We start from the raw sequence: 57,671 nt of genomic DNA on the forward strand, positions 1-57,671 counted from the left end.
GAATGCCGGCCAGCACCTGCCCGCCAATAAAGAACCCGAGCGAGAAGTTCATATAGGCCGCCGCCACGCAGCCGAGCGGCCCAAGCACCAGCATCCCCGCCGCGCCAAGCAGGGCGTGGTATTGCCAGGTATCAGGGGCGGGCAGCCAGCGCCAGCGGGGAGTGGTGAGGAGGGTGGACATGAGATTCCGGACGTGAATGCTCCCAAGCATAGTGGCGCGGACGCCACCGTGCGGTGAAGGCATGGTATCTATACGAAAACCGCCTATTTATGTCCTGTTACTGTATAGATAAGCTGGGCACCCGCAGGATCTGCACATATAATGACCAAATCTGTCCATTTATCGTAGAGATAATGATCCTCAGTGCCTTGTTGGCCACCCTGGAGCATTGGGATCGCGCCGGCATCTGGAGCTTTTCGCTTCCCGTCCTCAGCCAGCTTTTTGGGGAGTCCGGCGACACGCTCAACAAGTCGCTGTCCCGTCACCAGCGCACCGGGATGATCGAGCGGATCGCCCGTGGGCTCTATATCAATCCGCGGGCACGCTCCCTGCCGCCCGACGTGCTCAGCGCCCTGCCGGCGTTCCTGCGCCCGTGGGACCTTAACTACCTGAGCCTCGAATCGGCGTTATCCGAGGCGGGATGGCTGTCGCAACTCCCTTCGCGGCTGACGCTGATGACGACAGGCCGCAGCCAGACGTTCCACACGCCGTACGGGACGCTCGAATTCACCCATACGGCGCGGCACATCGACACCCTGCGCGACGATCTCGTCTTCGATGCACGGCGCAAAATGTATGTCGCCAAGCCCGAACGCGCGCTGAAGGACCTGCGCCGCGCCGGGCGCAATGTCGATCTCGTGCAGATTCCCTCGCAGTCTCCCCATTCGGACCATGCCATTTCGCACCCGTACTGATCTCCTGGCACTGGCCGGCCGATACGCCACCGAGCGGCGCGTGCCGGCGGGCACGATCGCCAAGGAAATCCTCCACTACGAAATCCTCTACGCCCTGCTGCAGAGCGGCGCGGCCGCCGCGCTGACCTTCCAGGGCGGCACCGCGTTGCGGCTCTGCTATCAGGGCACGCGCTATTCCGAGGACCTGGACTTCGTTGCCGGACGCGCATTCGATCCTACTGTCATGGCGCCGTTCGAGGCCCTGCTCCGACGGGAAATTGCCAATGCCTACGGCCTGGAGGTGGAGATCCGCACGCCCGCGAAGGATGCGGCCCCGTCGGACGTTCACGTCGCGCGCTGGAGCGCACGCGTGCAGATGCCACAGGCCGACCGCAGCGTGCCGCAGGGTCAGGTCATCCATATCGAGGTTGCCAATGTGCCGGCGCACGATCCCGATCTGGTCGCGGTCAGCGCCAACTATCCGCACTTGCCGGAACCCCTCCGCCAGATGATCGTCACGGCGGAGACGCCGCGCGAAATCCTTGCCGACAAGATGGTGGCACTGGGCGCCCGCCCCTACATCAAGGCGCGCGACGTCTGGGACATCAAGTTCCTGACGGACCGCCAGCTCACGCCTGACATGGCGCTGATCGGCAGGAAGCTGATCGACTATGGCTGGACCGTGCCGTCGTACAAAGACCGTCTGCGCGAGCGGCTGGCGCTCCTGTCCCAACCCGAGACGGCCAAGGCGTTCCACGCGGAAATGACGCGATTCGTCGATGCGGGCGTGGCGAGCCAGATCGCCAATCCCGCGCTGGCCGCGCAGTTCCTGCGGCGTGCGGAAACCCTGGCCCAGAAGGTACTCGACGCCGATCTCGCGGTCGCCTGATCCGGCCCGGATGGGGCCAAAGCGTACCCGTTTCTGCGCAGGCGTTTCCGCCGCCTTCCGCCTCCCCCGCCCCCAAACCGTACCCATTTCTGCGCGCCCCGACCCTTGCGTGGTCAAGCATTGATCCGGCGTCGGGCATAGAATGTCGCGTCGGTCCGCCGGCATCCTCCATTCACTTCCCTCGCCGTTACGTCATGAAGCCCGCCCTGCTTGTCCTGATCCAGCTCGAACCCGCTCATCTTGAACTCGTCTCCGCCCAGTACGACGTCCGCTACGCGCCCACGGCCGAGGGCCGGGCGGCGGAGGTGGCGGCGCACGGCAAGACGTTCCGCGCCGTGTTGACCAATGGCACGGTCGGCCTGACTGCTGCCGAGATCGCGGCCATGCCGGCTGTGGAGGTGGTGTGCGCGCTGGGCGCCGGCTACGAGAACATCGACCTGGCCGCCTGCCGGGCGCGCGGGATTGCCGTGGGTAACGGCGCGGGCACCAACGACAGCTGCGTGGCCGACCACGCCATGGCGCTGCTGCTGGCCACCGTGCGCCGCGTGCCGGCGCTGGACCACGCCACGCGCGACGGCATCTGGCGCAACACGCTGCCGCTGCCGCCGAACTTCTCGGGCAAGCGGCTCGGCATCATCGGCCTCGGCACCATCGGGCGGCGCATTGCCCAGCGCGGCCAGGGCTTCGACCTCGAGATCGGCTATCACAACCGCCGGGCGCGCGAGGACGTGTCGTTCTCGTACTTTGCCGATGTGGGCGCGCTGGCCGAGTGGGCCGACTATCTGATCATCGCCACGCCGGGCGGCGCGGAGACGCGGCATCTGGTCGATACGCCGGTGCTGCGCGCGCTGGGGCCGCACGGCTACCTCGTCAATATCGCGCGGGGCAGCGTGGTGAACACGGCGGCGCTGGCCGATGCCTTGCGCGCCGGCGAGCTGGGCGGCGCCGGGCTCGATGTCTATGAGAGCGAGCCGCTGCCGCCCAAGGAATTGTTCGATTGCCCGAACGTGGTGCTGACCCCGCACATGGCCGGCTGGTCGCCGGAAGCGGTGCTGGCGTCGGTCAGCCAGTTCCTGGAGAACGCGCGCCGGCACTTCGCGGGCGAGCCGCTGTTCGCGCCGGTCGGCTAAGCACCGACAGGCTCAGGCCGCGACGGGGAAAGTCACGCGCACGCGCAGCCCCGGCGCGGCGTCTTCCAGCGCCACGCGGGCGCCGTGCGACTGGACGATCTCGGCCACGATGGCCAGCCCCAGCCCGCTGCCGCCCGTGGGCGCCTCCGGTACGCGGTAGAAACGGTCGAACACGCGCGCGCGTTCGTCGGCGGGAATGCCCGGGCCGTTGTCGCTGACCTGCAGTTCCACGCCGCCATCAGACAACCTCGCCACCCGCACATCGATCCGCCCGCCGGCCGGAATGTAGTGCAGGGCGTTGTCGATGAGATTGGTCAGCAGGATGCGCAGCGCGTCTGCATCGCCCCGCACCATGGCACCTTCGGCATCATCGGCCTCCAGCCCCAGGTCGATATCGCGGTCGATGGCCGCCTGGGACATTTCCGCGATCACCCCCGCAGCCAGCGCGCGCAGGTCCACCGGCTCATGCGGCGGCGGCGCGGCGCCGGGCTCCTGCCGCGCCAGCGTCAGCAACTGCGCGACGAGGTGCGTCAGCCGCTCCAGCCCCTGCCGCAGCTGCGACACGGCTTCCTGCCGGGCCGGCGCGCTGTCGGCGCGCTCCACCAGTTGCGCCTGCAATTGCAGCGCCGCCAGCGGCGTGCGCAGCGCGTGGGCAGCGTCGGCCACGAAGGCGCGCTGGGTGTCGATGGCCTGCGCCAGCCGCGCCAGCAACTGGTTCAGCGCGTCGGAAAGCGGGGCGATTTCGTCCGGCATCTGGCGCAAGGCCAGCGGCGCCAGCGTGTTGGCGTCGCGCGCGCGCACCTCGGTGGCAATCTCGCGCAGCGGGCGCAAACCCCGTCCCACCGCCATCCAGATCAACCACGCCAGCAGCGGCAGCAGCAGCAACAGCGGGGCGACCGTGCGCAGCGCCATATGCGCGGCCAGCGTGCGGCGCGCGCTCATCGGCTGGGCGATCTGGACCACGGTCGGGCCCAGCTGCACGCTGTAGATGCGCCATTCGCCGGAATCCGTCAGCACGCTGGAGAAGCCGAGTTCCGCGCGTGGCGGGAGCACCGGGTGGGAGTGAGACAGGTAGAGACTGCGGCCCGTGCCGTCCCAGATGTGGATGACCACGTCCTCGTCCGCATGGAGCAGGTCCGCGCTGGCGCCGCTGCCATTGCCGCCGTCGAACGGCGGCGCCATCGGGCTCGGGAACTGGCTCGGCAACGCCGCGGCCACCTGCTTCATCTGGTAGTCAAACAGCGCGTTGGCCTCCTGCCGGGCCTGCGCGTAGATCAGCCCGGTGGCCACGGCGATGCCCGCCGCCAGCCCGGCGGCCAGCCACCACAACAACGTACGTTGGATCGAGCGCATCAGGACGGATGCTCCTCGTCGGCGCCGTCTTGCTTCGGCACCATGTAGCCCACGCCACGAATATTGCGGATCAGGGCGGCGCCGAACTTGCGGCGCAGCGCGTGGATATAAACCTCGACCGTGTTGCTGCCCACCTCGTCGTCCCAGCCGTAGAGGCGCTCCTGCAGTTGCGCCACCGACCAGACCTGCCCGGGGCGCGCCATCAGCGCGGAGAGCAGCGCGAACTCGCGCGCGGACAGCCGCACCGCCGTGCCGGCCTGCGTGGCGTCGCGCGTGGCGGGGTTGAGCACGATGTCGCCGTAGCGCAGCAGCGGTTCGGCACGGCCCTCGGCCCGGCGCGCCAGCGCGTGCATGCGCGCGGCCAGTTCCTGGAGGTCGAAGGGCTTGACGAGGTAGTCGTCCGCGCCGGCGTTGAGGCCGGCCACGCGGTCCGCCACGGCGTCGCGGGCGGTCAGGATCAGCACCGGTGTGCGCACGTTGCGGGCGCGCAGCGTCTTGAGCACGTCCAGGCCCGAGCGGCGCGGCAGGCCGAGGTCGAGTAGCACGAGATCGTAGCCGCCGTCGGCGCGGGGGCCGTGCTGGTCAGACGCGGCGTCGAGGCCGGCATCGCCATCGCGCACCCAATCGACGGTAAAGCCCTCCTGGCGCAGCGCCACCTTCACGCTTTCGCCAATCATGGCGTCATCTTCCACCAGCAGTACACGCATATCGGGATCAATCAGTCAGGGGTGGGCGGCGCCGGCATGGCGCATGTCGCCCTCCAGGCGGTCTGCCAGCGCGCGCGCCAGCCCGGGCAGCGCCGGGTAGGCGGCCGTGATCACGTAGACCGGGATGTCGGCCAGATAGGCGCCCATGCGACCCTTGGCGGCGAAGCGCGCGGCGAACGGCGAGGCCCGGAAGGCATCGACGAAACGCGGCACGATACCGCCGCCGAGGTAGACCCCGCCGCGCGCACCGAGCACCAGCGCGACATCGCCCGCCACCGAGCCGAGCAGGCCGCAGAACGCCGCGAAGGCGCGCTGGCACAGCGGGTCGCCGGTCTTGATCGCACCATCCGTGACCTCGGCCGGCGTCAGTGGCTGGGCCAGGGGCGTACCCGTTTCTGCGACCAGCGCGGCATGGATCTGGGACAGGCCCATGCCCGACAGCATCCGCTCCGCCGAGACCCGGCCCAGATGCTGATGGGCGTAGCGCCAGGCGATCCACTCGTCGTCGGTGTCCGGCATGATTTCGATATGGCCGCCCTCGCCGGCCAGCGCCACCGCGCCGCCGCCGGGCGCGGGAACCAGTCCCGAGACGCCCAGCCCCGTGCCCGGCCCCAGCAGCGCGCGTGGCGCCGTGGGCACCGCCGTGCCGTCGCGCACCAGCGCGAGGTCCTCGGCGGGCAAGTAGGGTAGCCCCAGCGCCAGCGCGGTGAAATCGTTGATGGCGACCAGCGTGTCGAAGTTGAGTGCGCGGCGCGTGGCGTCGATCGAGAACGCCCAGTTGTGGTTGGTCAGCTTGACGTGGTCGCCGGTCACCGGATTGGCCAGACCGATGGCCGCATGGCGCGGGCGCGGCAGGTCGTGCAGGCCGCGCAGGTACTGCTGCATGGCGGCTTCGAGCGACGGAAAATCCGCCACCTTCAGCGCGGTGACCGCACCAATTCGCAGCGGCGCCGTCTCCAGCGCCATCCGCACGTTGGTGCCGCCCACGTCGGCCAGCAGGCGGGGAAACGAGTCGGCTTGCGAATCAGGAGGAGGCATCGGGACCCTTTGTCGAAAACGAACGTTGGCGGGCGATCAGGTGCGGAACACATCCACGCCATGGCGGTGCCGCGCCAGCACCAGGCTCACCGGCAGCGCCGGCGTGGGCGCCTGGAGCGCGCGGGCCAGCACCTCGGCCTTCTTCTCGCCCGTGATGGCCAGGAAGGTGCGTTCGGCGGCCAGCAGCGCGGCGAGGTTCAGCGTCACGCGGGCGTGGTTCGCGCTGGTCGGATGGGTGACGAGGAAACCGGGCTTTGGCTCGGACAGCGCGGTCTGCAGCTCGGGCGCCTCCGGGAACAGCGACGCCGTGTGCCCATCCTCGCCCATGCCCAGCACCACCACGTCCGGCTGCTGGAAGCGTTCGTTGAGCCGCGCCACGGCGCGCTCCGGCTGGGACGCCTCGGCGGCATCCTCCACCAGCGGCACCCAGGCCGCCACGCCCGCGGCCTCGCGCAGCAGGTTGTGGCGCACCAGCGCGCCGTTGCTGTCGGGATGGTCGGGCGGCACCGCGCGCTCATCCACCAGCGTCACGGTCACGGCGTCCCAGCGGATGGGCCGATAGCGCAATCGCTCGAACATCGGCACCGGCGAGCGCCCGCCGGACACCGCCAGCACCGCCCAGCCTTTGGCCTGGATCACCAGATCCAGCGCATGGCCGATCGAGAGGGCCAGCGATTCGGCCTGATCCATCACGGAGGCATGTTCGTACTGGCGCATGATCGGTCCCTTTTATATATAGACAGGCGATGGGTCAGACTTCCTCGTGCCAGAGCGCTTTGTCGCGCGACATCAGCGCCGACGACGCCGCAGGCCCCCAGGTGCCGGCGGTATACGACTTGGGCGGCACGGTGCTGTCGGCCCAGGTGTCGATGATCGGCTCCACCCAGCGCCACGCCTGCACCTGCTCGTCACGACGCACGAACAGGCCCAGCCGGCCGCGGATCACGTCCAGCAGCAGGCGTTCGTAGGCCCCGGCGCGGCGCACCTTGAACGAGTTGGCGAAGTCCAGGTCGAGCGAGGTGGGGGTCAGTTCGAGGGTATCGCCCGGCTGCTTGACCAGGAAATACAGCTTGATGCTTTCCTCGGGCTGGAGCTGGATCACCAGCCGGTTCTGCGGCGACAGCGTCAGCGGCTTGGGGAAGATGGCGTGCGGCACATCGCGGAAGTGGATCACGATCTCGGCCACGCGTGACTGCATGCGCTTGCCGGTGCGCAGGTAGAACGGCACGCCCTCCCATCGCCAGTTGGCAATCTCGGCCTTGATGGCGACGAAGGTCTCGGTGCGGCTGTCCGGGGCGATGCCCGGCTCGTCGATATAGCCCGGCACCGGCTTGCCGCCGACCGCACCGGCGCGGTACTGGCCGCGCACGGTCTTCTCGGCCACGTCCTGCGGCTGGATCGGCCGCAGCGCCTTGAGGATCTTGATCTTCTCGTCGCGGATGGCGTCTTCCGACAGGCTCGCCGGCGGCTCCATCGCCACCATGCACAGCAGTTGCAGCAGGTGGTTCTGCACCATGTCGCGCAGTGCGCCGGTGCGGTCGTAGAAGTCGCCGCGCGACTCCACGCCCAGTTCCTCGGCGATGGTGATCTGCACGTCCTGCACCCATTCGCGGCGCCACAGCGGCTCGAACAGCGCGTTGCCGAAGCGGATCGCCATCAGGTTCTGGACCGATTCCTTGCCCAGGTAATGGTCGATCCGATAGATCTGGTCTTCGGCGAAATACTTCGCCACGGAGGAATTGATGGCCTCGGACGAGTCCAGGTCGTGCCCCAGCGGCTTCTCCAGCACCACGCGCACGTTGGGCGTGTTCAGGCCGGTGCGGCCCAGCTGCTCGCAGATCGGCACGAAGATATGGGGGGCAGTGGCCAGGTAGCAGACCACCACCTCGGGCTTGCGGGCCAGCACCTTCTCGGCGAGGGCGTCGAAGTGGGCGGGCTCGCGCGCGTCGGCCTGGACGTAGCAGATGCGTTGCAGGAACGAGGCCCAGGCGTCGGGCGGCGCGTGCTCCAGCGCGGGCCGCACGGTGTCTTCCAGCGTGGCGATGTACTGCTCGGTGGTCTGGGCGTGGCTGCCCGTGGCGAGGATGCGCGCGGACGGATGCAGCACGCCGCAGCGGTGGGCGTCGAAGAGGGCCGGCAGCAGCTTGCGCCGCGCCAGGTCACCGGTGCCGCCGAACAGCACCATGTCGAAATCGGGCATGCTCACCCTGGGCTCCTTGCGGGGGGAAGTGGGCGCCCCGGCCTCTACTGAGTGCCGGCGAGGGGCGGATAAGTTCCGGCCATGTTACGTCACTCGCCCGGGATTGGGCAGTGGGCGGGGCGGATTCGGCCGGCGGGCGGACCCCGAGCGTACCCGTTTCTGCGTAGCGTCGCGGACGGCACACGGGGGTCGCACCGGGGTTCACACCGTTGTCACAGGCCGGCGCGGAACATCCGGGCGTGTGAGCGATCCGACCTGTATCCGCTCACTTCGCGCCCCAGCCGCCCCCGGGGCGCATCCGGCCGATTTGGACTACGCTGATGGAGCGCCGCACGAAGCGCCCCACGCCTCACAGGAGAACACTCCATGCCACGCCACCCTGTCCTGGAGCGGGTTACGGCCCGCATCGTGACCCGCAGCCACGCCACGCGCCAGGCTTACCTCGACCGCACCCGCGCCATGGCCGGGCAGAAGGTCGAGCGCGCCAACCTGTCCTGCACCAACCTCGCCCACGGCGTGGCCGCCATGCCGGACGACGCCAAGATCCGCCTCAAGGCGCAGGAGCGCCCCAGCCTGGCCATCGTCTCGGCCTATAACGACATGCTGTCCGCCCACCAGCCGCTGGAAGCGTTCCCGCGCTGGATCAAGGAGGCCGCGCTGGCCGCCGGCGGCACGGCGCAGTTCGCCGGGGGCACCCCGGCCATGTGCGATGGCGTGACGCAGGGCCAGGACGGCATGGACCTGTCGCTGTTCTCGCGCGACGTGATCGCCATGGCCACCGCCGTGGCGCTGTCCCACCAGATGTTCGACGGCGTGCTGTACCTGGGCGTCTGCGACAAGATCGTGCCCGGCCTGGTGATGGGCGCGCTGTCCTTCGGCCACCTGCCGGCCGTGTTCGTGCCGGGCGGGCCGATGACCACCGGCATCGGCAACGAGGAGAAGGCGCACATCCGCCAGCTCTACGCGGAAGGCAAGATCGGGCGCGTGGAGCTGCTGGAAGCCGAGACCCGGTCCTACCACGGCCCGGGCACCTGCACCTTCTACGGCACCGCCAACTCGAACCAGATGCTGATGGAGATCATGGGCCTGCACCTGCCGGGCACCGCCTTCATCAACCCCGGCACGCCGCTGCGCGAGGCGCTGACGCGCCATGCGGCCACCCACGCGCTGACGCTGGTGCATGGCGGCGAGCGCTACACCCCGGTGGCCGATGTGCTCGACGAACGCGCATTCGTCAACGGCATCGTCGGGCTGGTGGCCACGGGCGGGTCCACCAATCACACGCTGCACCTGATCGCCATGGCGCGCGTGGCTGGCATCCAGCTGACCTGGGACGACTTCGATGAACTCTCCGCCGTGGTGCCGCTGCTGGCGCGCGTCTACCCGAACGGCAAGGCCGATGTGAACCAGTTCCAGGCGGCCGGCGGGCTGGCAGTGGTGATTCGCGGCCTGCTGACGCTGGGGCTGCTGCACGACGACGTGACCACCATCGCCGGCAAGGGGCTGGCCGACTACACGCGCGAGCCGGTGCTGCGCGACGGCAAGCTGACCTGGATCGACGGTCCCACGGCCTCGCTCGACGACACCATCGTGCGCCTGCCCGACCAGCCGTTCGCGCCCGATGGCGGGATCAAGCTGCTCGACGGCAATCTCGGGCGATGTGTTATCAAGACATCCGCCGTGAAACCCGAACATCAGGTGGTGGAGGCGCCGGCCATCGTCTTCGAACGGCAGGATGACCTGCTGGACGCGTTCAAGCGCGGCGAACTCGAGCGCGATTTCGTGGCGGTGCTGCCGTGGCAGGGGCCGGCGTCGTGCGGCATGCCCGAACTGCACAAGCTCACGCCTACGCTGACGCTGCTGCAGGACCGTGGCTTCCACGTGGCGCTGGTGACGGATGGGCGGATGTCGGGGGCGTCGGGCAAGGTGCCGGCGGCCATCCACGTCTGCCCGGAGGCGCTGCTGGGCGGGGCCCTCGGCAAGGTGCGCACCGGCGACATCGTGCGTGTGGACGCGCCAGCCGGCGTGCTGACCGTAAAGCTGGCCGATGCCGACCTGGCGGCGCGCGAGGCCGATCGGCCTGATCTCTCGCGCAACCGGCACGGCGTGGGGCGCGACCTGTTCGGCGGCTTCCGCGCCCATGTGAGCACGGCCGAGACCGGCGCGTGCTCGCTGTTCGCGGACGAAGGGGTGGAGCCGCGCTAGTTCGGCCGGCGCGGCGGGGTGCGGCGGGCGTCGTAGCGGTCCGCCTTGCCATCGCCGTCGGCCCCGTCTGCCAGCGCCTCCTCATCCATCTCCGGCACGTGGACTTCCTGCACCGGCACGGCGATCCGGCAGCCGGCGGCTTCCAGCGTGGGCTTCAGCTTGCTGAAGAAGCCGAACTGCACGTTCCAGAAATCGTCATTCGAGGTCCAGTAGCGCGCGTTCAGCGCGATGCCCCGGTCGGTGTACTTCGTCACCATGACCTCGGGCCTGGGCTCGGCCAGCAGCCGCGGCTCCTTGGCCAGCATGGCCTTGAGGGCATCCAGCCCAGCCTGCACGGGGCTGTCGAAGGTCACGGCGATCTCGATATCCATGCGCCGCGTGACGTTCTCGCTGTAGTTCATGATCGAACTGCCCCAGAGCTTGCCGTTGGGCACGCGCAGGCAGACCCCGTCGAAAGTCGTCAGCTCGGTCATGAACAGCCCGGTCTCGCGCACGGTGCCGGCCACACCCTGGGCGTCGATGTACTGGCCGACGCGGAACGGGCGCAGCAGCACCAGCATGATCCCGGCGGCGATGTTCTGGAGCGTGCCCTGCAGCGCCAGGCCGATGGCCAGGCCGGCGGCGCCGAGCATGGCGATGATGCTCGCGGTCTGCACGCCGAACTGCGACAGCACAAGCACCACGGTCAGCACCCGCACCACCCACTGGGCCACGCTCGCCAGCATCGGCCGCAGTGTGTCGTCCACATGGGTGTGATGGAGGCCCTGCCTGACGGCCCGCGCGGCGCGGCCGGAGAGCCACCAGCCGGCAAGCAGGATGGCCAGCGCGGCGAGGCAGTTCAGCCCCTGACTGACCGCGAACTGGGTGAGATAGGCCCAGGTGGCCTGGACTTTGTCGGCGTCGATATACGGCAATTCCATGCGTTCGCTCCTCAGTGCAACCCGGGCCGACTTGCGAAGGACGTGCCAGCCAGCCCGCCGGGCAATCCCAAAGCGTACCCGTTTCTGCGTGGGCCGTTGCCACGCAATGGCTCACGGCGGCCCGCACGGCGCGCCGCTTACATCACAGTCGGGGGAGAAAAGGCAGAGGGAGTGCAGGGATTACAACTTTCGGCCGTGAGCCGTTGTAATCCCTGCATGGAGAGCGCGGGCAACAGGGCCCGGCGGGAAGGTGTGCGCAGAAACGGGTACGCTTTGCCCGGATCGGAAGCGGTCAGCGCGCCGGGGCCGGGCGGTCGTGGGGATGATCGTGCAGGCGGTCTCGATCGGCCAGCGCCGGGAACAGCCGCATCCACGCGAACACCACCAGCACCGTGCCGGCGCCGCCCAGCAGCACCGCGCCCACGGGCCCGAGCAGCGCCGCCGTGACGCCCGATTCGAACTCGCCAAGCTGGTTCGACGCCCCGATAAACACCGAGTTGACCGCCCCCACGCGACCCCGCATGTCGTCCGGGGTATCGAGCTGCACCAGCGTCTGGCGCACCACCACGCTGATCATGTCCGACGCGCCCAGCACCACCAGCGCCCCCATCGAGAGCGGCAGCCAGCTGGAAATGCCGAAGACCATCGTCGCCACGCCGAACAGCGCCACCGCGCCGAACATCACGCGGCCCACGCGCCGGTTCAGCGGGTTCCGCGCCAGCCAGAGCGCCGTGACCAGCGCGCCGATGGCCGGCGACGAGCGCAGCAGCCCCAGCCCCCACGGGCCAGTGTGGAGGATGTCCCGCGCATAGATCGGCAGCAGCGCCGTGGCGCCGCCGAGCAGCACCGCGAACAGGTCCAGTGACACCGCGCCCAGCAGCACCTGATGGCTGCGGATATAGGCAAATCCAGCAAACAGCGTCTTGATGCTGACCGGCGTGGTCAGCCGCTGCGCGGCCTGGCGCAGCTTGAGCGTGGCCACCAGCACGGCGGCGATGGCGAACAGCACGGCGCTGATGGAATAGACCACGCCCGGGCCCGCCACGTAGGCGAAGCCGCCCAGCGCCGGGCCGATGATGATGGCGGTCTGGCTGGCGGAACTGGCCAGCGCCACCGCGCGCGGCAGCTGGCGCGGCGTGACCACGCTGGGCAGCAGCGCCTGGAGCGTGGGCGTCTCGAACGCGCGACAGGCGCCGATGGCCGCCACGAACAGGAAGATGTACTCGCGCGTGATCCCGCCCGAGAAGCTCGCCACGGCCATCGACACGGCAATCACCGCTTCCAGCGCCTGGCAGGTACGCACGATCCGCCGGCGGTCGAAGCGGTCGGCCACGTGGCCGGACATCAGCAGCAGAACGATCGACGGCAGGAACTGCACCAGCCCGACCATGCCGAGCATGAAGGGATCGCGCGTGAGGTCGTACATCTGCCAGCCCACCGCCACCGTGAAGATCTGGTAGCCGATGGTCGTGCAGAGTCTGGCGAACCAGAAATGTCGGAAGGCGGGGTCGCGGAAAACGGTGTCCGGCTCGGCGGCCGGCACAGGTGTGGCGGTGGACATGGGGGGCGGCAGGAAGGGATGCGATGTGCGCCGGATGACACACGTGATGGCAAACGGGCGCGCGGCTCGTCGGTCATCGTACAAAGCTGAGAATTCTAGCCGACCCGACCCGAGGGCGCTGAATTCTCCATGTATCAATCTTGATGCATTCCCGCCACACCGGGGACAAATTGCGCCGTCATGGGAATCATTCGTATTTATAATCCGGGCAACTTTTGGCAAGTATTCCCTGGACCTCATCGTGCTGCCCGCATTTCGCCTCAACGTCGCCGCCACTGGCGTCGCCCTGCTCTGCCTCTCTGTGTCGGTCTCGGCACAAACCGCTCCCGAATCCGCCGAAACCCCGAACGCCCCTGCCAACGGCAGCACGCTGAACGCCGTGACGGTGGTCGGCAACTGGCTCGAGGCGCCGAACGAGGAAAAGGTGCTTGAGCACCCGGGCGCGCGGACCATCGTCGACCGCGAAGCGATCAAGGAGACCGGCGCGAACAATGTGCGCGATGTGCTGCGCCGCATTCCCGGCGTGCAGGTCCAGGACAGCAACGGTACGGGCGGCAGCGACATCTCGCTGAACGTGGGCGTGCGCGGCCTGACCTCGCGGCTTTCGCCGCGCTCCACGATCCTGATGGACGGGGTGCCGCTGGCTGTGGCGCCGTATGGCCAGCCGCAGTTGTCGATGGCGCCGCTGTCGCTCGGCAACCTGGAAGCGATCGACGTGGTGCGTGGCGCCGGCTCGGTGCGCTACGGCCCGCAGAACGTGGGCGGCATCATCAACTTCGTGTCGCGCCCGATTCCCAAGACGTTCGCGGCCGATGCCTCGATCGAGACCGATATCTACAGCCATGGCGGCAACGCCAAGGCCAATCCGACCGCGTTCATCGGCGGCACCAACGAGCAGGGCCTGGGCGGCGCGCTGCTGTACTCGGGCGTGCACGGCAATGGCTACCGCGAGAGCAACGACTACGTCGATATCGACGACCTGATGCTCAAGGGCGCGTACCGGATCTCGAAGAACGACGAGATTTCGGCGGCCTTCCACTATTACGAAGCCCACGCCGGCATGCCGGGCGGGCTGACCTCGGCGCAGTACGCGGCCAATCCGTTCCAGTCGGATCGCCCGTATGACGATTTCTCGGGCCGTCGCTCGGATATCTCGCTCAAGTATTCGCACAACGACGCCAACCGCAAGTTCGAGGTGCTGACGTACTACACCGACAGCTTCCGCGGCAGCACGATCGAGCAGCAGGGCACGGGCGCACAGGCCGCGCAACGCCGCCTGACCACGGCGCCGCGTAATTACCACGTGTTCGCCTTCGAGCCGCGCTACTCGCAGCTCTTCCGTACCGGCAGCGTCAGCAACGAAGTGAGCGTGGGCTACCGCTACCTGCGCGAAGCAAGTGATGAACAAGCCACTCGCACGGCGTTCTATCGGCCCGGCTCGGTGAACGCGCCGGACCTCGCCGCGCCGGTCTACCAGTGGCGCACGGGCGGCACCACGGCCAATGCGGTCTATATCGATGACACGATCAATTTCGGCAACTGGACCATCACGCCCGGCCTGCGCTACGAATTCATCCGCTCGGACCTGACCGACCGCTTCACCAACGTGCGCACCGATGTGTCGTCGAACGAGCCGCTGCCGTCGCTGGCCGTGCTGTACCACATCAGCGACAACTGGACCGCGTTCGCCAACGCCGGCGTGTCGTTCGGGCCGCTGCAGTATTTCCAGATCGCCTCGACCACCAACGGCCTCGTGCCGGAGAAGGCCAAGACCTACGAGGTCGGCACGCACTTCAACAGCACCAACGGCTGGGGCGGCGAGCTGACGCTGTTCAACATCGACTTCGACGACGAACTGCAACTGCGCGGCGGCACGGGCGGCGCGCCGGACGCGTGGACCAACCTCGGCGCCACGACGCACCGGGGCGTGGAATCGTCGATCCGCTATGACTTCGGCACGCTGTCGAAGACGCTGGCCGGCCTGAGCGCGTACGCCACGTACACGTTCACCGACGCCACGTACAACCAGGGCAACTTCGCCGGCCGCGACCTGCCGTTCTACTCGCGCCACGTGGCCACGCTGGGTATGCGCTATGCGCGCAACCGCTGGGCGTTCAACCTGGATGGCTTCGCGCAGTCGAAGCAGCGTTCGCCGGGCGACCCCGCCACGGCCACCGCCTACCAGACGGCGGAGACGGCCGATGGCCGGCTGGGCGATATTCCGGGCTACGCGCTGATGAACATGCGCCTGGGCTACGACTTCGGCAAGTCGGCGCAGAACCTGAAGCTGGCAGTGGGGATCAAGAACGTGTTCGATCGCCGCTACTTCACGCGCTCGACCGACAACAACTTCGGCAAGTACGTGGGCATGCCGCGTACGTTCTACATCCAGGCATCGCTGGCGTATTGAGCGATTGTGCTGGCAGCTCAAACGCTGCCGGTTTGCTCCCTCTCCCGCATGCGGGAGAGGGGCCGGGGGAGAGGGATTGAGCCAGCGGCGCGATCCCCACTTCCCCAGGTCAGACGATCTCGCGCGTTTCCAGGAACTGGAGGTTCGGGAAGCGCTCCTGCGTCAGGCGCAGGTTGACCATGCTGGGTGCCAGGTAGACGTGGTCACCGGCGCCGTCCAGCGCCACGTTGTGGCCGGCCTTCTCGATCAGCTTCTCGATCTCGGCAGCATCGCCACGCAGCCAGCGCGCCGTGGCGCATTCATGCGATTCGAAGATCGCATCGACCCCGTACTCGTGCTCCAGCCGGTGCGCCACCACATCGAACTGCAGGATACCGACCGCGCCGAGCACCAGATCGTTCGACGCCAGCGGGCGGAACATCTGCGTCGCGCCCTCTTCGGCCAGCTGCTGCAACCCCTTCTGCAACTGCTTGACCTTGAGCGGGTTGTTCAGCCGCGCGCGGCGGAAGAACTCGGGCGCGAATGACGGAATCCCCGTGAACTTGAGTCCCTCGCCCTCGGTGAACACATCGCCGAGGCGGATCGTGCCGTGGTTCGGCACGCCGATGATGTCGCCCGCGTAGGCTTCCTCGGTGGTGTTGCGGTCCTGCGCCATGAAGGTGATGGCGTTGTTGATGGCCACCGTCTTGCCGGCCGAGACGTGCAGCAGCTTCATGCCCCGGTCGAACTTGCCCGAGCAGACGCGCACGAAGGCGATGCGGTCGCGGTGGCGCGGGTCCATGTTCGCCTGGATCTTGAACACGAAGCCGGTGAACTTGGCTTCCTCGGGCTCCACCACGCGGCTCTCGGTCTGGCGGGCCAGCGGCGGGGGCGACAGCTCGCACAGCGCGTCCAGCATCGACTGCACGCCGAAGTTGTTGATCGCCGAGCCGAAGTAGACCGGGGTCTGCTTGCCGGAGAGAAAGGCTTCCCTGTCGAAGGTATGCGATGCACCGCGTACCAGTTCGATTTCCACGCGCAACTCGTCCGCCTGGCTGCCCAGGATGCGGTCGAGTTCGGGGTTGTCCAGCCCGTCCAGGATCGCGGCGGTGCCCTTCTCGCCCTTGGGGTCGAACAGCTGCACCTTGTCCTCGATCATGTGATACACGCCGCGGAACGCCTTGCCCATGCCGATCGGCCAGGTCATCGGCGCGCACTGGATCTTGAGCACGTCCTCGATTTCATCGAGCAGTTCGATCGGCGAACGGCCTTCGCGGTCGAGCTTGTTGATGAAGGTCAGGATGGGCGTGTCGCGCAGGCGGCAGACGTTGAGCAGCTTGATGGTCTGCGCTTCCACGCCGTTCACCGAGTCGATCACCATCACCGCCGAGTCGACGGCGGTCAGCGTGCGGTAGGTGTCTTCCGAGAAGTCCTCGTGGCCCGGGGTATCCAGCAGGTTGACGATGTTCTCGGGGACGTCCGGCCGGCGGCGGTAAGGGAACTGCATGACCGACGAGGTCACCGAGATCCCGCGCTGCTTTTCCAGTTCCATCCAGTCGGACGTGGCGTGGCGGTCGGCCTTGCGGGCACGCACTTCGCCGGCCACCTGGATGGCGCCGCCGAACCACAGCAGTTTTTCGGTCAGCGTGGTCTTACCCGCGTCAGGGTGGGAGATGATGGCAAAGGTGCGACGACGCGCAATTTCGGAAACGAGCGAGCTCACGGCAACGGAATCTGGTGACTGACAGGCAGGATCGGGTGGAGGGCCCCGGGCGGGGCACAGGGAATGGGGCGGTATTTTACCGGTTCGCGGCCCCCGGCGGGGTGGCGCCGTGCGCGGCACCCGGCCCCGCGCGGTTTTCCATCGCCGGATCCCGCCCGCGCAGGCTGCCGAACTGCAACGCGTACTGGCGCGTCAGCTCGGCGCCGAAGAAGAAGATTTGTGCCGAATAGTACACCCACAGCATCAGCGCCACGACCGAGCCGGCCGCGCCATAGGACGACGCCACCGCGCTGTTCCCCAGATAGATCCCGATCAGCCGCTTGCCTACGGCGAACAGCAGCGCGGTGATGATCGCGCCCATCGTCACATCCCGCCAGGCGATGCGCGCGTTCGGCAGCATCTTGAAGATCACCGCGAACAGGGCCGTAACCACCGAGAACGAGAACACCGTGGAAATGGCATCCGCCACCGGGGCGAACCAGGAGGCCGTCCACAGCGCGCCCCAGAAGCGGTCGATGACGGCCAGGGCCGCGTTGACCACCAGCGAGACCAGCAGCATGAAGGCCAGCGCCAGCACGATGCTGAACGACAACATCCGCGCGCGGAGCAGCTTCTTCCAGCCCGCGCCAGCCGGGGGCGGGGCGTGCCAGATGTCGTCCAGGCTGCTCTTGAGTTCGGCGAAGGCACTCGTCGCGCCGACGATCAGGATGCCGAACGCGATGGTCGCCGCCACGCCGCTACCCCCGGCGCGGTGCGTGGCGGCCAGAATCCCCTGGATGGCGGCGGCGCCCTGCTCGCCCACCAGACCGTTGAGCTGGGAGAAGATCTCGCCGCGCGCAGCCTCGGCGCCGAAGAACAGGCCGGCGATCGAGATCACAAGCACCAGGATCGGCGCGAGCGAGAACAACATATAGAAGGAGAGCGCCGCGCCCTTGCTGGCCGCGCGGTGCTCGAACCAGGACTGGATGGCGGCCGAGACCACGCGGAAGGTGCGCGCGGCCGTGTGGCGGTCGGGCAGGATGCGTCCACGCTGGGGCCGGGGCGGCGCGCCCTCGGGCGGCCGGGAAGCTTGTTCAGGAGGCATGCCGGATCTCGGATGGTGGAGGGTGATGACCTCGTCACGTTCAGAGCATGGACGACGCGGCCGGGGCTGTCTGTCCGCGCGCGTCCGACCTGCGTTCATGATAATGCGCATCCGGAGCGGCGCCGGTGCAACCTGCTACAGTAAGTTCAGGCACACCCGCCGGCGCGCGGACCCGCCGCGCCCGGCCAGGAACAGGAGACTTCCGTGATCCGCACCTCGATCAGGCGCCCCGTTGCCGCGCTCTGCCTTGGCCTGCTGGCGCTGGCCGGCTGCGAACAACAGCGTGGACAGCCGGGGCCGAAGCCCATTTCCGGCGCCACGTCCAATGTGACCCCGGGCGACCGTCCGGCACCGATGGCGCCGAGCGCATCGGTCCCGTCGGGCACCCCGCGCTAGCCGCCGGCGCCTCGCGCCCATCCTCCCCTGCCCTGCCACGCCGGCTCGACGCCCGGCGAGCGTACCCGTTTCTGCGTCGATCCTCCCCGCCACCCTCATGTTTCAGCCCTGCAACCGGGTGCACACGCGTGCCGCGCCTCCGTGCGGGCGCGTCCGGGCTGCGCATCAGGACGCGCCATCGGCCCTGCCGCCCCACCGGCACGCGCAACGGCGTGCCGCCGCGCGGTCATTCGGGGGCGACATGTCCTGCCGCCTCCCACTTTGGCAGCGTTGGCAAGGGCCAGGGCAACGCGCGATGACGCGCCGATCGCCCCAGCCGCCCTGCCACATGTCACACGACCACGCGCGCCTCCGTCCGCTTGCGTTACAGCGGCGAAACCGATCGACGCCGCCTGGCGTCCCGTTCCGGGGCTGGCACAGGTGCCGACGTCGCGCAGCCCCTATAAAACAAGCGTTCGGCGCGCATTGGCACACTTGTCGCTCTGTACCGGGCAGGGAGAAGCACGCGCCTTAGACAACTATTCGACTGACACGCAGGAGGAACCTCCGCCATGCGTCATCCGCCCGCGCGAATGACGGCACGCAGGCGCGCCCATCGGTTGGCGGGCCCCGCACCGTCCGTGATTGACCTGCTGTCGCCGCCCCTGCTTCCGTCGCCCCGCCAGCCACTGCGCCCGATCGCCTCGTATTGCGCCGCGGCCAGCCGCACGCTGGCGGTGTCCGCCAGCCGGCGCCGCAACGGGTTGCCGGCAGGCTGAGGGCACGCCGCAGGGACAACATGAGATGACAGCCGACATCGGCATTGCTTGCAGTATTTGAAAGCTTTACGTGCTCCGTCCCCCGGCGGGCACCTTTTTCCAGCAAGGGAGTGAGCCACCCATGAACGCCAGAGTCCCCGCCATCATCGCGCTGGCGCTGCTCTCGACCGCGACGACTGCCGCGTTCGCCGGCAACTACGCGTACTTCGACCGGCCCGACTGCGCCAACCTCAACAGTCACGCCGCCCTCAGCAATGACAGCTATGTGCGCAGCTTCGCCTGGGCCTGGGGCGATCTGACCTTCGCGCCCGACCAGAGCGCGAACCACCCCGACGAGCGCCAGGCGCGCGACAGCGCCGAGCCGCGCGACCCGCTGCCCACGCGCGGGCCAGTCGACGCCACGCCGCCAAGGCACCGGCGCGACAAGATCAGCATGAGTTGAATGGACTAAGGAACGAAGGGAGGGAGGCAGGAACGATTCTTGTGTGCGATCGAGATTGAGGACGATCTCCGCGCGGGCCAGGCCGCGCTAGCCTGCCGCTGCTGTCCGGGCGGTGGGACGAAGGGGGTCCGGCGAGCGGACGTCGCCGGGTTCCCCCTGGCACTTCGGCACGGGCGTGCCCGGGGCGAATTACTCCGCCACGGCGCCCGGTTGCGAATCGACGCGGATGTTGTGCTTGTGCATGAGCCGGTACAGCGTCACGCGCGACACATTGAGTTCGCGCGCCGCCGGCACCACGTGAAAGCCGTGGCTGGCCATCACCGTGCGGATCGCCTCGCGCTCCGCCTCCTCGCGGATGGCATCGAGCGTCTTGCGCGGCAACTCCACGCCCCCATGCAATTGCAGGTCTTCCGCAGTGATCTTGCGGTTGTCCGTCATGACGATGGCGCGCCGGACCCGGTTGATCAGCTCCCGCACGTTGCCCGGCCAGGCGTACTGCATCATCGCCTGCGTGGCGCACGCGGAGAAGCCGCGAATACGCCGGTGGGCCTCGTGCCCGTGCTCGGTCAGCACCGCGTTGGCCAGCAGCAGGATGTCTTCGCCCCGATCGCGCAGCGGCGGAATCGTCAGCGTCAGCACGCAGAGTCGGTGGAACAGGTCGGAGCGGAAGCGGCCGTCCGTCTGCGCCAGCACCAGGTCCACGTGCGTGGCCGAGATGATGCGCAGGTCGAGCGGAATCGACTGATGCCCGCCCAGCCGCGTGATGCAGCCCTGCTGCAGGAAGCGCAGCAGCGCCACCTGGCTCTCGAGCGGCAGGTCGCCGATTTCATCGAGGAACAGCGTGCCGCCCTGCGCCTGCTCGATCCAGCCGATCTTGCGCGCGTTGGCGCCGGTGAAGGCGCCTTTCTCGTAGCCGAACAGTTCCGACTGCACCAGGTGCGAGGGAATGGCGCCGCAGTTGATCGCCACGAACGGGCCCTTGCGGCGGCTCGATGCCTCGTGGACGGCCTGCGCGGCCAGTTCCTTGCCGGTGCCCGACTCGCCCGAGATGAAGACCGGCGCGTCGTTGTGGGCCACCTTGGCCAGCGAGCGGAACATCACGCGCATGACGTTGCAGTCGCCGATCATCGGGCCGTGCGGCACATGCTCGGGCGCGCGCACGCCATGCAGGCTGGCCATGCCGTGGGCGTGCTTGAGCGTGTACGCCAGTTCATCGAACGAGAACGGGGTGCGCACGTAATCCACGCAATAGTCGCGGATCATGCGGCGGATGCGTTCGTCCTCGATCATCTCGTTGGAGGTGATCGCCACCCAGGTCACGTGCAGATGCTGGAGGCCCTGCTCCAGTTGGGTCAGCTCCGCATCGGAATAGGTCGATTGCAGGTCGAGGATGCCCGCCATGGGGGCACTGCCCCGCACCACGCGCTCCAGGTCGCGCACCTGCTGCACGCGCCGGATCTCCCAGCCCTGGCCGAATTGCTCGGCACTGAATCCAAAATCTTCGAAACGCGACACCAGCACGATCTGTGCGGAGCGTGTCGACGCTTTGCACAGTCGGTCCATGCCGTTCTCCCTGACGTTTGTCTTTTTGTTCGCGGTGGCCACCCCGGCAATCGGGCCGGAAGCGGGCCACATGGCCCGGCTGGTTTCCGCCGGCTGCGGGGGCTCCCCCGCGCGCAACGTCGGCATCACGGTCTGGACAGACTGCGAGACTGTTCTTCGAGCACGCTGTCGTAGTCACGGCCGGCGTGCAGTTCGTCGCGGATGCGGCGGCGCACCATGTCTTTCTCGCGCATCAGGTCCACGCTGGGCGCTTCGGGCGACTGGCCGGAGTACTGGAAGTAAAGCGCCTTGTAGGTGAGCTGGCTCAGGATCCATTCCTGGAGCAGCGTGCGCTGGCGCGCGAGTTCCTCGGCCAGCATGCGATGGCGTTGCATCAGGGCCTCGACGGCCTGGCGCGTGCGCGGCGAAATCTCCGTGTCCTCGGCGAGCAGCACGGCGACTTCGGTGTCCGGGCCGCCTAGGTCGGCGTCCCGTAGTGAAATATCGGACGCGTCACTGGCCAATGGCGCGCGGTGAATCGATCGACTGGCGGATGCACTGATGGGCCCGAATTCGGGACGCCGGATCTCTCCTGCGGTCATGATTTGTTCCCCGTTGAACAACACCCCCGGCACTGCGTACGATTACCACTGTCTATGTTTGGTTTTGAGCTGTCTGTTGTCTGCCACACGTGTCGGCCGTGTGGTCTGTTATGACTTCTGTGACTTCCTGGTGGCCCCGCCGCCGCTGCGAGACGGTCTCGTTGGACGCTCTCGGCCGATGGCGGCCGCCGCGCGCGGGCCGCGGCCCTCCATATAGGCCGGAGTCAAGAAAGGGCGCTCTCACGCGCCCTTCTTCTACTTCGCCTCTAGTTCAGTGCATTTGAGACGGTTTGTCCAGCCCGAAGTGATCGGTTTCAGCCATGTCTCATACTTTAGTGTGAGATCAGAATCTCACACTGCAGGCGACCCGTCAGGTTAATGAGCGCTCACATTTAACGCAGAATCGGGTACGGCGTCGGACGTTTTCGGTCGGTTTCAGTGCCCCGGCAGGTAATAGAACTTGAACAGAAACACGGCGGCGATGATCCACGCCATGACCGGTACTTCGCGCGCGCGGCCGGTCAGCGGCTTCAGCACCGCGTAGGCAATAAAGCCGAACGCGACGCCATTGGCCACCGAGTACGTAAACGGCATGCCGAGGACGGTGAGCACGGCGGGAACGACCTCGGTGACATCGGTCCAGTCGATGTCGACCAGCTCGCGCAGCATCAGGCAGGAGACATAGAGCAACGCCGGCGCGGTGGCATACGCCGGCACCGTGCCGGCCAGCGGCGCGATAAACAGGCAGGCCAGGAACAGCACGGCCACGGTCACGGCGGTCAGGCCGGTGCGGCCGCCGGCCTGCACGCCAGACGCGCTCTCGATATAGGCGGTGGTCGACGACGTGCCGAGCAGCGAGCCGGCCATGATGGCAGTGCTATCGGCCATCAGCGCCTTGTTGAGCCGGTGCATCTTGCCAGCCTTGAGCAGTCCGGCGCGGTTGGCCACACCCATCAGTGTGCCGGTGGCATCGAACAGCTCGACCAGGAAAAAGACCAGCACCACGTTGATGATGCCGATGGACAGCGCGCCGGCGATATCTAGCTTGAACAGCGTGGGCGCGATCGACGGCGGGGCCGAGAACACGCCGTGGAAGGTGTTGCCGCCGAACAGGAAACTGAGCACGGTGGTGAGCAGGATGCCGATCAGGATCGCACCCTTCACCTTCAGGCGGTCCAGCGCGACGATCACGAAGAACCCGATAGTCGCCATGATCGCGGGAGGCTGGTGCAGATCGCCGATGGTCACCAGGGTGGCCGGGCTGGCCGCGATGATGCCGGCGTTCTTCAGCGCGATGATCGCCAGGAACAGCCCGATGCCCGCCGTGATCGCACCCCGGATCGCATGCGGGATACCGTTGACGATCATCTCCCGGATGCGGAACAGCGTGACCAGCAGGAACAGGCAGCCCGAGATAAACACCGCGCCCAGCGCCGCTTCCCACGGCAGGCCCATGCCTTTGACGACTGTATAGGCAAAGTAGGCGTTGAGGCCCATGCCCGGCGCCATCGCGATCGGATAATTCGCAAAGAACCCCATGATCAGCGTGCCGATGGCCGCGGCCAAGCAGGTGGCGACGAACACCGCGTCCTTGGGCACACCGGCATCGCCGAGGATGCTCGGATTGACGAAGATGATGTACGCCATCGTCAGGAACGTGGTCACGCCGGCCAGCACTTCAGTGCGCACGTTCGTGTTGTGCTCGGCCAGGCGGAACAGGCGCTCGGCCAGGCTGGCGCTGGCCTGGCTGGACTGGAAGGCGGGCGCGGAATCGCTGCCCGGCCGCTCGGCGGGGTCCGGTAGGGACATGTCGGGTCTCCTGGAATGTGTTGCGCCTGCTTTCGTCTGGCTCGCCCGGCCCGGGCGGCAGCCATGGGCTGCATGACAGACAATAGGCAAAAGGCGGGATGATCCCATAGGCCAACGTGACGGTGCCAGCCCCTGGCGGGGAATCCCCACCTTGACGAAGCCGCGAATCCCCCGTATAAACCACAGCTAGATTCAAGCGACGAGGCAACAGTTCATTCGTTAGCCACCGTTGGTACTTCGGTTGTCCATGGTGTCCTTTCCTTGAGTTGGCAGTGCGATGGTGTGTGCACCATCGGTTTCTTTTTTATCTTTTTTTGGAAAGCAATACCATGCAAACCGGTATCGTCAAGTGGTTCAATGACGCCAAGGGCTTCGGCTTTATCAAGCCGGACGCAGGCGGTGATGATCTGTTCGCCCACTTCTCCGAAGTGCGCGCCGACGGCTTCAAGTCGCTGCAGGAAAACCAACGCGTGTCGTTCGAAGTCAAGAACGGCCCGAAGGGTCTGCAAGCTGCGAACATCACGCCGCTGTAAGCCAAGGTAGCTCCGGCACGCCGCAAGGTGTGCCAGCAACCGAAAGAGCCCCGCCATCACTGGCGGGGTTTTTTTTCGCCTGTTTTCCGCCGGATCGGGCTTCAGGTCGACCGGCTTCAATTTGTCGTGCGTCTTTTTTCGTGCCCCGCGCAGTCGCGCCGCAGAAACGGGTACGCCTTCCTGATTGATCTCCGCAGAAATGGGTACGGCTGGCGGCTGGCCGTCGCCTCGGCAGGCCGCTATCGCACGCAGAAACGGGTACGCATTGGCTTGTGGCGTCCCATCGCTCGAGGCCGGTTTCCTTCGATTTTTGCCTGGCTAGGGTGGGAATCCCCCGCGAGTTGTCCCCGCAGAATCGGGTACGCCGCGAAAGCCCGCCGTATACGGTCCGCAGCCTCGTATGGGGTCGCAGAAATGGGTACGGTTTCAGCAGCAGGTGACGTCGGAGGTGTGGATGCACGCGCAGAAACGGGTACGGTCGCTCAGGGCGCGGGAGATGTATACGTTCCGAGCGGCACTGCGGGGCGTCAACGTAGCGCAGAAACGGGTACGCAGCGGATTCCTCGGTTTGATTCGGTATACGTTGAGAGTGAGTACTGGCTTTTAAGCAAAGCTAATGCTATAGTCGGACTGGTTTTGCAGGCTGACGCATTGCGCCCGCAATTTGCGCAGAATTGGGTACGCACTTGGCATTTGCTGGCGCTGGAATCGCCGCAGAAATGGGTACGGTTCCCGGCAGCGCAGCAAAATGCTGCCAACTCGCAGAATTGGGTACGCCGCAGAAACTGGTACGCAACGAGGCTGGGAGGCTTCGAACCGGCCCAGCGCAGAAATAGGTACGCTTTGAGCCGCTTGGCCCGCAGAATCGGGTACGCATCGACTGGCTGGAAACCTCACGGCGCACCCATTTCTGCGGGGATAACGCGGTTGTTCACAGCCCCTCCACGCAGGGAAACGGCCGTCGGGTACGGTTCGCGCAGAAACAGGTACGCTTTTTGCCCATCCCGCTGTGGAAAAGCCTGTGGGATCAGTGAGTTATCCCCGCAGAATCCGGTTCGCTGTTTCCGCTGAAACGGGTTCGCCCAGCCGCAGATTCGGGTTCGGGGCTTCGCAGAATCGAGTACGCTTCCACGCAGAATCGGGTTCGCGGGGCGTACTTTTCCCTTTTGAAATCAACGGCGTTTTCCCTCCGTATACGGTTTACAAGTAGTTAACCCGTAACGGTATCGTTTACTTGTAGCTGATGCGCCGCCAACCGTGGACAACCCTGGCGGGTTGCCCACCGCATGCCGGCCATCCTGCCAGTCGTGAGAAACCCGACACCCGAAACAGATCGCTTGCAGACAAGCCCGTCAGCGCTGACAGGGAACCGCAAGCTCGGGGGCAACGCGACCGGACAGCCAAAACACACAAAGAACGTATACGTACCTGTTTCTGCGTGACAACGTTTACGGGTTCGCGTAAAAAGGCGGGTAATCCGAAGCCCGTCAATATGCCCATCAAACGCTCCCTGGCCACCGAGGGGGATCGCTCCGTCCTGCAAGGGGATCACGAGCCTTCCCGCATCATCGTTCCCGGTAACGAGAACGTCCTGGTTCCGTCCGAGAAATTCCAGCGCCTCTTCGACGAGGCCCAGGCGATGGAGCGCGAGGACGCCTGGCACAGTGGCGAAGTGGGCTTCCTGAGCCGCGCCAGCGTGCAGGTAACCCTGCCGTATCGCGCCCCGAAGGGCGCGCCGCCCGTGTGGACGCGCACCAGCGGCAACATCTCGCTGATGATCCAGCCGGGCTACTTCACGCAGCAGCGCTCCGAACGAGCGGCCAATGGTCGTCAGAAGCTCGTCTCCGAAACCGTGTCACTCGGGTATCCGTACGGCTCCTATCCGCGTTTGATGCTTGCCTGGATCGGCAAGGAAATCATGGCGAAGAAGAAGCGCGGCGAGTTTACGGGCACGGTGGAGGACCGCCGCATCTCGCTCGGCAATTCGCTGTCGGAATTCATGTACAACCTCGGCATTCCGATGGCCACCGGCGGCAAGCGCGGAACCATGACGCTGGTGCGCCAGCAAATGATCCGGCTGTTCTCGGCGACCATTGCGATCGTGCAGAACAAGTCGACGCCGACACCCAATCAGACGCCGAATCACGAACCCCTGTCGATCGACCGTGTGGGCTACCTGCTGGCCGACCAGCTGTCGACGTGGTGGGACCCGATGCAGCCCGGTCAGGGCTCGATGTTCGAGAGCTTCGTGGTGCTCTCCGAGCCGTTCTTCAACGAGCTGGTGAACCGTCCCGTACCGGTCGATATGCGCGCGCTCAAGGCGCTTAAGCAGTCGCCGTTCGCACTGGACGTGTATTCGTGGCTGACCTACCGGTTCTTCACGATCCAACGACGCACCGAGATCCCTTGGGAAGCGCTCCAGATGCAGTTCGGTACCGAGACCGAGAGCGAGCGCAAGTTCCGCGCGCTGTTCCGCAAGGCGCTCAAGGATGTGCTGGTGGTGTATCCGGGCGCCAAGGTCGACGCCGATTCGTCGAAAGCCCTGGTCCTGCAGCCGTCCCGCACGAGCGTTCGCAAGCTGGCCTGAAGGCGAACTGACCGCTGGAACGAAAAAGGCAAGCGACGAGCGCTTGCCTTTTTCTTTTACCCGTCACGCGCTTGCGCGCATGGCAGGACGTTCAGTGAGACAGGGTCAGGCGGGCTTGATCGCCGATGCCTGCAGACCCTTGGGGCCCTGCTTCACTTCAAACGTCACACGCTGACCATCCTTCAGGGTCTTGAAACCCGAGCCCTGGATTTCCGAGAAGTGCGCGAACAGATCTGCACCACCGTCGTCCGGGGTAATGAAGCCGAAGCCCTTGGTCTCGTTAAACCACTTGACCGTACCGGTTGCCATAGGAATTTCCTTTCGAAGCAAGTTCTTGTACACAACGCAAACAACCGTTCAAGCACGTTGAGGTCTCGTAGATACCGAACGGAAGCCAACGAGGTTGACACGACTTGACTCGACTGTAGCGCGCATCATAACCAGTTTGTTCTGCTGTGTCATGTGCGGGGTAATGCGCACTATCTTTACTTTAGGCGGATTCTCTGCCTCTTTTCAAGAGGAAATCTCCGCAAATTTGAGGTAGGCGGTGTTTACCCTTTCACCGTGGCGTGGAGGTATCACGCTACGAGACATAAAATTTGAATAATGAAAAATGGGTTGTAGCGCACTGCCGATTTGGCTACAGTTCCGCCTGTAGAGAACTCGTCATGTGCGCTTTCAGCGCTGAAAGTGAGGCCAGTGTGGCAGCAAAAATCATTACCGTGTTCAACCAGAAAGGCGGCTGTGGCAAGACCACGGTAAGCATGCACCTGGCTGGCACGCTGGGCCTGCGCGGCGCCCGTTCCATGCTTGTCGATATGGATGAGCAGGGCACCGCCACGCGATGGGCCGCACAGGCGACCGACGAACGCCCATTTCCCGCTTCCGTGATCGGCCTGGCGCCGTCCGGCGGCGCGATGCACCGCGAAGTCCGCAAATTCATCCACGACTACGACTACATCCTTGTCGACTGCCCGCCCGCCGTGCATTCGGCCGCGCCGTCGAGCGCGCTCCTGATTTCCGACCTCGCGATCATTCCGGTTGTCCCGTCGCCGCCTGACCTGTGGGCGGCCGTCGCAGCGAAGACGCTTGCGCAGCATGCACAGGTCCAGAATGAGACCCTGCAGATACGCGTGATGGCCAATATGGTCCAGCGACGCGTCTCGATTGCCCGCCAGGCCATCGAGATCCTGGGGGATGACGGTGATGTGCCGCTGCTGAACGCCCTGATCGGCTCCCGTTCGGCGTTCCGGGAATGCCAGGCCATTGGCTGCACCGTGCACGGTGTGCCGGGCGCCCGCGAGGCCGTGCAGGAGGTCGACATGATGGTCGACGAAATCCTGTCCCTGATCGAGTAATTCCCATGGCAACGAAACTGAAAAGCCTGAAGGCCGGCATGCTGGCCGGCATGGCGGCGGAGAAAACCCGCAACGACACGATGGATCGCTTCGCCAGGGCGGAAGCGGCGATCTCCCAGCACCCGAATGGCCTGCTCCAGACCCAGCGTCCCGAGCGTCCGGTAGTTGCCGAAATCCAAACTTTCAGCGCTGAAAGTGCGGAACCGACTGAAACGGGTCGAACGCTGATCAAGATCCCCATTGCGCAACTGCACGACAATCCTTTCAATGCGCGTCGAATTTATGATCCCGCAGTGGTCCAGGAACGTGCTGCGTCGATCGCTACGCATGGGCAGAAAACGCCCGGTCTGGCGGCGCCGGACCCGGTGCGCCCCGGGCACTACATCCTCATCGATGGTCACTATCGCAAGCGCGCCCTGGCCTCGGCCGGCAAGCTCGAGATGGAATGCTTTATCGAGAGCGACCTCAGCGACCTCGATTTCTACCGACTCTCGTTCCTGCTCAACGAGCAGCGCTCGGACCAGTCCGCACTCGACAACGCGATTGCCTGGCGGCAGTTGCTGGACGAAGGCAAGGTCCAGAAGGAGGAGGAGATCTGCGAGCTGACCGGGATGTCGGCGGGCACGGTTAACAAGACCCTGGCGCTGCTGAAGCTGCCGGACTCGGTGCTCGGCGTGATGCGTGAGCGACCGAGCGCCATCGGGATTGCCGCCGGTTACGAGCTGACGCTGTTCTGCAAGATCGCCGGCGAAGACCGCACGCGTGATCTGGCGACGCGCATCATGAACGACGGCCTGTCCAGCCGCGAGGTCGAGGCGATCCGTAAACATGCGCAGGAAGGGAAGTCGCGCAAGGTCAAGGAGATCAGCCGGCAGTACAAGATCCGGACCGAGTCGGGGCAGCTTCTGGGCACGATCAAGGAGTGGGATTCGGGCCGGGTAATGCTCGATGTTCAGCTGTCCGACCGCAATGCCCGGGAGGACCTGCTCGAGGTCCTTAAGGCACGCTTCGGATTGGATAAAACGCTACTCTGAGTTTTTTGCAGTCGCGTTCGCTAACTCATTGTTTCATCGAACATTTGGATCGCAGCAAAAGGTACGCTCGGGGTCATTTTGGGCCGTCCGGCAACGGACGCCCGGCGAGCGCCAGGAGGCGCGGCGTGAACCCAATTTCGGCCAGTTCTCGGCCCGCCGCGAAGCGCTTCCAGGTACCCCGTAGCAACTGGTCCAAACCACTCGCGGCGTAGCCCGCACCGACCTGCGCCTGCTTGGCGCGACCTCGCGCCGTGGCCGGAAATTCGCTTGGTGCGAGCAGGGCGGCGTCGGCGTTCCAGCCGGCCTCCACCTGAATCCCGCGATCGGCCCAGTGCGCGCGCAGCGCCATCCAGACGTCTTCATCGAGCCGCAAACCTGAATCTTCGGATTCATTTCGGCCCCGGGGCAGCAGCCGCGCGCCGCGTCCGGCGAGCCGGACATCCCCCAGCCGCATCGCCGGCAGTGCCGAAATCCGCACCCCGTGCCGATGCACCAGCAGCGCCGTCGCCCGTGCGGCCCGGTGTCTGGGGGAGGCCTCCACCGCCCCGAGCCATGCCAGGAAGTCATCGACAACACCGGGCGGAAGCAAATTCGAGCGATTCGTTTCGATAGATTCCGACGCAGCAACGGGTACGCCCCCGGCCGGTACAGCCGCACCGCCTTGCCGCACCCCCGCCCGCACCATCGCCCGGAGCAGGGCGCGAACCACACGCAGGGAAGCCTCGATCGAGCTCGCGCCGAGTGGTCCCTCGAACGGCCGCCAGTGCGCCCGGTCTCGGGCGCCCGCCGGGCCGCACCAGAAGGCCGCCGGCTGGGGATCCGCCAGAAAGCTGCGGTAGCGCACGAGATCATCCGTCTCCAGCCCCCGGACCGAACCACGCTGCTGGGCGACCCAGAGCAGCAGCCGCTCCGCCTCCCGTCGATAGCTCCCGGCCGTATGCGGGGAGCCGCTGTGGCGGGCTACCCAGTCCCGAATGAACCGCAGGTCATCCCCGAGCACCGCCGCGCCGGGGTCGCCAGACGATGGCGCCAGCATGTGTTCGAGCGGAACGGGTTCGCGCATCGCCGGCCCCAGCCGCTCCGGGACCAGTGCGGGTCTGCTCCGGTGTTGTGACGGCGAAAGCACATATGGCCGCACCGCCGTCGCGATCACCGACTGCTGCTGACCCAACCATCGTGTGATGACTTCGGCGGATTGCTGGCCGATGCGTGGCACGGCACGCCACCAACTACTGCCACGCTGGTTCGCCAGATCAGTCAAATCGGCGATGGTGCGCACGCCCCCCGTCGCCAGCCGGCGGGCGAGGCTGGGGCGGAACCACAGCGATACCTGATGCCCCGGCAGCGGCCGGCCCTGGCCGAGCCGCTCGATGGACGACAACGCGTCCACCCGGCGCGTCATCCCGGCGTCAGACCGCCCGCGCAGCGCCTCGAACATGGCCGCGATATCGGGCCGGTCGTGCTGGAGCGCGAACTGCACCAGCCGGTCGCGCAGCGTCAGGATGCGCTGTACCGCCTGATGCTCGGTCAGCACATCGTCATCGTCCGGATCGAGCAGGTAGCGATTGGCGATGTCCACCGGCCGCATGCCCTGGGCATACGCCCGCACCACTGCAAATTCGGTTCGAGTGAGCTTGGTAGCGGCGAGCGTGTCGGGATCCGTGCTCATGAAGAAGGGGTGGTAAGTGATTGAGTTATAACAACTTTAGCGGAGTGCCAATCCGTACCAGGCACTTTTGAATATCAAAGTGCAATGTAAATTATTTTCGATGGGAAGCCAAGGGATTTGCCCGGGATGGCCCCCTGGGCTCACCGTCTGCCGGTTTCGCTGAAACGCTTAAAACAGACCCCCAAACATTTGACTTCCGTTCTTCAGCCCAGTCTCCAGAATGAGGAAACCTCGCTGGTCAGTGTTAAGACCAAGCGGGCGAAGGGAGGCGACCCATGGTCAGCAGGCGGAGAAAGGCCGGCGTCGGCGTGGGCGCCGTGGGCGGCGTCGTTCTGGCGAGTCTGTCTCCCGCCGCGCACGGGCAGGCGGCCTGCCCGACCATCGGCACGGGGCAGGTATCCGCCACCACAGCCTGCACGGTCAGCGCTTCGGCCATCGGCACCACGGCAGCGGCGCCGGTGGCGATCACCGGCACCGGCGCCGGTGCGGATGTGACGGCGTCCGGCGTCACGCTGAGCCTCGGCGTGGCCAATGCGAACGGCGTCAACGCCTTGAGCGGGGCCCGGGTCTCGCTGACGGGCGGCGCCATCAATACCACCTCCAACGGTGCGGCGGCGGCCAGCCAGGTTGGGCTCAAGGCCGTTGGCGCGGGCTCCCGCGTGGTGGCCGATAACGTCCGGCTCAACCTGGCGCCGGCCAACTCGGTGTCGATGCAGGGCGTACGGGCCGAAGGCGGCGGGTCCGTGACGCTGACCCAATCGAACCTGACCGTGGGCGCCGCCGGCAGCGGGCGCAATTTCAACAATGGGCTTGTGGCCACCGGCGCGGGCAGCCTGATCACCGGTTCCGGCAACACCGTCGCGGTGGCGTCCAACTTCTCGAATGCCGCGCGCGCCGAACTGGGCGGCGCCATCGAGCTGTCCAGCAGCACGCTCACGGCCACCGGCACTGGCAATGCCGCGAGCGGCCCCGTGGCCGCCGCCGCCGCGGTCTCGGGCGGTCGCATTGCCATTGGCGGCAGCGGCAACCTGCTCACCGGCGGGCCGGCGACGATGGCGCACGGCGTGTTCGTGTCGGGCACCGGCTCCTCGGCCACCATCGACCAGGCTACGATCCGTGCCAGCGGCAACAATTCCGCGGGGGTCGCGGTCGACCTGGGCGGCATTGCGACCCTGACGAACAGCACGGTCAGCGCGCCGACCTATCGCGGCGTGTCGGTCACTGGCAACAGCGACGCCATGCTGACCGACGTCTCGGTCGATAGCGCGGGCAGTGCCGCCATCGCGCTGGGCTCCGGCTCGCGCATGTCGATCACGCGCGGCACCCTCAGCAGTGGCGGGCAGGTGCCCACGGTGAATGTCGGCGGCGTGGGCTCGACCTTGACCACCGAGGGCGTGGCGATCGTCTCCACGGGCAGCGCCAACGCACCCGGCATCGCTATCACCCAGGACGGCCTGGCGACGATCAACGGCGGCACGGTCGATACCTTCGGCACCACGGCCCGCGCCCAGCGCGTGAAGGGCGTCACGGCCGCCTTGCCCAATGCGCGGCTCGTGACCAATGGCCTCGCCATCCACAACCGGGGCGACGAGGCGATTGGCGTGGCCGCCGACGATGGCGGCACGATCGAGATCAACCAGACCTCAGTACTCACCGACGGCCGCAACGGCATCGGTGTCTACGCGGGGGTGGACCCGCTCAAGCCCAACGTGGCAACGGTGGTAGCCACGGCGTCCCACATCGAGACGATGGGCGAGATCGCCCACGGCGCGCTGGCGCAGGCGCGTACCGTGCTCGACGTGCCCGCGCGGGTCTCCCTGACGAATGGCACCACCGTCATCACGCACGGCACGGGCGCGATGGGGCTGCGCGCCGTGTCGAAAGGCCGGGTCGAGGCGCTGTCCGGGTCCAGCGTGACGACCGAAGGGGCCGCCGCGCATGGCGCCTTTGCGCGCAACGCGCTGAGCCTCGTCCTGATCGATAACGCCACCGTGAGCACCAGCGGCGTGGGCGCGCACGGCGCCGTGGCGCTGGACGCCGGCCAGGTCAGCGGCAACCGGGCGACCGTGACCGCCAGCAACGCGGACGCCGCCGCGCTCTACGTGGCCGGCTACAACGACACGTTCACCGCGCAGGTGCCCACCGGCGCGGATTTCACCGCCTCCGTGCTGACCAGCCGGAGCGGCCCGGCCATCGCCGTGGCCGGGCCGGGCACCGTGACGTTGGCCGGCTCGACGGTTTCGGGCGTCGAGTGGCTCCGCGTCGGCTCGATCGGGGACTTTCCGACGCTGCCGCCGCCCGAGGCCCCCATCGCCCGGCCGGAGCCGCTGCCGTCCGTCGACGATCCCTCAACCCCGCCGTCCGATTCGGTCGCGCCGCTCGCAGCCCCCCTGCCAGCGATCAAAAAGCCCCTGGCCGTGGGCGATGTCGCCACCGTCGATGTCTCGGCCTCAACGCTGACCGGGGCGGCGACCACGCTACCGGGCACCACGTCCATCGTCACCCTGCGCGACCAGACCACGTGGCACCTCACCGGCAACTCGACGCTGACCACGCTCACCAACGCCGCGAGCCAGATCCTGTTCACGCCGCCGTCGGCGGGCACGTTCAAGACGCTGACGGTGAACACCTACACGGGCGCCGCGGGCGGCATCGGCCTGAACACGGTGCTGGCCGGCGACAACGCACCGTCGGACAGGCTCGTCATCGACACCGGCACCGCGTCCGGCACCACCGGGCTGACGATCACCAACGCCGGCGGCACCGGCGCGATCACGCAGCGCGATGGCATCCTGGTCGTCGATGCCGTCAACGGCGGCACCACCGCTCCCGGCAGCTTCGCGCTGGCCCGCCGCGCCGTGGCCGGCCCCTATGAGTACCGCCTGTACCGGGGCAGCCTGGACGGCAGTCAGGCCGATGCCTGGTACCTGCGCTCCGAGCGCGATCCGTCACCCGATCCGCCCCCGCCGGGGCCGCCCACGCCAGGGCAGGCGCTGTTCCGCCCCGAGGTGGCCGCCTATCTCGCCAACCAGCGCCTGGCCGGGCAGATGTTCGTGCACAGCCTGCACGACCGCCTGGGCGAGCCGCAGTACGTGGAAGGCCAGCCGTTCGACAAGGCCGAGGACAAGCCGCGCTCGGGATGGCTGCGCGTGGTCGGCAAATGGGAAGGCAGCCGCAGCCAGGACGGCAATTTCAAGGTCGATACCGACAGCTTCCTGCTGCACGGGGGCGCGGAATTCGCCAAATGGAAGGTGGCGAGTGAGGAAGACCGCCTGCATCTGGGGCTGATGGGCAGCTACGGCTATGCCAGCAGCGACGCGAAGGCGGCCGGCAACCCGGCGTCCGCCAGCGGCAAGGTGGAGGGCTTCAGCGTGGGCGCGTACGGCACCTGGTACCAGAACGACGAACGCAAGCTCGGTACCTATATAGATACGTGGTTCCAGTACGGCTGGTTCGACAACAAGGTCGAAGGCGACACCCTGCCCACCGTGAAGTACCACGCGCAGGGCTGGGCGGTCTCGGGCGAACTGGGCTACGCCGTGCCGCTGCGCCACGACTGGGTGATCGAGCCGCAGGGGCAGCTGATCTACGTCGACTACCGCGAACACGACATTACCGAGCCCAACGGCACGCGTATCGCGGGTGCCGACTCCACCGGCCTCATCACGCGGCTCGGCGTGCGGCTGCATCGCACCTATGTCCGTGCGGACGCGCGCAAGTGGCAGCCGTACGTGACTGTGAACTGGTGGCATACCAGCACGGACAGCAGCGTCCGCTTCAACGAGGTGCCGCTCGGCACGCTGTATCCGTCGAATCGCTATGAATTGAAGCTGGGGCTCAACCTGTCGATCTCGACGCGCTGGACCGGCTGGGCCAACGTGTCGGGCGCCTGGGGGGCGCAAAGTTTCCACCAGTATGCGGCCCGGATCGGGGCGAAATATACGTGGTGAGCGCGGGTGTCATACATGTGATGTATGGCAAACACCCGCTGTAAAAGTGCTTGATGAGGCATTTTGTGCCGCAAGCAGCCTAGGCAAAAACCCAACACGGGAAAACCCCCGCAATGCAGCATTCGCTTGCAATCACTCCGCGTGCTTCCTATGCTGAACACCAGAATTCAATTTAATTTGAATCTGAGTTGCGAAGCATCTAACGCGTGTCATACGCGAAACGGGGCGGTAGGCATCCTCCGAGGGAGGGCCGGGCAGGACAGCAGCGAGCCAGGACGGGAAACGCTGCGAGGCTCAGGAGGCGATACCTATCGTATGGGCGTGCAGCCGTGCCAAAAGCGGAGCATGTCCAATCAGCGCGCAGTGGATTGTACGCGGCATCCGCGCGCGCCAATAAGAAGTGAGCGGCCATGGCCACCATCCTGTTGCTCGAGCCACATCCTTTGCTCCGCCTTGGGCTGCGCCACCTGTTGGCACAGGCGCATGTTCCCGGCGATCTCGTCGATATCGACCCCCAGTCCCTGCATGAACCGGATCCCTGGACGCACCACGCCGATCTGCTGATCTATGGCCTGCCCGCCGATGCGGAAGCCGGCTGGCTTGGCCTCGCCGGCCTGTGCCAGCGGCTGGAGCCGCAACGCGTGCTGGTGCTGGCCGAACACGTGCCGGCGCCGCTGCCCGAATTCGGCCTGCCCGAGACCGTGCGCGGCCTGCTGGCGAAAGCCTGCTCCGCCGAGGCGCTCGAAGCCGCCATCCGCCTGGTGCTGGCCGGGGGCGAATGCTTCCCGTCGCAGCTCCCGGTCATGCGTGGCGCCGAGCCGGCTGCCCATCCGTACGCCCAACTGGGCGGCGAGCATGCCCACGCCGCGCCGGTGCCGGTGCCGGTGCCCGCAGCCTACGCCGACGGCCGCGACAGCCGCCATGCCGCCGCGCCGATCGTCGTGCCGCTGCACGGTGTGCCGAGCCACGGCCCGCAGTCGCACGCCACGCCGCTGGAAACCCCGACGGCAGGCGCCCATCTGCTCAATATCACCGAGCGACAGTACGAAGTGCTGGCCCTGCTCGCGCGCGGCTATCCGATCAAGACCGTCAGCCGGCTGCTCAATATCTCGGTGGCCACGGCGAAGACCCATGCATGCACGCTTTATCAGCGGCTGCACGTGCGCAACAAGGGCGAGGCGGTCTACGTCGCGCTCCAGCGCGGCGCCACGCTGAACTGGCAAGGGCCGACGGTCACCGCGCCGGCCTCGATCCGCCCGTCCGCCGTCCTGCAGTCCCGGGAGGCCTGTGAGGCCGCCTGAGCGCGGTCGCGCAGCCATCCGCTCGCGTCCCCCTTCTGCCGGCCCGCCCTCATCCGAAAGCATGAGGCGGTGACCGGCTGCGGTTGCTAGCTTTATTGCAGGCCGATTTGCAGACCCATTGCGGACGGCGTCACCCGACGCACGCCGCCACCGTCATCCATCCCCAGCCTGCCATCTGTGCCTTCCCGGCTGCGCCTGCCGCGCGGGTAGGTCGCGTGTGCCCAATCGGCACGCGTTCAGTGAACCGACGTCCGATAACCGTCGCGCCAGCGGTGACCCACGCCGCGCCGCGCAGACGTCCAACATGCCCGATCTCTGTCGATGACGACCTACCTGATCGCCAGCAACGAAATGATGTGCCGCATCCTCGCCAGACGCATGGAGGGGCAGGACATCTCCATGCCCGTGCGATGGCACGCGCCTGACTGGCTGCTCGATACCCCGGACCCGGAGGCGCGCGCCGCCTCCATCGACAATCCGGACGCCTCCGAGACCGTGCCGGACGCCCCGGTGGACATGGCCATCGTCGACTGCAGCGGCGTGGAGGGCGACCCCCGCGCGCTGCTGGACCGCGTGCGCGAGCGGCTGGCCCCGCATCGCTGGCTCGTGTTGTCCGATTCGCTCGATGCCGCGCTGATGGTCTACGCCGCGCAGATCGGCGCCAGCGGCTGCCTGGCCGTGCCCGCCCCGATCGAACTGGTCTGTGCCGCCGCCGCGCTGGTCTGGGCCGGCGGCCAGTGCTTCCCGCGCGCGGCCCTGGCGCTGCTGCGCGCCCAGCCGCGCCATGCCGGCACCGCGCCCGTCTCCCACCTCTACCCCCACCCCCACTCCGCTGACGGCACTACGGCAACCGGATGAAGGCGCGGCCGCGTCGCGCGACCTATGCTTGCGAGAAGTCCACGGTCTGAAGCCGGTGCCTTTGAGAGGCCGGCCGCCGTGGCGACGCAGGGGGTCGTATGGAACACGGAGTCAATATCCTGGTCGTGCATGGCTTTGCCGTGCGCGAGGGCCGGGGCAAGTGGGCATGTTGTTTCGAGATTCGGCTCGCCATCGCAGGAGGCGGGCCGTTGTTGTTTCGGGGCGAGCTGCACGGCCGGTGCTTCGCCACCGAGGCGGCCGCCGTCCTCGCCGCGTGCGAGTTCGGCGAGCGGGAGGCCACCCGGCACATGGCCACCGCGCGCGCGATGATCGCGGCGGACGACGACGAGGCGTCGCGCCAAAAAAGAAGCCCGCCGACCGGGGGACCATGCGGGCTTTGAAATGGCGCCGTCCTGGACGTGCGCCATTCATGTGACGATAGCCAAACGCCGGCAACGGGCGTATTGGCCAGAAGCATCACGCGCCGCATGGGGCGCACGCCCCGGTCACCGGGCCTCCACCTTCCCGCGCAAACGCATGCCCCGCGCCGGGCGCGCGCCCGCCGCTGGCACGCCGCGCGGCACCGTCTCCACCTTCTGGCTGGTTGAGGCGGCTGAACATTGCGTCGCACACTGCGGGCGCGACGGTGCGAACCTCCGTCAGCCGGCCTAACCCCGTCATCCTTTTCTGTGAGCTGCCGCACCATGTCTGTCTGGCCCCTTGTCTCCCGCGTTGGCGAAAGCGCACTGCTCATGCCCTGCGCGCTCGTCGTGTTCGCGTGGCTGCAGTCGGGCCGCGCCCCGCACGACCGCGACAACGCCATGCGCTGGGCACTCACGTTCGGCGGCGCCGTGGCGCTGGTCGTGGCCAGCAAGCTGGCCTTCATGGGCTGGGGCATCGGCAGCCGCGCCTTCGACTTCACCGGCATCTCCGGGCACAGCACGATGGCCGCCGCCGTGCTGCCGGTGCTGGCGCGGCTGCTGGTGCCGGAGCGCCATCGCGTGATGGCGGTGGTGGCCGTGGCAGTGAGCGTGGCGGTTGCCATCGTGGTGGGCGTGTCGCGGCTGGCGCTGGAGGTACATTCGCCGGCCGAGATCGTGGCCGGGCTGGCGCTGGGCTTCGGCGCGAGCGCCAGCTTCCTGGTCTGGTCCGCCCGGCCGCTGCGCGCCGCGCCGCGCGTGGTGGCGGGCGTCGTGCTGCTGCTGGCGCTGGCGGCGCCGCATCCGTCGGTGAGCCTGCCGACGCATGGCATGCTCGAGCGCATCGCCAGCCATCTCGCCGGGCGGGAGGAGCCCTACCGGCGCGGCGAATGGCACGATGGGCTGGGTGGGCACGGCAGGCATGAAGCGCGACAGGGACACGCTGCCGCGCTGACCGGCGACGCCGCGCGCTGTGTGCGCCACCAAACAGACCCGCCCGCCCGGCAGCACGACGATACCTGACAGGGTGGCCCGCTCCGCCCCGGCAGGAGAACCAACATGTCAGCAGTGCGCGCCTTCGTCGCTGGGCGACAGGGAACCTTCCAGTACCTGTACCGCGCGACCGACGCCCTCGTCATCGGCGCCACCGGCTTTGCCATCGGCGAACTGGTCTTCCCCGAAGGCCTGCGCGGCGCCGCGCCGGTCCATGGCTTCCTGACCGCCTTCTGCGCGCTGGGCGCGCTGCTGATCTTTCCCGCCTGCGGCCTGTACGGGTCCTGGCGCGGACGCAGCAAGGCCGGGCTGGCCGTGCGCGTGCTGGCGGCCTGGAGCGTGGTCTGCCTGCTGGCGCTGGTGTCCGCCTTCCTGCTGCACCAGGTGGCTGGCGTGTCGCGGCTGTGGTCGGTGCTCTGGGTGGCGTGGTCGGCGGTCGGGCTGGTGAGTTCGCGCGTGGTGCTCTACGGCACCCTGAGCAGCGTGCGCCAGCAGGGCATCAACGCCAAGCGCGTGGTGATCCTCGGCTACGGGCCGCTCGGGCACGACATGTTCCGCCGCGTGGCGCAGATTCCGGGCGCTGGCTACGAGGTGGTGGGCATCTACGACGAAGCCGGCACCGACGACCTCCCCGAAGGCGTGGCCCCGCTGCGCTCGCTCGATCAGGTCTGCACCTTCGTACACGCCCACCGCGTGCGCGAGATCTGGCTGACGCTGCCGATGGCGGCCTGCCGCGACCTCTACGACGTGGTCTTCCACTTCCGCAACGATCTTGTCGATATCCGCTGGGTGCCGGACATCATGTCCGTCGAGCTGCTCGGCCATCGCTTCTCCGAATTCATGGGCCTGCCCGTGATCGACCTCAACAGCCCGCCCGACTCGGGCGTGACCGGCCTGGTCAAGGCCAGCTTCGACCGCGTGTTCGCGCTGGCCGTGCTGCTCGGGTTGTCGCCGCTGCTGCTCGCCATTGCCCTCGCCGTGCGGCTGTCCTCGCCGGGTCCGGTCCTGTTCCGGCAGGCGCGGCTCGGCATGGACGGCCAGCCGTTCCACGTCTTCAAGTTCCGGTCGATGGTGGCGCACACCGATGCCGGCGTGACGCAGGCCGCGCCCGGCGACCCCCGCGTGACGCGCGTGGGCGCCTTCCTGCGCCGCACCAGCCTGGACGAGCTGCCGCAGTTCCTGAACGTGCTGCGCGGCGAGATGTCCGTGGTCGGCCCACGCCCGCACGCCATCGAGCACAACGAGCTCTACAAGGAGATCGTGGACCGCTACATGCTGCGCCACCGCGTGAAGCCCGGCATCACGGGCTGGGCGCAGATCAACGGCTGCCGGGGTCGCACCGACACGGTGGAGAAAATGCGCCGGCGTACCGAGTTCGACATCTTCTACATCCGCAATTGGTCCTTCGTCCTGGACCTCCGCATCATCGGCCACACCGCCGTCTACGGCTGGACCGGCCGGGACGCCTACTGACGGCTGACCCGGCGCGGCAATGTGACCTGTCGCGCGTGCCCCGGGGAGTTTGTTGGACACCGCACCGAAGCCGTGCCCCCGCTGCGGCCCAATGGCACCGTGAGCAGGAACCGATCCTAAACAGGCGCCCGCCACGGCCGCCGCCACACCTGCCTTCTGACCAGGAGATATGCCATGAAGGAAACCATCCGACAGATCCTTGCCGAAGTGGCCCGCCTCGACGTCCCCATCGAGACGCTGGACGATCAGGCCGACCTCTACCAGGCGGGCCTGTCGTCGCTGGCCACGGTGCACGTGATGCTGGCCATCGAGAACGCGTTCAACATCGAGATTCCGGATCACATGCTGACCCGCCAGCTCTTCAAGAGCGTGAACTCGCTCGCGGCGGCGGCCTCGCAACTGCAGGAGGCTGCGTGATGAACCCCGTTCTCGCCGCGGTGGACCAGGCGTCGCCGCATCCCGCACCGGCGGACCCCGCCGCCCTGATCGCCGCCGCCCAGGCTGCCGCCGCCGTCGCCGCCACGCATGCCGATGCGGTGGACCGCGACGCGCGCTTCCCGGATGAAGCCTTCGTCACGCTGCGCGAGCACGGCCTGCTCGGCGCGATGATCCCGACGCACCTCGGCGGCGCCGGCGCCACGCTCGATACCGTGGCCGCCATCTGCCGCGTGCTGGGCGGCGCCTGTGCCGCCACCGGCATGGTCTACGCGATGCACCAGATCCAGGTGGCGTGCGTGCTCGAGCACGGCACGGGCAGCCCGTGGCACGAGGGCCTGCTGTCCCGCGTGGCGGGCGAGCAGCTGCTGTTGGCCTCGGCCACCTCGGAGGAAGCCATCGGCGGCGCGCTGCGCAACAGCGGCTGCGCGGTCAACGCCGAGGGCGAGCGCTTCCACCTGCTCAAGATGGCGCCGACGATCTCGTACGGCGCGCACGCGGACGGCATCCTGATCACCGCACGCCGCAGCGCCGACGCCGCGCCGTCCGACCAGGTGCTGGTCTGCGCGCTGAAGGCTGACTACACGCTGCAGAGCCTGAACACCTGGGACACGCTCGGCATGCGCGGCACCTGCAGCAACGGCTTCCGCCTCGAAGCGGCGGGCGACGTGGCGCAGATCCTGCCGGTGCCGTTCGGCCAGATTGCCGACGAGACCATGACGCCGGTGTCGCACATCGTCTGGAGCGCACTCTGGCTCGGCATTGCCGGCGATGCCGTGCAGCGCGCCAAGACCTTCTTCCAGGGCCAGGCGCGCGCGCGTCCGGGCTCGATGCCGCCGTCCGCACCGCGCGTGGCGGAGGCCGTGAGCCTGCTCCAGATGATCGAGGCCCGGCTGGACCTCGCGCTCGCCCACCAGCGCGCGCGGCATGTGGCCCAGGGGGTGTCGTCCTTCACCCTGGCCGCCGAGATGAACGGGCTGAAGACGGCCGTCTCCACCATGGCGCTCGAAGTCGTGCAGCAGGCCATGCTGGTCTGCGGCATGGCCGGCTACAAGCACGGCACGCCGTTCAGCCTGGGGCGCCATCTGCGCGACCTGTGGTCGGCGCCGCTGATGATCAACAACGATCGCATCCTGTCCAACACGGCCAACCTGCTGCTGGCCGACCGGACCTGAGAGAAGTCGAAACAAGGAGCTTCCATGGACGCCCAAACCGTAACGGCAGACGCGCAGGCCATCGGCGGAGCCGGTGGCAGCGCGGCTGCGCCCACCTTCCTCGAGCAGCTGACCGAGGCCGGGCTGCTGATTCCCAGCGGCGTGCTCGGGCTGTATGGCCGTAGCGAGACCTTCGAGGCCATCGCCGAAAGCCTCAACCGCATGGTGATGCGGCTGGGCGCGGATCACCATGCCGAGACGCTGCGCTTCCCGCCGGCCATCGGCCAGCACGACTTCGAGACCAGCGAGTACCTGAAGAGCTTTCCGCAGCTCGCCGGCACCATCCACAGCTTCTGCGGCGACGACCGCGGCCATCGCCGCCTGCTGGCCCGGCTCGAGGACAAGGAAGACTGGACCGACCAGCAGCAGCCCACCGGCGTGGTGCTGACGCCGGCCGCCTGCTATCCGGTGTATCCGGTCGTCGCGCGGCGCGGGCCGCTGCCGCCCGAGGGCAAGATCATCAACGTGATGTCCTACTGCTACCGGCACGAGCCGTCGCTGGAGCCCACCCGCATGCAGCTGTTCCGCCAGCACGAATACGTGTGCATCGGCTCGCCCGAGCAGATCATCGCGTTCCGCCAGTTGTGGATGGAGCGCGGCCAGGCCGCCGTGCAGGCGCTGGGCCTGCCGATGGAGGTGGAGGTGGCCAACGACCCGTTCTTCGGGCGCGGCGGCAAGATCGTGGCGGACAGCCAGCGCGAGCTGAAGCTCAAGTTCGAGTTGCTGATTCCGGTGAACGACGGGCTGGGGCCCACCGCCTGCATGAGCTTCAACTATCACATGGACCACTTCGGCGCGCTGTGGGGCATCCGCACCGCCGATGGCGGCACGGCGCACACCGGCTGCGTGGGTTTTGGCATCGAGCGTCTCACCTTGGCGCTGCTCAAGCATCACGGGCTGGATCCGGCCCGTTGGCCGCAGTCGGTACGGGAAACGCTCGGAGGCCAGTAAATGTACGGTGACGGCAGGCTTCGGCCGCGGGGCGGCCCGGCATTGCATGGTGGCAATCCGGTGTGGGCACACGCCAATCGCCATATCGATCTCTGGGTCGAGCTGCTGCATGGATGGGAGCTGGAGCCCGTGGCGGCCCTGCCGTTCGCCGTGACACAGGATTTCGAGGGCGACCAGTTCACGCTGTCGAGCTTTCCGCCTGGGGATCTTGAGCGCCTGTACGGCATCCACACCAATGAGCTGTCCACCTACGACAAGCTCGAGACCCACGTGGCCGCGCAGACCTGCCGGGGCAACGTGGTGCTGCTCGAAGTGGACGGCTTCTACCTGCCGCAGCCGCCCAATGCCTACCGCCGCCAGCACACGCGCTCGGCCATCGGCATCGACGTGCTGGTACCGGAGGCCAATGCCGTGGGCTTCTATCATGGCGATGGCTACCACACGGCCAGCGGGGACGACTACACGGCCATCTTCCGTCAGGCGACCATCGCCCCCGAGTGGGAGGCGCCCGCGTTCCCCCATGCCGAGGTCGTGCGCCGGCGCTTTCCGGCGCAGGCGGGGGAGGCGCTGGTCGCGGCCTCGCTGGAACTGCTGCGGCACCACCTGGCCTGCCGGCCCCGCCAGAACCCGATCACCGCGTTCCGCAGCGCGTTTCCCGCGCACCTGGAGCAGCTGATGGCGCGCGGCGAGCCCAACTTCCAGGTCTACGCGGCCAGCGTGCTGCGGCAGCTTGGCGCGAACTTCGAGCTGCTGGGGCGCTACCTGCGCTGGCTCTCGGAACACGGCCAGCCGCTGCCAGACGCCATCTGCGAAGCCTGCTACACGATGGCGTCCGAGGCGATGGTGATGCAGTTCCGCCTGATGCGCGCCGTCATCAGCCACAAGCCGGACCCGTGCCAGGACTGCCTCGACCAGCTCGAACTGTCGTACGAAGGCACCGTGCCGGCGCTGGCCGCTTATTTCGGGGAGACCGTCTCATGACTGCGCGTGATCCGGAACCGGCGCTGCAACCTGTCCTGTGGTCCGGCGTGGCCGTGGGCGATGCGCGGCTGGAGGGCGACTGGACCTTCCTGGAGACGCTGGCCGGCGCGGCCACGCATCCCCGTGAACTGGGCGAGGACGGGCACTGGCTGCCCGCGCCGGTGCCGGGCACGGTGGCCAGCGCGCTGCGCGCCGCCGGCCGGTGGGACGAGTCCGCCCCGCCCCCGCTGCACCAGCACGACTACTGGTACCGGCTCCACTTCGCCGGCAGTGGCCGCCGCGTGCTCCGCTGCAACGGGCTGGCGACGCTGGCCGAAGTCTGGCTCAACGGCGTGCAGGTGCTCACCACGCGCCATATGTTCGTGGCGCACCAGGTGGCGGTGCAACTCCAGGGTGCGGACAACGTGCTCCATATCTGCTTCCGCGCGCTGCATCCGTGGCTGCGCACGCAGCGCGGCGCGGTGCGCTGGAAGCCGCGCATGATCCAGCCGCCCACGCTGCGCGCGGTGCGCACCACGCTGCTCGGCCATATGCCCGGTTGGTGCCCGCCCGTGCACGCGGTGGGCCCGTGGCGCGACATCGAACTGCTGCACCCCGAAGGCGCGGACGTCGTGCATGGCGCGCGCGCCGTGCTGGCCGGTCATCTCGATGGCCGCGACGGCGTGGTGGCACTGCAACTCCACTTTCCCGGCCCGGCGCCGATGCAGGGCAGCTTCCGGGCCGAAGGGTCCGATGGCGGGGTCTGGCAGGGCGAACTGCGCCGTGTGGGCGCGCATTCGCTGGCCGGCACCCTGCGCGTGCCCGATGCCCGGCGCTGGTGGCCCCATACCCACGGCGAGCCGGCGCTGTATCGCGTGCAGGCCGAAGTGGGTGGCCATGCCATCCCCTGCGGCCAGACCGGCTTCCGCACCATCACCGAAGATCGCGACGGCGAGCCCGGCGCGTTTGCGCTGCGCGTGAACGGCGAGCGCGTGTTCTGCCGGGGCGCCTGCGTCTCCAGCCACGACCTGCCGGGCCTGGCCGACACCGACGACGCCGTGGCCAACTGGCTGCGGCTGGCGCGCGATGCCGGCGCCAACATGGTCCGCGTCAGCGGCGTGACCTGCTATCCCGGCGAAGCGTTCTACCGCCAGTGCGATGCCCTCGGCCTGATGGTCTGGCAGGACTTCATGTTCGCCAATTTCGACTATGGCAGCGAGACCAGCGCGTCGCCGGCCCTGATGGACGACGCCGCGCGCGAGGTCGCCCAGTGGCTGGCCGGCACGCGCGCCCATGCCAGCCTCGCCGTGCTCTGCGGCGGCAGCGAGGCCGAGCAGCAGGCGGCCATGCTCGGCACGCCGCGCGGCGCGTGGCGCCAGCCGCTGTTCGACACCCTGATTCCCGCGCTCGTGGCCGAGCATCGTCCCGATGTGGTCTATGTGCGCAATTCGCCCAGCGAAGGCGCCTGGCCGTTCCAGCCCGATACCGGCATCACGCACTACTACGGCGTGGGCGCCTACCAGCGCCCGCTGGCCGATGCCCGGCTGGCCAACGTGCGCTTCACGTCCGAGTGCCTGGCCTTCGCCAACGTGCCGTGCGCGCGCACGCTGACCGAGGCGGGGCTCTCGCAGCCGCTGCACGACCCGCGCTGGAAGGCGCGCGTGCCGCGCGACGCCGGTTCCGCCTGGGATTTCGAGGACATCCGCGATTTCTACCTGCGGGCGCTGTACGAGGTCGATCCGCCCCGCCTGCGCTACGAGCAGCCGGCGCGCTACCTCGCGCTCTCGCGCGCCGTGGTGGCCGAGATCATGACCGACGTCTTCAGCGAATGGCGCCGCGCCGGCTCCACCTGCATGGGCGGGCTGGTCTGGCAACTGCAGGACCTGTTGCCGGGCGCCGGCTGGGGCATCGTCGATGCCCGGGGCCGGCCGAAATCGGCCTGGCATGCGCTGCGGCAGGTCTGGCAGCCGCTCCAGGTGCTGATCACCGACGAGGGCCTGAACGGGCTGCACGTGCACGTGGTCAACGAATCGGCCACGCCGCGCACCGTGCAACTGACCTTCCGCTGCCTGCGCGATGGCGAAATCGCCACCGTCCACGCCACGCAAACGCTCACGCTGGCCCCGCGCGAGACGCGCCGGCTCGTCGCGGCGGAACTCATCGATCACTTTTTCGATTTCACCTACGCCTACCGCTTCGGCCCGCCCGCGCACGACGTCGTCCTGGCCACCCTGCACGACCCCGCGGACAGCAACGCGTTGCTCAGCCAGGCGGCGTATTTGCCGGACCGCCGCGCCGCCGCGCTGCGCGCGCCAGGGTTGAGTGCGCAGGCGGAACAGTTGGAGGGCGTGTGGTGGCTGACCGTCAGCGCGCAGCGCTTTGCACGCTGGGTGCACATCGAGGACCATGCGTACCGCCCGGAGCAGGACTGGTTCCACCTTGGACCGGGGGAATCGCGGCGTATCCGCCTGATGAATGAGGCAGGGGGAGGGGGCGGGTCGGACGCCATTCCTTCAGGCGAGATCTCCGCCCTGAACGCCGAGCGCCCGCTCTCCTACGACGCCTGATCTCATCCTCTCAACCCCTGCCCGCTGCGCCATATGCGGCGCGGCAGGGCGGCATATCCGCCGGGTCCGGCCCGTCGCGCGTCATCCCCGCGTCATCCCCGCCTCTCCGCCGTTTGTATCCTCCTTCCCTCCCAAAGCATGACCGCCGCACCAACCGTCTGCCTACTGTCGATTCTGATCTGCATGGCCCTTAATAGAGTCAACAACGAGATAGCAAAACCGGGGCCCGCGAGGTGCCGGGGGTAAAGAGGGTGGCAGCTACGGGGCTGCCAGAGATCGCCAGAAAACGCAAACGGGTGGAGCGGCGAGATCGGGTCACAGCCTGCATGGAGATTGCCATGCGGGGTGGAGGACCGATGCTGCTCCCGGGTCAGAGGGAGGAGAATCACCATGATTACGCATCGGTCAGACTTGCATGTCAATCACCTGCTCAACGCGTTGCCGCGTCACGAATGGGAAACGCTTTCGCGGCATTTCGAACTGGTCCGGCTCCGCGCCGGTGAGCTGCTGACCGACTCGGGCCAGCGCATCGTCCACGTGTACTTCCCGACCACGTCGGTGGTTTCGCTGCTGTCGCTGCTCGAAGACGGCGCCACGGTGGAATTCGCGGCCGTCGGCAACGAAGGACTCGTCGGCATTCCCGTGGTCACCGGCGGCGACACCATGCCGAGCCGCGTGGAAGTGCGCAGCCCCGGCTTCGCCTACCGTATCCCCGCCCGCGCCCTGCGTGCCGAACTGGCCCACATGCCCGCCCTGCAACGCGTGACCCTGCTCTACGTGCAGGCCGTGCTGACGCAGATCGCGCAGACCGCCGCCTGCAACCGCCACCATTCGCTCAACAAGCAACTGTGCCGCTGGCTGCTGCTGGCCATCGACCGCATGAGCTCCAACGAACTGGTGATCACGCAGCAGGTCATCGCCAACATGCTCGGCGTGCGCCGCGAGGGCGTGACCGAAGCGGCGGGCAAGCTCGAGGACCTGGGCCTGATCCACCATAGCCGTGGCCACATCACGGTGCTGGATCGCTGCGGGCTGGAGAAGCATTCCTGCGAATGCTACAAGCTCGTCAAGCGCGAGTACGACCGCCTGCTGCCGGCGCTGGTGCAAGCCTGATTTCCGCAGGGCGATGCGGCGCGGCATCACGCCGCGCCGCATCGCATTCCTGCCGAAGGATCCTTGCGCCAACCGGAGAGCCCGCTATGACGGTCACCTCGCTTGACTTGCCCGACCTCGATGCCAAGCCGGGCGGCGACGCCCAGGCGGCAGTCGTCCCGCTACGCATCGGCCTGCTGCTGGACAGCCCGCAGGCGTTGCATCACCTCTACCAGCTCGTGCTCTGGGCCCGCAAGCAGCCGGGCCTGGCCATCACCCATCTGATCGTGCACGGGCCCGTGCAGGGCGGCGTCTCGCCGTGGGACCGCCTGCTCGCGGCCACGCTGCGCGGCCTGATGCGGGCCGAAGGCACGGTGCTGCGCGGTACCTATCGCGGCCACCTGACCCGCCACGACCTCGCGCGCTCGATCCCCGAGCGCCTGGACATTGCCGCGCCGATGCCCGGCGCCAACGGTCACATGCAGTTCGACGTCGCCGCGGTGGAACAGGTACGCGCCCTCGGGCTGGACCTGCTGCTCGGCTTCGGCCCCGCCACGGTCGATGCGCGGATTGCGGCTGCCGCGCGCATCGGCACGCTGTGGATGCGTTATGGCCGGGGCGGCGTGGCGCCAGCCGCCGGCTTCGACGAATGCCGGCACGCCGAGCCGGCCACCGGCTTCGCCATCGAACGCATCGACGGCACGCGCCGCGTGCTGCGCGCGGGCCGGGTGGGCACGCGCGTGAGCTACCTCGAAAACCAGGCCCACCTGTACCGCAAGGCCGATGTGCACCTGCGCGCGCTGCTGACGGGCATCGCCACGACGGGCACGCTGCCCTCGCCGGCCGGCGCGCCGGTTCCCGGGCTGGCCCGGCCCCGTGCGCGCGACCTCGTCGGCTACGCGGGCCGCCTGTTCAAGCGCGCGGCGATCAAGGGCACCCAGCGCGCGCTGCACATGCGGCGCAAGTTCGGCATCTCGATCCTGCAGGGCTCCTGGCGCAACGCCGATCTGCGGCAGGCCGTGGAGGTGACCGCGCCGCGCGGCCGCTTCTGGGCCGATCCCTTCCTGTGGACCGGGCCCGATGGGCGCGTGGTCTGCTTCGTGGAGGACTACCGCTACGCCACCGGCCGCGCCCATATCTCGGCGCTGGAAATCGTCGGCCATCGCGCGGTGGACCTTGGCGCGGTGATCGTCGAGCCGTACCACATGTCGTTCCCGTACCTGTTCTCGTACGAAGGGGCGCTATATATGTGCCCCGAATGCTCGGGGTCCGGACAGATCCGCGTCTATCGGTGCGCCGAATTCCCGCTCAAGTGGGAGCTGGCCGCCGTGCTGATGGACAACGTCTCCGCCGCGGACACCGTGCTGTTCCCGCGCGACGGCAAATGGTGGATGCTGACCAGCATGGACCCCGCCGACGTGAAGGACCATTGCAGCGAGCTGTACCTGTTCTCGGGGCCGTCCCCGCTCGGCACGGACTGGACGCCCTGCGCGGCCAACCCGGTGCGGATTGACCCGGCCGGCGGGCGCAATGCCGGCCTGATCATGGACGGCGGGCGCATCTACCGGCTGGCGCAGCGCCAGGGCTTCGACCGCTACGGCGAAGGGCTGATCGTCAACGAGGTGCTGGCGGTCTCCGACGAGGCGTACCGCGAGCGCGAGGTGCGCCGCATCGACCCGGACTTCGGCCGGCGGCTGATCGGCTCGCACCATATGACCAGCACCGGCACGGTCACCGTGGTGGACCACGTGCGGCGGGAGTTCGTGTTCTGAGTGCCTTGGGCGCCCGGCTACGGGCGCCCGATCGACCGCTGTACCGCCTTGGTTCAGCGCAGCGCCGGCTCCGGATCGATGCCGGCCACGAGGGCCGCGATGGTGTCTGCGTCCTCGCAGAAATGGGTACGCAGGTACTGGTCGAGCATGGCGTAGACCGCCTCGCGTGCCGCGTAGGACCGCAGCGCGTGGTCCACTTCATCCGAAATCACGCACTTCACATGACGATAGCGCCGCAGTTGCCGCCCGCGCGCGCCGAAGTGCGTGGCGAGTTCCCCCAGGCCCGGATCGTAGCCGCCGAAGACCAGCCACACCGGCACGCTGCGTTCATCGAGCCGACGAATGAGGCCGTGCACCTGACGCACTGCCGTATCAGCGCGAGTAATCCACGCGGCCAGTGTCTGCGCCCGCGTGCGCACGCGGGCCACGATGCGGCGGCTCAACTCCATGGCAATCGAGCCGATTTCCGCGTCGCCCTTGAACACGCGTACCCATTTCTGCGTGTCCAGCGCGGCGGTTAGATACACGCGCGTGGCCGCCTGGCGCGGGCTGGGGCGCTGCTGCACCACGTCCTGGATGCCGAGCCCTTCGGGCCACTGGAACTTCTGCACATTGACCAGCACCGCGCCCGCCACGTGCTCGCTGCCGGTGGCCGCGTGCAGCCCCACGAAGGCGCCCGAGCAGATGCCGAACAGCACCACCCGGCCGAAGCCCTGCGCGGCCAGCCACGCGGCGGCGGCGGTCACGTCGCGGCGCAGGTGGCTGCCGTAGGGCTGGAAGGCGTACTGGGGCAGCGCCAGCGAGACGCTGTCGCCAATCCCGCCCAGATCCATCCGCATCGACGCAATGCCGCGCCGCGCAAGGTAGCGCGCGCAGAGCACGCCCATGCGCGCATCGCCCACATGATGGCCAGCGCCGGTGTTGATGATGAGCACCACCGGCGCGCCGTCGCCGCGCGCGGCGGCAGGCGGCTCGCACAGGATGCCGAACAGGCCGTCGGCGCCGTAGTGCGCGCGGCGCTCCACGAAGCGGTCGCCGTGCAGTACCGGCGCGTCGTCGGCGGACAGGCGGCGCACGCGCGCGTTGTCGGGCTCGCGCACATCGGTCTCGGGTACGCCGGCCAGCCACGCCGTGGTGTGCCGGAACGCCTGCCAGGGCAGGTCGTTCAGCTCGGGATAGCTGACATAGGTCTCGTATTCGTCGAACGGCGCCTGCGTCACGTCGCAGCCGAGCGCGGCGGCGCTCTCGGCCAGCCGCCCGGCGCCGTCGAGCGTGCTGGCCGACAGGATCAGCATGCGTGCGGCGGGCCGCTGGTGCAGCTGCCCGGGTTTGCCGAGGTCGCACGTCTGGATGGCGTCGATGGTGTCGCGGTAGAAGCGGTTGCCGACCACGGTCATGAAGTCTTCGGTCTCGGCCGGATCGAGCTGGTCGGCCGGGGACGATCGCGCGGTGCTCTGCAACGCGCGCAGTTCGCGCAGATGGTCACGCCCACGCACCACCGGCGCCAGCAGCACCAGCGCGTCGATCGCCTCCGCCTCCATCTCCTGCGTGGCGAGCACCGCCAGCAGCGCGCCGAGGCGGATGCCGCACAAGGCCACGCGCGTCACGCCGGTACGTTCGCGCAGGACGCGCACGGCGGCCACGATGCTGGCCGTCCACGCCTGCAGGCGGGCAGGATCGCTCTCGTCGCCATCGGAATCGCCGGTGCCGTGGTAATCGAAGCGCAGCGCCGGCATGCCGTTGGCGGACAGCGCCGTGGCGAGGTAGCGCCAGCCACGGTGGGTCATGATCGCTTCCTGCCCGAACGGGTTGCACAGCACCACGCCGCAGGGATCGGCAGAAAGGGGGGCAAGGGGGGCAAGGGGGACGATGGGCCGGTGCAGCCAGCCGTAGCACCCGTCGAACAGCAGCGGTTCCATCACCGCGTGCACCATCCCCGGGCCATGCGGCCCGTGGCCGCCGTGCCCGTCCCCGTGCCCGTCCTCGTTCGGGCCGTCGCCCGCGCCGCCCATGGCGCCGCCGCCCTCAGGCACCCGCATGGACGTGCACCGGCCCCGCCGCGCCGAACGTGGCCACCAGGCCAGACAGCGTGCGGTCGTAGGCGGACTCCAGCACATCCAGGCAGTCCGAGCAGGCATCGGTCCGGCCGCGCGCCACCGCGCGGGCCAGCCGGAACTGCAGCACCTTGGCTTCCGTGGCGATGCTGTGCGCCGCGTCCACCACAGGCTCGGGCACCTTGTGCCCCTGCCGCGTGAGCCACGTCAGGTAGTGATGCAGCATCTCGAAGTTGGCGCCGAGCTGGCGCGGCACGTTGAAGGTGTACTGGTGGAAGTAGGCATCGCCGCGCGCCAGCATCCGCTCCATATGCGACGGAAACACCGCGCGCAGCCGGCTCACCGGGTTGGCGGCGGGGCGCCGCGCCAGATGCTCGCGCAGCAGCCGCACCGAGGCATCGGCCAGCATGCCCGGCGCCACCGGCGCGCGCACGCGCTTGGCGCACTCGGCGTAGGGAAACAGCAGGTCCGGATTGCCGGAGAGTTCGGGCGTCAGGCGCAGCAGGCCCTCGTAGTCGTCGCCATTGACCGTGTGGTAGCCCAGGCCGTGGTAGTAGCCCAGCCGGCGCGCCTGCGCATCGATCATGTCCACGCCGATCGAAGTCTTGACGTGTTTCTGCCGATAGGAAGTGGCCTTGGTGTCCGGCAGGTAGTAGCTGTCCACCTCCACCAGCACCGTGTGGCCGCGCCCGACCTGTTCGACGAGATGCGCCTCCAGCGCATCGTAGAGCGCCATCTCCTGCACCACGGTGCCGTAGAGCCGCTCGATGTCGTTGGTCGGGTATTTGAAGAAGGTGAAGTGATCGCCCTCGAAGTCCTGCGTCACGGTGAACGGCAGCGCGGCGCGCGGTTCGAGCCCCCAGCCGTTGAGCAGTTCGATCCACAGGTCGATGTAGCAGTTGGTCTCCTGCCAGATCACGTCCTCGCCATGCAGCGCATGCGGCGCGGGCTGCGGCGTGCTGCGTGCCAGGGTCGCCGTGACATTCATATGGATTCTCCTCCGCTGTGTAGGCATGCCGCGCAGCCGGGCGCGGCCAGACGGTCTCCATTACAGCCCCAACCGCGCCAAAGATTGGTGCGCGAGGCAACACAGGCGCCGCAGCAAGGTGCACGTTTGCGCGCATGCTGGCGGGGCACCGGCAAGGGGCAGGCCGCGTGCAGGCAGTGGCACTTTTCCCGGCCTTTTCGCGCTCTGATGGGCACGCCACCGCACGCCGGGCAAGGTGTGCGGAAGCGTACAGAGACGGCGAGGGGCCGTTCCTACACTGCAACTCATGGATTGGGACGCGTGCCGCCAGCGTTGCGGCGCGCGCATTGAGAGACAGCGGTGAGCATGGGGAGCGTGAGCGCAGTGCGCAGCGCCGTCCATGCCTTTGGACAGACCAGGAAGGCGGGCATGAACTGGGTGGACAAGGAATTCAGCGAGCTGACCACGCGGGAGCTGTATCAGATCCTGCGCGTGCGCAGCGAGGTCTTCATCGTGGAGCAGGGCAGTCTGCTGCTCGACGTCGACGGCAAGGACATCGTCGGCACGCACGTGCTCGGCGTGGAGCCGGCCGAGGACACACAGCAGGTGGTGGCCTACGCCCGCCTGCTCAAGGGGGAAGGCAGCGAGATCCGGATCGACAAGTTCCTCACGCGCATGTCGCGTCGCGGCGACGGCACGGCCGAGGCATTGATGCGCAGCGCGCAGGAGGCCATCCAGACGCGCTGGCCCGGTGCGCCGGTGGGCATCCAGGTGCCGTTCTACCTGCGCGAATTTTGCGAGGGGTTCGGCTTCAGCAAGCGCGAGGGCCCGTACCTGGAACACGGTACGCATTTCATCGGCATGGTCTGGCAGCCGCCCCGCGCGCGCGCCCGGCTGTTCCGTCTGACACGCTGAGCCGCATGCGGCCCGGCCGGGAGAGCATTCCATGAACCAACCGATTCCGGTGGGCCTGCCGCCCGTTACGCTCGGCGCAGCCCTCGCGCCGCCCGTGACCGCGGCAATGCCCGTCATCCAGTTTCCGATCCAGCCCGTGATCATGGCCGGTGGCGCCGGCACGCGGCTGTGGCCGCTCTCGCGCGAACAGTTTCCCAAGCAGCTCCTCAACCTCGTGGCGGAAGACACGCTGCTGGAGGCCACCGCGCACCGCTTCGACGGCGTGGCGGTGCTGGCAGGCCGCCCGGCCGGCATCGAGCCGCCGCAGCTGGTGGTCTGCGGCGAGGAACATCGCTTCATGATCGCGGACATGATGAAGCGCGCCGGCAAGCCCGCGCGCCTGCTGACCGAGCCCTGCGGCCGCAACACCGCCCCGGCGCTGACCGTGGCGGCGCTGCACGCGATGGCGGCTACGGACGGGGGCGATGTGGTGCTGGTGGTGACGCCGGCCGACCACAGCGTGACGGACGTGCCGGCGTTCCGCCAGGCGCTCGCCACGGCGGTGCGCCATGCCGACGCCGGTGCCATCGTCACGCTCGGCGTGGTGCCGGTCTCGCCGGAAACCGGCTACGGCTATATCCGCGCCGGCGGCACGGCGGTCGATGGCGCCTACACGCTCGAAAAATTCGTCGAGAAGCCGCACCTGGAACTGGCCCGCCACTACGTGGACTCGGGCGGCTACTGGTGGAACAGCGGCATCTTCGTGGTGCGCGCGGCAGTGTGGCTGCGCGCGGTGAGCCAGCTCCAGCCCGAGATGTATATGCAGTGCCGCGCCGCCTACGAGGCTGGCGAGGCGGGTGGCGACACGTACAAGCTGAACCGCGAAGCCTTCGGCGCGTGCCAGTCGGACTCCATCGACTACGCCGTGATGGAAAAGCTCGAAAGCCTGCCCGACGTGCCCGGGCGCGTGGTGCCGCTCGATGCGGGCTGGTCCGATGTCGGCTCCTGGGCCGCGATCTGGGACATCGCGCCCAAGGATGCGCTTGGCAACGCCGCGCGGGGCCGCGTGGTGTTCGATGGCGCGACGGCCTGCCTCGCCCACTCGGAAGGCCGGCTGATTGCCTGCGTGGGCGTGCATGACGTGGTGGTGGTGGAAACCGCCGACGCCGTGCTGGTGGTCGACAAGGCCCACGTGCAGGACGTGAAGAACGTGGTGCAGCGCCTGCGCGCCGAGCATGGCAGCGAGGTGGTCAACCATCGCAAGGTGCACCGCCCGTGGGGCTGCTACGACGCCATCGACCATGGCGACCGTTTCCAGGTGAAGCGGATCGTGGTCGAGCCGGGCGCCAGCCTCTCGCTGCAGATGCACTACCACCGCGCCGAGCACTGGGTGGTGGTGCGCGGCACCGCGCGCGTCACCTGCGGCGAGACCGTCAGCATCCTCAGCGAGAACCAGTCCACCTACATCCCCATCGGCACGCTGCACCGGCTCGAAAACCCGGGCAAGACGCCGCTGGAGATCATCGAGGTGCAGTCTGGCGCCTATCTGGGGGAAGACGACATCGTGCGCTTCGAGGACAACTATGGCCGCAAGTAAGGAGATGCCGCGATGACCGGGCTGATTGCCTGCGCGCTGGACCTGCTGCTGGTGGCGGGCAGCGCGCTGCTGGTGCACCAGCTCATGGTGCCCGCCGCGCTGCCGGGCCATGGCCTGCCGCTGGCCTGGTCGGACACGCAGACCATGCTGGTGTTGTTCAACGCCCTGCTGGCGGTGGTGCTGTTCGCCGCGTTCGGGGTCTACGGCCAGTGGCGCGACCGCTCGCTCAGCCAGCTCACCCACCGGGTGCTGGCGGCCTGCGGCGTGGTGGCGCTGGCCGGCATGGCGCTGCTGTGCACGCCGCGCCTGGAGAACGTGCCGACCTCGTGGTTCATCGCCGTGACCGCCGCCTCGGCGGGCATGCTGGTGCTGGCGCGGCTGGTGCCGGGCTGGGTGGCGCGACGGCTGGGCCGGGCGGCCACGCGCACGCGCACGGTGGCCGTGGTCAGCACGCGCGCCCATGCCCGCAACATGCTGGCGCAGCTGGCCCACGCGCCGGGCGCGCAGTATCGGGCGGTGTGCGTCTATGACGAGAGCGACGATGCCCCCGAGTGGCTGCACAACGTGCCGGTCTGCGCCAACTTCCGCGACTTTGCCGGCATGGTCCGCGCGCGCGCCATCGACGAGATCTGGCTGGCGCTGCCGCTGGCGGACCAGCATCTGGTGCGCCGCTTCGTGCGCGAGTTCCGCAACGACTTTGTCGACATCCGTTACATGCCGGACCTGCGCGGCCTGCCGCATCTGCAGTGCTCGGTGGACAAGGTGCTCGGCTATCCCACGCTGAACCTGGCCGTCTCGCCGGCCGATGAATACCAGCTCTGGCCGAAGGAGATCTTCGACCGCGTGGCGGCTGCGCTGGCGCTGGTGGCGCTGGTGCCGCTGTTCGTCGTGGTGGCGGCGCTGGTCAAGCAGTCCTCGCACGGGCCGGTGTTCTTCCGGCAGCGCCGCAAGGGCTACGACGGCCGCGAGTTCGAGATCCTCAAGTTCCGCACCATGTGCCTGCACGACGAGGCGCCCGGCACGGTCACGCAGGCGCGGCGCGGCGATCCGCGCGTGACGCGCGTGGGCGCGGTGCTGCGGGCGCTGTCGATCGACGAACTGCCGCAGCTGCTAAACGTGCTGCGCGGACAGATGTCGCTGGTGGGGCCGCGCCCGCATGCGCTGGCGCACGACGATCTCTACAAGAACCTGGTGGAGGGCTACATGCACCGCTACCGCATCCGCCCTGGCCTGACCGGCTGGGCGCAGGTGAACGGGTATCGCGGCGAGACGTCCACGGTGGAAAAGATGGAAACGCGGGTCAAGTTCGACCTGTTCTATATCCGGAACTGGTCGTTCTGGTTCGACATGCAGATCATCCTGCGCACGCCGGCGTGCATTTTGCTCCGGCGCAATGCCTACTGAGAGCAGCGCGGGCGTACTGAGACACGGTATGTGATGTGGCGGCAAGGCAGCGCGGCAATGGAGCCCGCCCGCTGATCCGCCGGGGGACGCCAAGATGGACCTATCGGTAATCATTCCCAGCTACAGGCGCTGCGACGACCTGGACCGCTGCCTCCGCGCGCTGGCGCGCCAGCAGCGCCCCGCCGACGAGGTGGTGGTGGTGGCGCGCGCCGACGACGCGCCCACGCTGGCGCTGCTCTCGCGCTGGCTCTCCACGGCCAGCGCCGACACCCTGCCGGGCCTGCGCCTGGTGACGGTGGACGAGCCGGGCCAGGTGGCCGCCAACAACCGCGGCTTCGCGGCTGCGCGCGGCGACATCCTGTGCCTGACCGACGACGACGCCGCGCCGCATCCAGACTGGCTGGCGCGTATCGGCGGCCATTTCGCGCGCGATGCCAGCCTCGGCGGCGTGGGCGGGCGTGACCGCGTGCACGAAGCCGGCCGCGTCCTGCAAGGCGCGGCGAACTGCGTGGGCCAGGTGCGCTGGTACGGCCGCGTGATCGGCAATCATCACATCGGCGCCGGCGCGCCGCGCGACGTGGACGTGCTCAAGGGCGTGAACATGGCGTGGCGGCGCAGCGCGGTGGCCGGGCTGCGCTTCGACACGCGGCTGCGCGGCGCGGGCGCCCAGGTCCACAACGACCTCGCCTTCAGCCTGGCCGTGCGCCGTGCGGGCTGGCGGCTGCTGTACGACCCGGCGCTGTGTGTCGATCACTTTCCGGCGCCGCGTGCCGATGCCGACCAGCGCGCGGTCTTCAACGCCGAGTCCTATTACAACGCCAGCTACAACCTCCACCTGGTACTCGACGAGCACCTGCGCGCCACCGGCGTGCCGGCCAGCCGCCGGGCGATGGCGGGCGCGTGGCAGGTGCTGGCGGGCTCGCGCAACTACCCGGGCTGGCTGCGCGCACTGGCGCTGTGCCTGGGCGGCGAGGGTGGCCGCGCCTGGCGGCGCATGGCGCTCGCGCAGCGCGCCCGGGCCGATGCCCTGATGGCGCTGCATGCCCCCGACGCCATGCGGCGCATGCCCCACGTGGTGCCGCCCACGTCCGGTGTGCCCGAACGTGCGGAAACAGACGTCCGCCCCGATGCCGGCGGCGCTTCAATGACTCCCATCGGTATGCAGCAACAAGGGCGCGCAGGCGCCGACAAGGAGAAGCTGCCATGGTAAATCGATTCCTCCCCCGCCTCGTTACGCTGGCCATGCTGGCCGCGCTTGGCGGCTGCACCTGGGCACCGGGGCCCGCACTGGACAGCAGCCGCATCCAGGACGACCTGTCCGCCAAGACCGGCACGGATGTCTATCCGGTCAAGCTGATCACCGCCGACGTGGTGCGCGCCCAACCGGACTCCATCGCGCTGGCCGCCGCCGTGCCCGATTCGCCGGCCCGCACGGGCAAGCTGGGCGACGACCTCGACGGCTACGAATACCTGATCGGACCGCAAGACCTCGTCGGCGTGACCGTGCTCGACCACCCCGAGATGAGTTCCGGCCTGCTGACCGCCCCGGTCACCGGCGCCACCGCGCCCGTGCCCGGCGTGCCGCAGGTCACCCCGACCGGGCTGCCATCGGACCAGAGCGGCTACCGCGTGGACCGTACCGGCGAGATGTACTACCCGCCGGTGGGCAAGCTGCGCGTGGGCGGCAAGACCGTCGACCAGGTGCGCGCCATGATCACCGGGGCGATCAAGAACACCGTGCGCGACCCGCGCGTGGACGTGCGCGTCATCGCCTACCGCAGCAAGCGCGTGGACGTGACCGGGCAGGTCCGCACGCCGGGCATGCTGCCGGTGACGGACGTGCCGGTGACGCTGGTCAACGCCATCACGCGGGCCGGCGGCTTCGCGCCGGAGGCGGACGTGCAGAAGGTGCGCCTGACCCGCGACGGCAAGCTGTTCGAGTTCGAC

The 57,671-nt window shown here is 68.1% G+C and carries 45 protein-coding genes (2 of these 45 cut by a window edge); 28 read left to right on the forward strand and 17 right to left on the reverse strand.

Annotation, left to right across the window (positions count from 1 at the left end):
• A protein-coding gene (locus BM115_RS12510) for an OPT/YSL family transporter (RefSeq protein ID WP_092294156.1) crosses the window boundary here: on the reverse strand, positions 1 to 181 show its beginning. The gene continues 1,622 nt to the left of window position 1, outside the view; the window shows 181 of its 1,803 coding nt (coding positions 1-181); it begins with the start codon at positions 179 to 181; its stop codon lies beyond the left edge, outside the window.
• A gap of 173 nt (positions 182 to 354) precedes the next feature.
• Here BM115_RS12510 and abiEi point away from each other — a divergent pair, with 173 nt between their 5' ends.
• The 3 genes from abiEi to BM115_RS12525 all read left to right on the forward strand — a co-directional run bounded on the left by abiEi (position 355) and on the right by BM115_RS12525 (position 2,913).
• Positions 355 to 915 (forward strand): type IV toxin-antitoxin system AbiEi family antitoxin, encoded by a 561-nt coding sequence (gene abiEi, locus BM115_RS12515; RefSeq protein WP_092294158.1) that lies wholly within the window; start codon positions 355 to 357, stop codon positions 913 to 915.
• The gene (locus BM115_RS12520) at positions 893 to 1,783 is read left to right on the forward strand and encodes a nucleotidyl transferase AbiEii/AbiGii toxin family protein (RefSeq protein WP_092294160.1); all 891 of its coding nucleotides are present in this window, start codon (positions 893 to 895) and stop codon (positions 1,781 to 1,783) included. The genes abiEi and BM115_RS12520 overlap by 23 nt, the downstream gene beginning before the upstream one ends.
• 194 nt (positions 1,784 to 1,977) lie before the next feature.
• A complete protein-coding gene (locus BM115_RS12525; RefSeq protein ID WP_092294162.1) occupies positions 1,978 to 2,913 on the forward strand; it encodes a 2-hydroxyacid dehydrogenase in 936 nt (311 codons plus the stop codon).
• 12 nt (positions 2,914 to 2,925) lie between these two features.
• On the opposite strand, the gene BM115_RS12530 is transcribed toward BM115_RS12525, so the two are convergent.
• From BM115_RS12530 to zwf, 5 genes are read right to left on the reverse strand one after another with little or no spacing between them, the layout of a single operon-like run.
• Entirely contained in the window at positions 2,926 to 4,266 is a 1,341-nt protein-coding gene (locus tag BM115_RS12530) for a sensor histidine kinase (RefSeq protein WP_092294164.1), read from the reverse strand.
• Positions 4,266 to 4,973 carry a response regulator gene (locus BM115_RS12535; RefSeq protein WP_092294166.1) on the reverse strand — a complete coding sequence of 236 codons (708 nt, stop codon included), beginning with the start codon at positions 4,971 to 4,973 and terminating at the stop codon, positions 4,266 to 4,268. The genes BM115_RS12530 and BM115_RS12535 overlap by 1 nt, the downstream gene beginning before the upstream one ends.
• Before the next feature lie 15 nt (positions 4,974 to 4,988).
• Positions 4,989 to 6,011: a glucokinase gene (locus tag BM115_RS12540; RefSeq protein ID WP_092294168.1), complete on the reverse strand. Its 1,023-nt coding sequence runs from the start codon at positions 6,009 to 6,011 to the stop codon at positions 4,989 to 4,991.
• Between the two features lie 36 nt (positions 6,012 to 6,047).
• Entirely contained in the window at positions 6,048 to 6,728 is a 681-nt protein-coding gene (pgl, locus tag BM115_RS12545) for a 6-phosphogluconolactonase (RefSeq protein ID WP_092294169.1), read from the reverse strand.
• Positions 6,729 to 6,762: 34 nt separating this feature from the next.
• Positions 6,763 to 8,211, reverse strand: coding sequence for a glucose-6-phosphate dehydrogenase (zwf, locus tag BM115_RS12550; RefSeq protein WP_092294171.1), 1,449 nt, complete (start codon positions 8,209 to 8,211; stop codon positions 6,763 to 6,765).
• Between the two features lie 366 nt (positions 8,212 to 8,577).
• Here zwf and edd point away from each other — a divergent pair, with 366 nt between their 5' ends.
• Complete coding sequence (edd, locus tag BM115_RS12555; protein WP_092294173.1) at positions 8,578 to 10,416, forward strand: phosphogluconate dehydratase; 1,839 nt, start codon at positions 8,578 to 8,580, stop codon at positions 10,414 to 10,416.
• On the opposite strand, the gene BM115_RS12560 is transcribed toward edd, so the two are convergent.
• Positions 10,413 to 11,336 carry a mechanosensitive ion channel family protein gene (locus BM115_RS12560; RefSeq protein WP_092294175.1) on the reverse strand — a complete coding sequence of 308 codons (924 nt, stop codon included), beginning with the start codon at positions 11,334 to 11,336 and terminating at the stop codon, positions 10,413 to 10,415. The two genes, edd and BM115_RS12560, sit on opposite strands and share 4 nt — an antisense overlap.
• A gap of 292 nt (positions 11,337 to 11,628) precedes the next feature.
• The gene (locus BM115_RS12565; protein WP_092294177.1) at positions 11,629 to 12,897 is read right to left on the reverse strand and encodes an MFS transporter; all 1,269 of its coding nucleotides are present in this window, start codon (positions 12,895 to 12,897) and stop codon (positions 11,629 to 11,631) included.
• 241 nt (positions 12,898 to 13,138) lie between these two features.
• Between BM115_RS12565 and BM115_RS12570 the strand changes: the two genes are divergently transcribed.
• Entirely contained in the window at positions 13,139 to 15,307 is a 2,169-nt protein-coding gene (locus BM115_RS12570; protein WP_092294179.1) for a TonB-dependent receptor family protein, read from the forward strand.
• A 109-nt stretch (positions 15,308 to 15,416) separates the two neighbouring features.
• Here the strand turns inward: BM115_RS12570 and BM115_RS12575 are convergent, their stop codons facing one another.
• Complete coding sequence (locus BM115_RS12575) at positions 15,417 to 17,009, reverse strand: peptide chain release factor 3 (RefSeq protein WP_092294181.1); 1,593 nt, start codon at positions 17,007 to 17,009, stop codon at positions 15,417 to 15,419.
• Between the two features lie 76 nt (positions 17,010 to 17,085).
• Positions 17,086 to 18,093 carry a YihY/virulence factor BrkB family protein gene (locus BM115_RS12580; protein WP_092294183.1) on the reverse strand — a complete coding sequence of 336 codons (1,008 nt, stop codon included), beginning with the start codon at positions 18,091 to 18,093 and terminating at the stop codon, positions 17,086 to 17,088.
• Between the two features lie 1,275 nt (positions 18,094 to 19,368).
• Between BM115_RS12580 and BM115_RS12590 the strand changes: the two genes are divergently transcribed.
• Entirely contained in the window at positions 19,369 to 19,689 is a 321-nt protein-coding gene (locus BM115_RS12590; RefSeq protein ID WP_092294187.1) for a hypothetical protein, read from the forward strand.
• A 189-nt stretch (positions 19,690 to 19,878) separates the two neighbouring features.
• Here the strand turns inward: BM115_RS12590 and BM115_RS12595 are convergent, their stop codons facing one another.
• The 3 genes from BM115_RS12595 to BM115_RS12605 form a co-directional block, all read right to left on the reverse strand.
• The gene (locus tag BM115_RS12595; RefSeq protein WP_092294389.1) at positions 19,879 to 21,252 is read right to left on the reverse strand and encodes a sigma-54-dependent transcriptional regulator; all 1,374 of its coding nucleotides are present in this window, start codon (positions 21,250 to 21,252) and stop codon (positions 19,879 to 19,881) included.
• Positions 21,253 to 21,377: 125 nt separating this feature from the next.
• The gene (locus tag BM115_RS12600) at positions 21,378 to 21,833 is read right to left on the reverse strand and encodes a hypothetical protein (protein ID WP_092294188.1); all 456 of its coding nucleotides are present in this window, start codon (positions 21,831 to 21,833) and stop codon (positions 21,378 to 21,380) included.
• 435 nt (positions 21,834 to 22,268) lie between these two features.
• Positions 22,269 to 23,642 (reverse strand): NCS2 family permease, encoded by a 1,374-nt coding sequence (locus tag BM115_RS12605; protein WP_092294190.1) that lies wholly within the window; start codon positions 23,640 to 23,642, stop codon positions 22,269 to 22,271.
• 329 nt (positions 23,643 to 23,971) lie between these two features.
• On the opposite strand from BM115_RS12605, the gene BM115_RS12610 reads away from it, so the two are divergent.
• Complete coding sequence (locus BM115_RS12610) at positions 23,972 to 24,175, forward strand: cold-shock protein (RefSeq protein ID WP_008646365.1); 204 nt, start codon at positions 23,972 to 23,974, stop codon at positions 24,173 to 24,175.
• Between the two features lie 1,492 nt (positions 24,176 to 25,667).
• Positions 25,668 to 26,762, forward strand: coding sequence for a replication protein RepA (locus BM115_RS12620; RefSeq protein WP_092294194.1), 1,095 nt, complete (start codon positions 25,668 to 25,670; stop codon positions 26,760 to 26,762).
• Positions 26,763 to 26,867: 105 nt separating this feature from the next.
• Here the strand turns inward: BM115_RS12620 and BM115_RS12625 are convergent, their stop codons facing one another.
• Positions 26,868 to 27,071 carry a cold-shock protein gene (locus BM115_RS12625; RefSeq protein WP_006159056.1) on the reverse strand — a complete coding sequence of 68 codons (204 nt, stop codon included), beginning with the start codon at positions 27,069 to 27,071 and terminating at the stop codon, positions 26,868 to 26,870.
• A gap of 392 nt (positions 27,072 to 27,463) precedes the next feature.
• Between BM115_RS12625 and BM115_RS12630 the strand changes: the two genes are divergently transcribed.
• Together BM115_RS12630 and BM115_RS12635 are read left to right on the forward strand one after the other, a co-directional pair.
• Positions 27,464 to 28,120 carry an AAA family ATPase gene (locus BM115_RS12630; RefSeq protein ID WP_092294390.1) on the forward strand — a complete coding sequence of 219 codons (657 nt, stop codon included), beginning with the start codon at positions 27,464 to 27,466 and terminating at the stop codon, positions 28,118 to 28,120.
• Between the two features lie 5 nt (positions 28,121 to 28,125).
• Positions 28,126 to 29,154 (forward strand): ParB/RepB/Spo0J family partition protein, encoded by a 1,029-nt coding sequence (locus BM115_RS12635; RefSeq protein WP_092294196.1) that lies wholly within the window; start codon positions 28,126 to 28,128, stop codon positions 29,152 to 29,154.
• 73 nt (positions 29,155 to 29,227) lie between these two features.
• Here the strand turns inward: BM115_RS12635 and BM115_RS12640 are convergent, their stop codons facing one another.
• Positions 29,228 to 30,823: a phage integrase family protein gene (locus tag BM115_RS12640; RefSeq protein ID WP_092294198.1), complete on the reverse strand. Its 1,596-nt coding sequence runs from the start codon at positions 30,821 to 30,823 to the stop codon at positions 29,228 to 29,230.
• Positions 30,824 to 31,098: 275 nt separating this feature from the next.
• Between BM115_RS12640 and BM115_RS12645 the strand changes: the two genes are divergently transcribed.
• From BM115_RS12645 to BM115_RS12710, 13 genes are all read left to right on the forward strand, one after another.
• Entirely contained in the window at positions 31,099 to 34,773 is a 3,675-nt protein-coding gene (locus tag BM115_RS12645) for an autotransporter outer membrane beta-barrel domain-containing protein (RefSeq protein ID WP_092294200.1), read from the forward strand.
• A gap of 410 nt (positions 34,774 to 35,183) precedes the next feature.
• Positions 35,184 to 36,074 (forward strand): helix-turn-helix transcriptional regulator, encoded by an 891-nt coding sequence (locus tag BM115_RS12650; protein WP_092294202.1) that lies wholly within the window; start codon positions 35,184 to 35,186, stop codon positions 36,072 to 36,074.
• A 321-nt stretch (positions 36,075 to 36,395) separates the two neighbouring features.
• The gene (locus BM115_RS12655; RefSeq protein WP_255370793.1) at positions 36,396 to 36,932 is read left to right on the forward strand and encodes a DNA-binding response regulator; all 537 of its coding nucleotides are present in this window, start codon (positions 36,396 to 36,398) and stop codon (positions 36,930 to 36,932) included.
• 98 nt (positions 36,933 to 37,030) lie between these two features.
• The gene (locus BM115_RS12660; RefSeq protein WP_255370794.1) at positions 37,031 to 37,333 is read left to right on the forward strand and encodes a hypothetical protein; all 303 of its coding nucleotides are present in this window, start codon (positions 37,031 to 37,033) and stop codon (positions 37,331 to 37,333) included.
• Between the two features lie 351 nt (positions 37,334 to 37,684).
• Positions 37,685 to 38,374 (forward strand): phosphatase PAP2 family protein, encoded by a 690-nt coding sequence (locus tag BM115_RS12665; protein ID WP_218158028.1) that lies wholly within the window; start codon positions 37,685 to 37,687, stop codon positions 38,372 to 38,374.
• Between the two features lie 36 nt (positions 38,375 to 38,410).
• Entirely contained in the window at positions 38,411 to 39,817 is a 1,407-nt protein-coding gene (locus BM115_RS12670; protein WP_092294206.1) for an undecaprenyl-phosphate glucose phosphotransferase, read from the forward strand.
• Positions 39,818 to 39,991: 174 nt separating this feature from the next.
• Positions 39,992 to 40,234 (forward strand): acyl carrier protein, encoded by a 243-nt coding sequence (locus tag BM115_RS12675; RefSeq protein ID WP_092294208.1) that lies wholly within the window; start codon positions 39,992 to 39,994, stop codon positions 40,232 to 40,234.
• Positions 40,234 to 41,427, forward strand: a complete 1,194-nt coding sequence (locus BM115_RS12680; protein WP_092294210.1) for an acyl-CoA dehydrogenase family protein — start codon at positions 40,234 to 40,236, stop codon at positions 41,425 to 41,427. Before BM115_RS12675 ends, BM115_RS12680 begins: the two co-directional genes overlap by 1 nt.
• Positions 41,428 to 41,451: 24 nt before the next feature.
• Positions 41,452 to 42,417 (forward strand): amino acid--[acyl-carrier-protein] ligase, encoded by a 966-nt coding sequence (locus BM115_RS12685; protein ID WP_092294212.1) that lies wholly within the window; start codon positions 41,452 to 41,454, stop codon positions 42,415 to 42,417.
• Complete coding sequence (locus BM115_RS12690) at positions 42,418 to 43,398, forward strand: DUF1839 family protein (protein WP_092294214.1); 981 nt, start codon at positions 42,418 to 42,420, stop codon at positions 43,396 to 43,398.
• The gene (locus BM115_RS12695) at positions 43,395 to 45,944 is read left to right on the forward strand and encodes a glycoside hydrolase family 2 protein (protein WP_092294216.1); all 2,550 of its coding nucleotides are present in this window, start codon (positions 43,395 to 43,397) and stop codon (positions 45,942 to 45,944) included. The genes BM115_RS12690 and BM115_RS12695 overlap by 4 nt, the downstream gene beginning before the upstream one ends.
• Positions 45,945 to 46,334: 390 nt before the next feature.
• On the forward strand, positions 46,335 to 47,057 hold the full coding sequence (locus tag BM115_RS12705; RefSeq protein WP_092294220.1) for a Crp/Fnr family transcriptional regulator: 723 nt from the start codon (positions 46,335 to 46,337) through the stop codon (positions 47,055 to 47,057).
• Between the two features lie 86 nt (positions 47,058 to 47,143).
• Positions 47,144 to 48,808 carry a glucosamine inositolphosphorylceramide transferase family protein gene (locus tag BM115_RS12710; RefSeq protein ID WP_092294222.1) on the forward strand — a complete coding sequence of 555 codons (1,665 nt, stop codon included), beginning with the start codon at positions 47,144 to 47,146 and terminating at the stop codon, positions 48,806 to 48,808.
• 53 nt (positions 48,809 to 48,861) lie between these two features.
• On the opposite strand, the gene BM115_RS12715 is transcribed toward BM115_RS12710, so the two are convergent.
• Positions 48,862 to 50,847 (reverse strand): serine aminopeptidase domain-containing protein, encoded by a 1,986-nt coding sequence (locus BM115_RS12715; RefSeq protein ID WP_177219903.1) that lies wholly within the window; start codon positions 50,845 to 50,847, stop codon positions 48,862 to 48,864.
• Positions 50,834 to 51,850, reverse strand: a complete 1,017-nt coding sequence (locus BM115_RS12720; protein ID WP_255370795.1) for a DUF1839 family protein — start codon at positions 51,848 to 51,850, stop codon at positions 50,834 to 50,836. The genes BM115_RS12715 and BM115_RS12720 overlap by 14 nt, the downstream gene beginning before the upstream one ends.
• 408 nt (positions 51,851 to 52,258) lie before the next feature.
• Here BM115_RS12720 and BM115_RS12725 point away from each other — a divergent pair, with 408 nt between their 5' ends.
• The 5 genes from BM115_RS12725 to BM115_RS12745 form a co-directional block, all read left to right on the forward strand.
• Complete coding sequence (locus BM115_RS12725) at positions 52,259 to 52,744, forward strand: GNAT family N-acetyltransferase (RefSeq protein ID WP_092294228.1); 486 nt, start codon at positions 52,259 to 52,261, stop codon at positions 52,742 to 52,744.
• Between the two features lie 31 nt (positions 52,745 to 52,775).
• Complete coding sequence (locus BM115_RS12730; RefSeq protein ID WP_369823415.1) at positions 52,776 to 54,320, forward strand: mannose-1-phosphate guanylyltransferase/mannose-6-phosphate isomerase; 1,545 nt, start codon at positions 52,776 to 52,778, stop codon at positions 54,318 to 54,320.
• Positions 54,321 to 54,332: 12 nt separating this feature from the next.
• The gene (locus BM115_RS12735) at positions 54,333 to 55,724 is read left to right on the forward strand and encodes an undecaprenyl-phosphate glucose phosphotransferase (protein WP_092294230.1); all 1,392 of its coding nucleotides are present in this window, start codon (positions 54,333 to 54,335) and stop codon (positions 55,722 to 55,724) included.
• Positions 55,725 to 55,818: 94 nt separating this feature from the next.
• On the forward strand, positions 55,819 to 56,934 hold the full coding sequence (locus tag BM115_RS12740) for a glycosyltransferase (protein WP_092294232.1): 1,116 nt from the start codon (positions 55,819 to 55,821) through the stop codon (positions 56,932 to 56,934).
• Positions 56,928 to 57,671, forward strand: partial view of a polysaccharide biosynthesis/export family protein gene (locus BM115_RS12745; RefSeq protein WP_092294234.1) — the 5' portion only. 438 nt of this gene lie beyond the right edge of the window; the window shows 744 of its 1,182 coding nt (coding positions 1-744); its start codon is at positions 56,928 to 56,930; its stop codon lies off the right edge, out of view. The genes BM115_RS12740 and BM115_RS12745 overlap by 7 nt, the downstream gene beginning before the upstream one ends.

It is taken from the genome of Cupriavidus sp. OV096, assembly GCF_900115455.1.
Taxonomy (GTDB): domain Bacteria; phylum Pseudomonadota; class Gammaproteobacteria; order Burkholderiales; family Burkholderiaceae; genus Cupriavidus.

Bases quoted from the DNA above. Each gene is read 5' to 3' on its own strand.
- abiEi (WP_092294158.1), top strand. From the start codon at position 355: ATGATCCTCAGTGCCTTGTTGGCCACCCTGGAGCATTGGGATCGCGCC.
- BM115_RS12520 (WP_092294160.1), top strand. From the start codon at position 893: ATGCCATTTCGCACCCGTACTGATCTCCTGGCACTGGCCGGCCGATAC.
- BM115_RS12525 (WP_092294162.1), top strand. From the start codon at position 1,978: ATGAAGCCCGCCCTGCTTGTCCTGATCCAGCTCGAACCCGCTCATCTT.
- BM115_RS12530 (WP_092294164.1), bottom strand. From the start codon at position 4,266: ATGCGCTCGATCCAACGTACGTTGTTGTGGTGGCTGGCCGCCGGGCTG.
- BM115_RS12535 (WP_092294166.1), bottom strand. From the start codon at position 4,973: ATGCGTGTACTGCTGGTGGAAGATGACGCCATGATTGGCGAAAGCGTG.
- BM115_RS12540 (WP_092294168.1), bottom strand. From the start codon at position 6,011: ATGCCTCCTCCTGATTCGCAAGCCGACTCGTTTCCCCGCCTGCTGGCC.
- pgl (WP_092294169.1), bottom strand. From the start codon at position 6,728: ATGCGCCAGTACGAACATGCCTCCGTGATGGATCAGGCCGAATCGCTG.
- zwf (WP_092294171.1), bottom strand. From the start codon at position 8,211: ATGCCCGATTTCGACATGGTGCTGTTCGGCGGCACCGGTGACCTGGCG.
- edd (WP_092294173.1), top strand. From the start codon at position 8,578: ATGCCACGCCACCCTGTCCTGGAGCGGGTTACGGCCCGCATCGTGACC.
- BM115_RS12560 (WP_092294175.1), bottom strand. From the start codon at position 11,336: ATGGAATTGCCGTATATCGACGCCGACAAAGTCCAGGCCACCTGGGCC.
- BM115_RS12565 (WP_092294177.1), bottom strand. From the start codon at position 12,897: ATGTCCACCGCCACACCTGTGCCGGCCGCCGAGCCGGACACCGTTTTC.
- BM115_RS12580 (WP_092294183.1), bottom strand. From the start codon at position 18,093: ATGCCTCCTGAACAAGCTTCCCGGCCGCCCGAGGGCGCGCCGCCCCGG.
- BM115_RS12590 (WP_092294187.1), top strand. From the start codon at position 19,369: ATGAACGCCAGAGTCCCCGCCATCATCGCGCTGGCGCTGCTCTCGACC.
- BM115_RS12595 (WP_092294389.1), bottom strand. From the start codon at position 21,252: ATGGACCGACTGTGCAAAGCGTCGACACGCTCCGCACAGATCGTGCTG.
- BM115_RS12600 (WP_092294188.1), bottom strand. From the start codon at position 21,833: ATGACCGCAGGAGAGATCCGGCGTCCCGAATTCGGGCCCATCAGTGCA.
- BM115_RS12605 (WP_092294190.1), bottom strand. From the start codon at position 23,642: ATGTCCCTACCGGACCCCGCCGAGCGGCCGGGCAGCGATTCCGCGCCC.
- BM115_RS12610 (WP_008646365.1), top strand. From the start codon at position 23,972: ATGCAAACCGGTATCGTCAAGTGGTTCAATGACGCCAAGGGCTTCGGC.
- BM115_RS12620 (WP_092294194.1), top strand. From the start codon at position 25,668: ATGCCCATCAAACGCTCCCTGGCCACCGAGGGGGATCGCTCCGTCCTG.
- BM115_RS12625 (WP_006159056.1), bottom strand. From the start codon at position 27,071: ATGGCAACCGGTACGGTCAAGTGGTTTAACGAGACCAAGGGCTTCGGC.
- BM115_RS12635 (WP_092294196.1), top strand. From the start codon at position 28,126: ATGGCAACGAAACTGAAAAGCCTGAAGGCCGGCATGCTGGCCGGCATG.
- BM115_RS12640 (WP_092294198.1), bottom strand. From the start codon at position 30,823: ATGAGCACGGATCCCGACACGCTCGCCGCTACCAAGCTCACTCGAACC.
- BM115_RS12645 (WP_092294200.1), top strand. From the start codon at position 31,099: ATGGTCAGCAGGCGGAGAAAGGCCGGCGTCGGCGTGGGCGCCGTGGGC.
- BM115_RS12650 (WP_092294202.1), top strand. From the start codon at position 35,184: ATGGCCACCATCCTGTTGCTCGAGCCACATCCTTTGCTCCGCCTTGGG.
- BM115_RS12655 (WP_255370793.1), top strand. From the start codon at position 36,396: ATGACGACCTACCTGATCGCCAGCAACGAAATGATGTGCCGCATCCTC.
- BM115_RS12660 (WP_255370794.1), top strand. From the start codon at position 37,031: ATGGAACACGGAGTCAATATCCTGGTCGTGCATGGCTTTGCCGTGCGC.
- BM115_RS12665 (WP_218158028.1), top strand. From the start codon at position 37,685: ATGCCCTGCGCGCTCGTCGTGTTCGCGTGGCTGCAGTCGGGCCGCGCC.
- BM115_RS12670 (WP_092294206.1), top strand. From the start codon at position 38,411: ATGTCAGCAGTGCGCGCCTTCGTCGCTGGGCGACAGGGAACCTTCCAG.
- BM115_RS12675 (WP_092294208.1), top strand. From the start codon at position 39,992: ATGAAGGAAACCATCCGACAGATCCTTGCCGAAGTGGCCCGCCTCGAC.
- BM115_RS12680 (WP_092294210.1), top strand. From the start codon at position 40,234: ATGAACCCCGTTCTCGCCGCGGTGGACCAGGCGTCGCCGCATCCCGCA.
- BM115_RS12685 (WP_092294212.1), top strand. From the start codon at position 41,452: ATGGACGCCCAAACCGTAACGGCAGACGCGCAGGCCATCGGCGGAGCC.
- BM115_RS12690 (WP_092294214.1), top strand. From the start codon at position 42,418: ATGTACGGTGACGGCAGGCTTCGGCCGCGGGGCGGCCCGGCATTGCAT.
- BM115_RS12695 (WP_092294216.1), top strand. From the start codon at position 43,395: ATGACTGCGCGTGATCCGGAACCGGCGCTGCAACCTGTCCTGTGGTCC.
- BM115_RS12705 (WP_092294220.1), top strand. From the start codon at position 46,335: ATGATTACGCATCGGTCAGACTTGCATGTCAATCACCTGCTCAACGCG.
- BM115_RS12710 (WP_092294222.1), top strand. From the start codon at position 47,144: ATGACGGTCACCTCGCTTGACTTGCCCGACCTCGATGCCAAGCCGGGC.
- BM115_RS12715 (WP_177219903.1), bottom strand. From the start codon at position 50,847: ATGCGGGTGCCTGAGGGCGGCGGCGCCATGGGCGGCGCGGGCGACGGC.
- BM115_RS12720 (WP_255370795.1), bottom strand. From the start codon at position 51,850: ATGAATGTCACGGCGACCCTGGCACGCAGCACGCCGCAGCCCGCGCCG.
- BM115_RS12725 (WP_092294228.1), top strand. From the start codon at position 52,259: ATGAACTGGGTGGACAAGGAATTCAGCGAGCTGACCACGCGGGAGCTG.
- BM115_RS12730 (WP_369823415.1), top strand. From the start codon at position 52,776: ATGAACCAACCGATTCCGGTGGGCCTGCCGCCCGTTACGCTCGGCGCA.
- BM115_RS12735 (WP_092294230.1), top strand. From the start codon at position 54,333: ATGACCGGGCTGATTGCCTGCGCGCTGGACCTGCTGCTGGTGGCGGGC.
- BM115_RS12740 (WP_092294232.1), top strand. From the start codon at position 55,819: ATGGACCTATCGGTAATCATTCCCAGCTACAGGCGCTGCGACGACCTG.